The sequence below is a fragment of the Phytomonospora sp. NPDC050363 genome (assembly GCF_040655735.1).
Taxonomy (GTDB): domain Bacteria; phylum Actinomycetota; class Actinomycetes; order Mycobacteriales; family Micromonosporaceae; genus Phytomonospora.
The window spans coordinates 167,195-221,250 of sequence record NZ_JBFAKK010000013.1 but is presented as its reverse complement, the minus strand read 5'-3'; the positions used below and the strand labels follow the sequence as shown (position 1 = coordinate 221,250).

At 72.0% G+C, this 54,056-nt stretch carries 59 protein-coding genes and 1 tRNA gene (2 of these 60 running past the window's edge); 29 read left to right on the top strand and 31 right to left on the bottom strand.

The window, feature by feature from the left end:
- A protein-coding gene (locus AB0I28_RS30630; protein WP_357499165.1) for an SDR family oxidoreductase crosses the window boundary here: on the bottom strand, positions 1-314 show its start. Its footprint begins 532 nt before the window's first position; the window shows 314 of its 846 coding nt (coding positions 1-314); its start codon is at positions 312-314; the stop codon falls past the left edge of the window.
- 147 nt (positions 315-461) lie between these two features.
- On the opposite strand from AB0I28_RS30630, the gene AB0I28_RS30625 reads away from it, so the two are divergent.
- On the top strand, positions 462-1,202 hold the full coding sequence (locus tag AB0I28_RS30625) for an ABC transporter permease (protein WP_357499164.1): 741 nt from the start codon (positions 462-464) through the stop codon (positions 1,200-1,202).
- Between the two features lie 45 nt (positions 1,203-1,247).
- Here the strand turns inward: AB0I28_RS30625 and AB0I28_RS30620 are convergent, their stop codons facing one another.
- Complete coding sequence (locus AB0I28_RS30620) at positions 1,248-1,790, bottom strand: helix-turn-helix domain-containing protein (protein ID WP_357499163.1); 543 nt, start codon at positions 1,788-1,790, stop codon at positions 1,248-1,250.
- 63 nt (positions 1,791-1,853) lie between these two features.
- Here AB0I28_RS30620 and AB0I28_RS30615 point away from each other — a divergent pair, with 63 nt between their 5' ends.
- Genes AB0I28_RS30615 through AB0I28_RS30605 form a run of 3 tightly spaced genes read left to right on the top strand, consistent with a single transcriptional unit; the run spans position 1,854 to position 4,956 of the window.
- Entirely contained in the window at positions 1,854-3,200 is a 1,347-nt protein-coding gene (locus AB0I28_RS30615) for an erythromycin esterase family protein (protein WP_357499162.1), read from the top strand.
- Positions 3,201-3,229: 29 nt separating this feature from the next.
- Positions 3,230-4,279, top strand: coding sequence for an ATP-binding protein (locus tag AB0I28_RS30610; RefSeq protein WP_357499161.1), 1,050 nt, complete (start codon positions 3,230-3,232; stop codon positions 4,277-4,279).
- Complete coding sequence (locus tag AB0I28_RS30605; protein ID WP_357499160.1) at positions 4,276-4,956, top strand: response regulator; 681 nt, start codon at positions 4,276-4,278, stop codon at positions 4,954-4,956. The genes AB0I28_RS30610 and AB0I28_RS30605 overlap by 4 nt, the downstream gene beginning before the upstream one ends.
- 4 nt (positions 4,957-4,960) lie before the next feature.
- Here AB0I28_RS30605 and AB0I28_RS30600 read toward each other — a convergent pair whose 3' ends face one another.
- Positions 4,961-5,305, bottom strand: a complete 345-nt coding sequence (locus AB0I28_RS30600; protein ID WP_357499159.1) for a YrdB family protein — start codon at positions 5,303-5,305, stop codon at positions 4,961-4,963.
- Between the two features lie 116 nt (positions 5,306-5,421).
- Here AB0I28_RS30600 and AB0I28_RS30595 point away from each other — a divergent pair, with 116 nt between their 5' ends.
- From AB0I28_RS30595 to AB0I28_RS30585, 3 genes are all read left to right on the top strand, one after another.
- Positions 5,422-6,048 (top strand): TetR/AcrR family transcriptional regulator, encoded by a 627-nt coding sequence (locus tag AB0I28_RS30595; protein ID WP_357499158.1) that lies wholly within the window; start codon positions 5,422-5,424, stop codon positions 6,046-6,048.
- Entirely contained in the window at positions 6,045-6,635 is a 591-nt protein-coding gene (locus AB0I28_RS30590; protein ID WP_357499157.1) for a GNAT family N-acetyltransferase, read from the top strand. Before AB0I28_RS30595 ends, AB0I28_RS30590 begins: the two co-directional genes overlap by 4 nt.
- A 326-nt stretch (positions 6,636-6,961) precedes the next feature.
- Positions 6,962-7,648, top strand: a complete 687-nt coding sequence (locus AB0I28_RS30585; RefSeq protein WP_357499156.1) for an LPXTG cell wall anchor domain-containing protein — start codon at positions 6,962-6,964, stop codon at positions 7,646-7,648.
- 70 nt (positions 7,649-7,718) lie between these two features.
- On the opposite strand, the gene AB0I28_RS30580 is transcribed toward AB0I28_RS30585, so the two are convergent.
- From AB0I28_RS30580 to AB0I28_RS30570, 3 genes are read right to left on the bottom strand one after another with little or no spacing between them, the layout of a single operon-like run.
- On the bottom strand, positions 7,719-9,818 hold the full coding sequence (locus AB0I28_RS30580; RefSeq protein WP_357499155.1) for a ThuA domain-containing protein: 2,100 nt from the start codon (positions 9,816-9,818) through the stop codon (positions 7,719-7,721).
- Positions 9,815-12,640: a PQQ-dependent sugar dehydrogenase gene (locus AB0I28_RS30575; protein WP_357499154.1), complete on the bottom strand. Its 2,826-nt coding sequence runs from the start codon at positions 12,638-12,640 to the stop codon at positions 9,815-9,817. Before AB0I28_RS30575 ends, AB0I28_RS30580 begins: the two co-directional genes overlap by 4 nt.
- A 50-nt stretch (positions 12,641-12,690) precedes the next feature.
- Positions 12,691-13,881 carry an ROK family transcriptional regulator gene (locus tag AB0I28_RS30570; RefSeq protein WP_357499153.1) on the bottom strand — a complete coding sequence of 397 codons (1,191 nt, stop codon included), beginning with the start codon at positions 13,879-13,881 and terminating at the stop codon, positions 12,691-12,693.
- A gap of 249 nt (positions 13,882-14,130) precedes the next feature.
- Between AB0I28_RS30570 and AB0I28_RS30565 the strand changes: the two genes are divergently transcribed.
- Complete coding sequence (locus AB0I28_RS30565; RefSeq protein WP_357499151.1) at positions 14,131-14,640, top strand: hypothetical protein; 510 nt, start codon at positions 14,131-14,133, stop codon at positions 14,638-14,640.
- On the opposite strand, the gene AB0I28_RS30560 is transcribed toward AB0I28_RS30565, so the two are convergent.
- Together AB0I28_RS30560 and AB0I28_RS30555 are read right to left on the bottom strand one after the other, a co-directional pair.
- Positions 14,625-15,659, bottom strand: coding sequence for an ArsO family NAD(P)H-dependent flavin-containing monooxygenase (locus AB0I28_RS30560; RefSeq protein WP_357499149.1), 1,035 nt, complete (start codon positions 15,657-15,659; stop codon positions 14,625-14,627). The genes AB0I28_RS30565 and AB0I28_RS30560 overlap by 16 nt on opposite strands.
- A 1-nt stretch (position 15,660) precedes the next feature.
- Positions 15,661-16,023 carry a metalloregulator ArsR/SmtB family transcription factor gene (locus tag AB0I28_RS30555; RefSeq protein WP_357499147.1) on the bottom strand — a complete coding sequence of 121 codons (363 nt, stop codon included), beginning with the start codon at positions 16,021-16,023 and terminating at the stop codon, positions 15,661-15,663.
- Between the two features lie 89 nt (positions 16,024-16,112).
- On the opposite strand from AB0I28_RS30555, the gene AB0I28_RS30550 reads away from it, so the two are divergent.
- The 5 genes from AB0I28_RS30550 (at position 16,113) to AB0I28_RS30530 (ending at position 20,616) form a co-directional block, all read left to right on the top strand.
- On the top strand, positions 16,113-16,337 hold the full coding sequence (locus AB0I28_RS30550; protein ID WP_357499145.1) for a hypothetical protein: 225 nt from the start codon (positions 16,113-16,115) through the stop codon (positions 16,335-16,337).
- Positions 16,338-16,396: 59 nt separating this feature from the next.
- Positions 16,397-17,548 (top strand): M28 family peptidase, encoded by a 1,152-nt coding sequence (locus AB0I28_RS30545; RefSeq protein ID WP_357499143.1) that lies wholly within the window; start codon positions 16,397-16,399, stop codon positions 17,546-17,548.
- Positions 17,549-17,586: 38 nt separating this feature from the next.
- A complete protein-coding gene (locus AB0I28_RS30540) occupies positions 17,587-17,913 on the top strand; it encodes a metalloregulator ArsR/SmtB family transcription factor (protein ID WP_357499141.1) in 327 nt (108 codons plus the stop codon).
- Positions 17,914-18,007: 94 nt separating this feature from the next.
- Positions 18,008-19,360, top strand: coding sequence for an FAD-dependent oxidoreductase (locus AB0I28_RS30535; protein ID WP_357499139.1), 1,353 nt, complete (start codon positions 18,008-18,010; stop codon positions 19,358-19,360).
- Positions 19,357-20,616, top strand: coding sequence for an MFS transporter (locus AB0I28_RS30530; RefSeq protein ID WP_357499137.1), 1,260 nt, complete (start codon positions 19,357-19,359; stop codon positions 20,614-20,616). The genes AB0I28_RS30535 and AB0I28_RS30530 overlap by 4 nt, the downstream gene beginning before the upstream one ends.
- Positions 20,617-20,641: 25 nt before the next feature.
- Here AB0I28_RS30530 and AB0I28_RS30525 read toward each other — a convergent pair whose 3' ends face one another.
- Entirely contained in the window at positions 20,642-20,833 is a 192-nt protein-coding gene (locus AB0I28_RS30525) for a hypothetical protein (RefSeq protein ID WP_357499135.1), read from the bottom strand.
- A 59-nt stretch (positions 20,834-20,892) separates the two neighbouring features.
- On the bottom strand, positions 20,893-21,117 hold the full coding sequence (locus tag AB0I28_RS30520; RefSeq protein ID WP_357499133.1) for a hypothetical protein: 225 nt from the start codon (positions 21,115-21,117) through the stop codon (positions 20,893-20,895).
- Between the two features lie 46 nt (positions 21,118-21,163).
- Between AB0I28_RS30520 and AB0I28_RS30515 the strand changes: the two genes are divergently transcribed.
- Positions 21,164-21,751, top strand: coding sequence for an MFS transporter (locus AB0I28_RS30515; RefSeq protein WP_357499131.1), 588 nt, complete (start codon positions 21,164-21,166; stop codon positions 21,749-21,751).
- 189 nt (positions 21,752-21,940) lie between these two features.
- On the opposite strand, the gene AB0I28_RS30510 is transcribed toward AB0I28_RS30515, so the two are convergent.
- The 5 genes from AB0I28_RS30510 to AB0I28_RS30490 form a co-directional block, all read right to left on the bottom strand.
- The gene (locus AB0I28_RS30510) at positions 21,941-22,084 is read right to left on the bottom strand and encodes a hypothetical protein (RefSeq protein WP_357499129.1); all 144 of its coding nucleotides are present in this window, start codon (positions 22,082-22,084) and stop codon (positions 21,941-21,943) included.
- Positions 22,081-22,545 (bottom strand): hypothetical protein, encoded by a 465-nt coding sequence (locus AB0I28_RS30505; RefSeq protein WP_357499128.1) that lies wholly within the window; start codon positions 22,543-22,545, stop codon positions 22,081-22,083. Before AB0I28_RS30505 ends, AB0I28_RS30510 begins: the two co-directional genes overlap by 4 nt.
- 27 nt (positions 22,546-22,572) lie before the next feature.
- Positions 22,573-22,646, bottom strand: a tRNA-Ile gene (locus tag AB0I28_RS30500).
- 359 nt (positions 22,647-23,005) lie between these two features.
- Complete coding sequence (locus AB0I28_RS30495) at positions 23,006-23,488, bottom strand: hypothetical protein (RefSeq protein ID WP_357499126.1); 483 nt, start codon at positions 23,486-23,488, stop codon at positions 23,006-23,008.
- Between the two features lie 212 nt (positions 23,489-23,700).
- On the bottom strand, positions 23,701-24,318 hold the full coding sequence (locus AB0I28_RS30490; protein WP_357499124.1) for a TetR/AcrR family transcriptional regulator: 618 nt from the start codon (positions 24,316-24,318) through the stop codon (positions 23,701-23,703).
- Positions 24,319-24,435: 117 nt separating this feature from the next.
- Between AB0I28_RS30490 and AB0I28_RS30485 the strand changes: the two genes are divergently transcribed.
- Entirely contained in the window at positions 24,436-25,923 is a 1,488-nt protein-coding gene (locus AB0I28_RS30485) for an MFS transporter (RefSeq protein ID WP_357499122.1), read from the top strand.
- A gap of 21 nt (positions 25,924-25,944) precedes the next feature.
- On the opposite strand, the gene AB0I28_RS30480 is transcribed toward AB0I28_RS30485, so the two are convergent.
- Positions 25,945-27,471, bottom strand: coding sequence for a hypothetical protein (locus AB0I28_RS30480; RefSeq protein WP_357499120.1), 1,527 nt, complete (start codon positions 27,469-27,471; stop codon positions 25,945-25,947).
- 122 nt (positions 27,472-27,593) lie between these two features.
- Between AB0I28_RS30480 and AB0I28_RS30475 the strand changes: the two genes are divergently transcribed.
- From AB0I28_RS30475 to AB0I28_RS30465, 3 genes are all read left to right on the top strand, one after another.
- Positions 27,594-27,800 (top strand): hypothetical protein, encoded by a 207-nt coding sequence (locus AB0I28_RS30475; protein WP_357499118.1) that lies wholly within the window; start codon positions 27,594-27,596, stop codon positions 27,798-27,800.
- A gap of 326 nt (positions 27,801-28,126) precedes the next feature.
- On the top strand, positions 28,127-28,408 hold the full coding sequence (locus AB0I28_RS30470; RefSeq protein WP_357499116.1) for a hypothetical protein: 282 nt from the start codon (positions 28,127-28,129) through the stop codon (positions 28,406-28,408).
- Between the two features lie 291 nt (positions 28,409-28,699).
- A complete protein-coding gene (locus tag AB0I28_RS30465) occupies positions 28,700-29,287 on the top strand; it encodes a TMEM165/GDT1 family protein (protein ID WP_357499115.1) in 588 nt (195 codons plus the stop codon).
- Positions 29,288-29,345: 58 nt separating this feature from the next.
- Here AB0I28_RS30465 and AB0I28_RS30460 read toward each other — a convergent pair whose 3' ends face one another.
- Entirely contained in the window at positions 29,346-30,341 is a 996-nt protein-coding gene (locus tag AB0I28_RS30460) for an SDR family NAD(P)-dependent oxidoreductase (protein WP_357499113.1), read from the bottom strand.
- Positions 30,342-30,416: 75 nt separating this feature from the next.
- On the opposite strand from AB0I28_RS30460, the gene AB0I28_RS30455 reads away from it, so the two are divergent.
- The 3 genes from AB0I28_RS30455 to AB0I28_RS30445 all read left to right on the top strand — a co-directional run bounded on the left by AB0I28_RS30455 (position 30,417) and on the right by AB0I28_RS30445 (position 32,920).
- A complete protein-coding gene (locus tag AB0I28_RS30455) occupies positions 30,417-31,028 on the top strand; it encodes a TetR family transcriptional regulator (RefSeq protein ID WP_357499111.1) in 612 nt (203 codons plus the stop codon).
- A gap of 63 nt (positions 31,029-31,091) precedes the next feature.
- Positions 31,092-31,628 (top strand): helix-turn-helix domain-containing protein, encoded by a 537-nt coding sequence (locus AB0I28_RS30450; RefSeq protein WP_357499109.1) that lies wholly within the window; start codon positions 31,092-31,094, stop codon positions 31,626-31,628.
- Positions 31,625-32,920: an MFS transporter gene (locus AB0I28_RS30445; RefSeq protein WP_357499107.1), complete on the top strand. Its 1,296-nt coding sequence runs from the start codon at positions 31,625-31,627 to the stop codon at positions 32,918-32,920. The genes AB0I28_RS30450 and AB0I28_RS30445 overlap by 4 nt, the downstream gene beginning before the upstream one ends.
- A gap of 27 nt (positions 32,921-32,947) precedes the next feature.
- On the opposite strand, the gene AB0I28_RS30440 is transcribed toward AB0I28_RS30445, so the two are convergent.
- Together AB0I28_RS30440 and AB0I28_RS30435 are read right to left on the bottom strand one after the other, a co-directional pair.
- Positions 32,948-33,169: a hypothetical protein gene (locus AB0I28_RS30440; RefSeq protein WP_357499106.1), complete on the bottom strand. Its 222-nt coding sequence runs from the start codon at positions 33,167-33,169 to the stop codon at positions 32,948-32,950.
- 478 nt (positions 33,170-33,647) lie between these two features.
- Positions 33,648-33,881, bottom strand: a complete 234-nt coding sequence (locus AB0I28_RS30435; protein WP_357499104.1) for a hypothetical protein — start codon at positions 33,879-33,881, stop codon at positions 33,648-33,650.
- Here AB0I28_RS30435 and AB0I28_RS30430 point away from each other — a divergent pair.
- Positions 33,880-34,902: a magnesium and cobalt transport protein CorA gene (locus tag AB0I28_RS30430; RefSeq protein WP_357499103.1), complete on the top strand. Its 1,023-nt coding sequence runs from the start codon at positions 33,880-33,882 to the stop codon at positions 34,900-34,902. The two genes, AB0I28_RS30435 and AB0I28_RS30430, sit on opposite strands and share 2 nt — an antisense overlap.
- 127 nt (positions 34,903-35,029) lie before the next feature.
- Complete coding sequence (locus AB0I28_RS30425) at positions 35,030-35,416, top strand: STAS domain-containing protein (RefSeq protein WP_357499101.1); 387 nt, start codon at positions 35,030-35,032, stop codon at positions 35,414-35,416.
- Between the two features lie 42 nt (positions 35,417-35,458).
- Here AB0I28_RS30425 and AB0I28_RS30420 read toward each other — a convergent pair whose 3' ends face one another.
- The gene (locus AB0I28_RS30420; RefSeq protein ID WP_357499099.1) at positions 35,459-35,935 is read right to left on the bottom strand and encodes a hemerythrin domain-containing protein; all 477 of its coding nucleotides are present in this window, start codon (positions 35,933-35,935) and stop codon (positions 35,459-35,461) included.
- A 128-nt stretch (positions 35,936-36,063) separates the two neighbouring features.
- On the opposite strand from AB0I28_RS30420, the gene AB0I28_RS30415 reads away from it, so the two are divergent.
- The 3 genes from AB0I28_RS30415 to AB0I28_RS30405 are packed head-to-tail and all read left to right on the top strand — an operon-like array spanning position 36,064 to position 38,627.
- Positions 36,064-37,203 carry a zinc-dependent alcohol dehydrogenase gene (locus tag AB0I28_RS30415; protein ID WP_357499097.1) on the top strand — a complete coding sequence of 380 codons (1,140 nt, stop codon included), beginning with the start codon at positions 36,064-36,066 and terminating at the stop codon, positions 37,201-37,203.
- Positions 37,204-37,257: 54 nt separating this feature from the next.
- The gene (locus AB0I28_RS30410; protein WP_357499095.1) at positions 37,258-38,205 is read left to right on the top strand and encodes an SDR family NAD(P)-dependent oxidoreductase; all 948 of its coding nucleotides are present in this window, start codon (positions 37,258-37,260) and stop codon (positions 38,203-38,205) included.
- Positions 38,184-38,627, top strand: a complete 444-nt coding sequence (locus tag AB0I28_RS30405) for an SRPBCC family protein (protein ID WP_357499093.1) — start codon at positions 38,184-38,186, stop codon at positions 38,625-38,627. The genes AB0I28_RS30410 and AB0I28_RS30405 overlap by 22 nt, the downstream gene beginning before the upstream one ends.
- Here AB0I28_RS30405 and AB0I28_RS30400 read toward each other — a convergent pair.
- On the bottom strand, positions 38,621-40,213 hold the full coding sequence (locus tag AB0I28_RS30400; protein ID WP_357499091.1) for an NAD(P)/FAD-dependent oxidoreductase: 1,593 nt from the start codon (positions 40,211-40,213) through the stop codon (positions 38,621-38,623). The genes AB0I28_RS30405 and AB0I28_RS30400 overlap by 7 nt on opposite strands.
- Before the next feature lie 171 nt (positions 40,214-40,384).
- On the opposite strand from AB0I28_RS30400, the gene AB0I28_RS30395 reads away from it, so the two are divergent.
- On the top strand, positions 40,385-42,778 hold the full coding sequence (locus AB0I28_RS30395) for an Orn/Lys/Arg decarboxylase N-terminal domain-containing protein (protein ID WP_357499090.1): 2,394 nt from the start codon (positions 40,385-40,387) through the stop codon (positions 42,776-42,778).
- Here the strand turns inward: AB0I28_RS30395 and AB0I28_RS30390 are convergent.
- Both AB0I28_RS30390 and AB0I28_RS30385 read right to left on the bottom strand, forming a co-directional pair.
- On the bottom strand, positions 42,720-43,790 hold the full coding sequence (locus AB0I28_RS30390; RefSeq protein WP_357499088.1) for a cellulose binding domain-containing protein: 1,071 nt from the start codon (positions 43,788-43,790) through the stop codon (positions 42,720-42,722). The two genes, AB0I28_RS30395 and AB0I28_RS30390, sit on opposite strands and share 59 nt — an antisense overlap.
- Positions 43,791-43,929: 139 nt before the next feature.
- Entirely contained in the window at positions 43,930-44,568 is a 639-nt protein-coding gene (locus AB0I28_RS30385) for a hypothetical protein (RefSeq protein WP_357499086.1), read from the bottom strand.
- Between the two features lie 90 nt (positions 44,569-44,658).
- Between AB0I28_RS30385 and AB0I28_RS30380 the strand changes: the two genes are divergently transcribed.
- Positions 44,659-46,485, top strand: coding sequence for an ABC transporter ATP-binding protein (locus AB0I28_RS30380; RefSeq protein WP_357499084.1), 1,827 nt, complete (start codon positions 44,659-44,661; stop codon positions 46,483-46,485).
- Entirely contained in the window at positions 46,482-48,197 is a 1,716-nt protein-coding gene (locus AB0I28_RS30375) for an ABC transporter ATP-binding protein (protein ID WP_357499083.1), read from the top strand. Before AB0I28_RS30380 ends, AB0I28_RS30375 begins: the two co-directional genes overlap by 4 nt.
- Before the next feature lie 16 nt (positions 48,198-48,213).
- Here the strand turns inward: AB0I28_RS30375 and AB0I28_RS30370 are convergent, their stop codons facing one another.
- The 8 genes from AB0I28_RS30370 to AB0I28_RS30335 form a co-directional block, all read right to left on the bottom strand.
- Complete coding sequence (locus AB0I28_RS30370) at positions 48,214-48,906, bottom strand: helix-turn-helix domain-containing protein (RefSeq protein WP_357499081.1); 693 nt, start codon at positions 48,904-48,906, stop codon at positions 48,214-48,216.
- Between the two features lie 22 nt (positions 48,907-48,928).
- Positions 48,929-49,495, bottom strand: coding sequence for a hypothetical protein (locus AB0I28_RS30365; protein WP_357499079.1), 567 nt, complete (start codon positions 49,493-49,495; stop codon positions 48,929-48,931).
- A gap of 162 nt (positions 49,496-49,657) precedes the next feature.
- Positions 49,658-50,134, bottom strand: coding sequence for an SAM-dependent methyltransferase (locus AB0I28_RS30360; RefSeq protein WP_357499077.1), 477 nt, complete (start codon positions 50,132-50,134; stop codon positions 49,658-49,660).
- Positions 50,131-50,493, bottom strand: a complete 363-nt coding sequence (locus AB0I28_RS30355) for a DoxX family protein (protein ID WP_357499075.1) — start codon at positions 50,491-50,493, stop codon at positions 50,131-50,133. The genes AB0I28_RS30360 and AB0I28_RS30355 overlap by 4 nt, the downstream gene beginning before the upstream one ends.
- 32 nt (positions 50,494-50,525) lie before the next feature.
- The gene (locus AB0I28_RS30350) at positions 50,526-51,350 is read right to left on the bottom strand and encodes a hypothetical protein (protein ID WP_357499073.1); all 825 of its coding nucleotides are present in this window, start codon (positions 51,348-51,350) and stop codon (positions 50,526-50,528) included.
- An 11-nt stretch (positions 51,351-51,361) separates the two neighbouring features.
- Positions 51,362-52,168 carry an ABC transporter permease gene (locus AB0I28_RS30345; protein WP_357499071.1) on the bottom strand — a complete coding sequence of 269 codons (807 nt, stop codon included), beginning with the start codon at positions 52,166-52,168 and terminating at the stop codon, positions 51,362-51,364.
- On the bottom strand, positions 52,161-53,102 hold the full coding sequence (locus AB0I28_RS30340; RefSeq protein ID WP_357499070.1) for an ABC transporter ATP-binding protein: 942 nt from the start codon (positions 53,100-53,102) through the stop codon (positions 52,161-52,163). The genes AB0I28_RS30345 and AB0I28_RS30340 overlap by 8 nt, the downstream gene beginning before the upstream one ends.
- Positions 53,103-53,238: 136 nt before the next feature.
- Positions 53,239-54,056, bottom strand: partial view of a hypothetical protein gene (locus AB0I28_RS30335; protein ID WP_357499068.1) — the 3' portion only. Its footprint extends 310 nt past the window's final position; 818 of the gene's 1,128 nt are visible here — the last part of the coding sequence; the start codon falls outside the window, past its right edge; it ends in the stop codon at positions 53,239-53,241.

Below are 54,056 nucleotides of genomic sequence, written 5' to 3'. Positions count from 1 at the left end.
ACCGCCTCGGCACACGCGTCGGCCTTCGCGAGGTCGCCGGGGATCAGCTCGCAGCGGCGGCCCTCCGCACGGACGAGTCCGGCGGTGTGCTCGGCGTCCTCGTGCTCGTCGAGGTAGGCGATCGACACGTCGGCGCCCTCTTTGGCGAAGGCGACCGCGACGGCCCGGCCGATGCCCGAGTCGCCGCCGGTGATCAGCGCGCGCCGGTCCTTGAGCAGGTCGCGGCCCTCGTAGCCCTCCATGGCGTCCTCGGGCTTCGGGGTCATCTTCCCGGTGACTCCCGGCGGGTCCTGTTGCTGCGCAGGCTGGTTCATGTTCGCGCCCCCTCAGAGTGCGGTCGGGTCCGGTCAGCCGGTCATACCCGCCCATCACCTGCCGAAACCCCTCTCCGGAGGGCGCGGGGAAGGTACGGCCGGGCCGCTACGGTGTACTCCCCCACCGAGCCGAGCCCGAGGAGTTCCATGGACGCCGCGATCGTCATCGGCCCGGGGTTCTGGGTCGTGCTCGCCGTTCTGCTGGCCGGCGCGGCGGCCGCGGCCCGCGCGGCCCGCCTGCGCGTGTCGCGCGACCTGGTCATCGCGGGCCTGCGGGCCGTCGTGCAGCTCGCGGCGGTGTCCCTGGTCATCACGTGGGTCCTCAAGGCGTGGGGGCCGACCCTCGCGTTCGTCGTCCTCATGGTGGCGGTCGCGGCGTTCACGACGGCCCGCCGTATCGGCCGCGACCGCAGCACCGCATGGGCGGGCCTGGCGATCGTCGCCGGCGTCGCGCCTGTGCTGGGGCTGGTTCTCGCCGCCGGAACCGTGCCCGCCGAGCCCGTCGCCGTCGTACCCGTCGCCGGGATCCTCATCGGCGGAGCCATGTCGGCCGCCTCCCTGGCCGGCCGTCGCGCGATGGACGAGCTGCGCACCCGCCACGGCGAGTACGAGGCCCTGCTGGCGCTCGGTTTCGCCGAGTCCGACGCGATCCGCGAGGTCTGCCGCCCGACCGTCTCGCACGCCCTCTTCCCCGCGCTCGACCAGACCCGCACGGTCGGCCTGGTGACGCTGCCGGGCGCCTTCATCGGTGTCCTGCTGGGCGGCGGCGACCCCATCGCGGCGGGCGCGACGCAACTGCTCGTGCTGATCGGGCTCCTCGCCGCCGAGACCGTCGCGGTGATCGTGGTGACCGAGTTGATCGCACGCGGTCTCGTCCGGCGGGCCTGAGAGTGATCCGCCCCCGGGACACCGGAGCACCGGTGTCGTGACCGCTCACTCCCCCTCCTCGACCTCCCCCATCGGGAACAGGATCGTGCTCAGCAGCAGCTGCCGGCGCCCGGGGCGCGGCTTCTTCTCGGCGAGGCCGCGCAGGAGGGGAGTCAGCGCCGCCACCGCCTCGGCCTGCTCCTGGGCGTCGAGCCAGATCGGGAACTGCCGGTAGGACACCATGTCGGCGGTCGGGTCGGCGCCTTCGCGGTCGAGGTAGCCGTTGAACTCGGCGAGCAGGGCGGCCATGGCGGCGGCGAAGCCGTGCCGGTGGTCGTCGAGGGTCATCGAGGCGGCGGCCTCGGCGTCGATGCGCGCCCGCTCGCGGCTGAGCCGGTAGTGCCGCTCGACGGCTCCGTGCACGCGTCGCTCGTCGGCGACTTCGAGGATCCCGGCGTCGGCGAGCAGGCCGACGTGCCGGTAGACGGTGGTCTTGGGGACGTCGGGCAGCCGCCGGCAGAGGTCGGTGGTGGTGCGGATCCGTCCGCCGAACATGGCGTTGACGATGCGCAGCCGGACGGGGTGCAGGAGCAGGTCGAGTAGTTCCACGGGCCGATGATCCCACATGTGGTACCGTTTTCAAACTTGGAAATGGACATTCGGAGGCCCGCGATGAGCACCCACCCCGCGCGGTTGAGCGGCGCAGCGGTCCGGCCGCTGACCACGCTCGACCCGTCCGCCCCGCTCGACGACCTCGCCTGGCTCGACGACCTGATCGGCGACGCGCGTGTCGTCGCCGTCGGCGAGAGCTCCCACTACAACCGCGAGCAGTACCTCCTGCGCCACCGCCTCCTGCGGTACCTCGTGACACGGCACGGCTTCAGCGCCTACGCGACCGAGTCGGGCTTCACCGAGGGCCGGCTCGTCGACCGCTGGGTGCGCGGCGACGGACCGGACGGGCCCGCCCGCGTCCAGGCCGAGGGCATGACCTCGCTGATGGGCCTGTGGACCGAGATGGGCGCGCACCTGGAGTGGATGCGCGAGCACAACGCGAGCGCCGAACACCCCGTCGGCTTCCACGGTGTCGACCTGTCCGGTTCGAACATCTCGCTGCTCCCGGCCCTCGACGCCGTGCTGGCGCACCTGGCCGCCGCCGAACCCGGCCGCGCTCTCGACCCGCGCCTGCGGGAGGCGGCCGCCGCGTGCTCGGCGTCGTCGGCCTTCAGCGCGATGGCGGCCCTCGGCTCCTACACGGCTCTGCCCGTCGAGGCCAGGGACGCACTGACCGCCGGCCTCGCGGACCTGGGCGCGCGCCTGGCCGCCGGCCGCTTCGAGTACATCGCCGCCACGAGCCGCGAAGAACACGAGCGGGCCGTGAGATCGCTCGCGCTCGCCGCCGCCCTCGACGCGATGATCCGCGAGATGACCTCCGGCGGCGGTTCCCACGGGAGCATCCGCGACGCCGCGATCGCCGACAACGTCGAGTGGGTCCTGCGCCGCGAGGACCGCGTCGTGCTGACCGCGCACAACGGCCACGTCCAGCGGACCCCCGTCGCCGTGCCGGGCGCCCCGGAGTCGACGACGGCCGGCATGCACCTGACCGAACGGCTCGGCGGGGACTACGTCGTCATCGGCACGACCACCGGCACGGGACAGAGCCTGCACACCGGGCCCGGCTTCTACACCGGCACCCTCTTCGAGGACCTGGAGCCGCCGCGCGCCGGCAGTCTCGACGCGCTCATGGACGCCACCCACGACGGCCCCTTCGCCGTGCGCCTCGGCGACCTGCCGGCCACCGACACCGCGACCGTCCGCGCGGCGAGCGAGCAGCGGATCAGCTCGTTCTACGCGCCCGCGCGGCCACTGGACGCCTTCGACGCGATCGTGCACCTGCCGCGCGTCACCGCCGCCGAACCCGACCCCGCGGCCCTGGCCCACGCGCCCGAGGAGGTGCGGGAGCCCTTCGCGAAGTGGACGGCGAGCGCCGGCCGCCGGCATGCGGGCACGGCAGGCGGGTGACGTCCCGCCCGGCCGGATAGCGTGCCGTCATGGGCATGATGGGCGGGCTCGGCGGCGCGCGGATCGTCGGCGGCGCGGCACTGGCGGCGGTCGGGCTGACCCTCGCCACGACCGCGCTCGTGGCCGTGCGCGGCACGATCGCGCTGGCCAGCGTCACGCTGGTCTACCTCGCGTGCGTCGTGGCCGTGGCGGCCGTCGGCGGGGTGTGGCCGGCGATCTTCGCCGCGCTCGCCTCCGACGTCCTGCTCAACTACTTCTTCGTGCTGCCTTTCCACGCCTTCACCGTCGACAGCCCCGACAACGCCATCACGCTGCTGGTCTACGTGACCGTGGCGGTGACGGTCGCCGTGGCCGTCGACCTCGCCGCCCGGCAGCGCGCCGCGGCCGCGCGGCACGGCGTCGAGTCGCGTGAGCTCGCCGAGATCGACCGGCTGCGTTCGGCGCTGCTCGCCGCCGTCGGTCATGACCTGCGCACGCCGCTGGCGGGGTCGAAGGCGGCGGTGTCGAGCCTGCGCGACCCGGACCTGGCCATCACCGGCGAGCAGGCCGACGAGCTACTGGGCACCATCGAGGAGTCCACCGACCGGATGAGCGCACTGGTCGAGAACCTGCTGGCGATGAGCCGTCTCCAGGCGGGCGCACTGTCGGTGTCGGCGAGACCGGTGGCGCTCGACGAGATGGTCGCCGCCGCCCTGCTCCACGAGTCCGACGTGGACGTCGACGTGCCCGAGGACCTTCCGCTGGCGTGGGCGGATCCGGGACTGATCGAGCGCGTGATCGTCAACCTCGTCGACAACGCCTGCCGCGCCGGGCCGCCCGTGCGGGTCACGGCCGAGGCGGTCGGCGGGCGGCTGCTGCTGCGGATCTCCGACAGCGGTCCCGGTGTCCCCGACGCGGACAAGGAGCGCGTCTTCGCGCCGTTCCAGCGGCTCGGCGACCGCACCGCCGACGGCGGGCTCGGGCTCGGGCTGGCCATCGCGCGCGGCTTCACCGAGGCGATGGGCGGCACCCTCGAACCCGGCGACACCCCAGGCGGCGGCCTGACCATGACGGTGACGCTTCCCCCGGCTGCGTCGTGACGCGCGTCCTCGTCGTCGACGACGACCGGCATCTGCTGCGCGCGCTGGGGATCGCGCTGACCGCTCGCGGCTACGAGACCGCCTGCGTCGACACCGCCGCCGCCGCGCTCGACAGCGCCGCCGGGCTCCCCCACGACCTCGTCATCGTCGACCTCGGGCTCCCCGACGCCGACGGCGTCACCGTCGTCGAGGGCATCCGCGGCAGGTCGAGTGTGCCGATCATCGTCCTGTCCGCCCGCCACGACGAGGACGCCAAGATCAACGCCCTGGACGCCGGCGCCGACGACTACGTCACCAAGCCCTTCGGGATGGGCGAGCTCTTCGCCCGCGTCCGCGCCGCACTTCGCCGCGCCGGACCCGCCGGCGACCACCCCGTCATCACGACCGCGGCCTTCGTGCTGGACCTGAGCGCCAAGACCGTCGAGGTCGGCGGCCGGCGCGTCCGGCTCACCCCGACCGAGTGGCACCTGCTGGAGATCCTGGCGCGCAACGCCGGGAAGCTCGTCGGCCAGCGCCGGCTCCTCGCCGAGATCTGGGGGCCGAAGTACGAGACGGAGACGAACTACCTGCGCGTCCACATGGCCAACCTGCGCCGCAAGCTGGAGCCGGATCCGACGCACCCGCGCCACCTGCGCACCGAACCCGGCCTCGGCTACCGCTTCGTCGCCGGGGACTGACGGGTCACTTCGGCTCCGACCACGCCAGGTCGGCGGCGCCGGCGAGGACGGCGAGCGCGCCGAAGGCCACCGCGAGGCCGGGGCGGCCGACGCCGACCAGCGCCAGCGCGCCCGAGCCGAACCAGAGCACGAGCAGGGCCGCCCGCCACCCGCCCGTCAGGTGGTGGGCGGCCTTCGGCGCGCCGAAGGTGGACCACACGCCGATGAGCACCACGAGCGAGCCGAGGGCCGCGGCCGCCTTGGTGAGCAGGTTGGGCGGGACGGTGAAGGACCACCAGAGCGCGGCGGCGTAGGTGCACAGTTCGAGGACGAAGAAGAGGGTGGCGGAGGCGGTCTTCAGCAGCGGCACGGCGAGCCTTTCGTGGGGTGATCAACAAGAAAGCTAGACGGCCCGTCCGGGCGCGTGTTCCCGGCCCGCCCGGTCGTCCCCGCGAGCGCCGATTAGAATGAACATCTGTTCATTACATGACCGAGGAGGAGCCCGTGGTCCGCACGCCCGAACAGAACGCCGCCCTGCGCGCGGCCACCCGCGACGCCATCCTCACCGCCGCCGTCCGCGTCTTCGCCCGGCGCGGGTTCGCCGCCTCGACCATGCGCGACATCGCCGACGAGACCGGCCTGAGCACCGGGTCCATCTACCGGCACTACGCCTCCAAGGAGGCCCTCTACGCCGAACTGCTCGACCAGGCCGTCGCCGGCCTCACCGCGCTCGCCGCCGACCTCGCGGGGCCGGGCCGGCCGGTGGAGCTGGTCGGCGCGTTCACCGCCCGCTTCCTGTCGGGCGTGCTCGCCGACGACGGCGCCGCCGAGTTCGTCGTCGTCCTCAACCACGGCGCCACCACCGACACGCCGCCCGGCACCGTCGAGCGGCTGCTCACCGCCCAGCGGTCGATGTGGCGCTCCTTCGAGAACCTCGTGCGGCGCGGCCAGGAGGCCGGCGAGTTCGGCGGCGGCGACCCGGCCCAGCTCACCGCGTGCTTCTTCGCCACGCTCGGCGGCCTGACGTCGATGCGGCTGGCCCTGCGCGCCGAACTCGCCGTTCCCGACATCGACATCGTGCTGAGAGTGCTCACGGAAGGACCGACCGGATGATCGAGGTAAAGCGCGCCGACGAGCTGGGCGAGGACAACCGCCGGCGCATCGCCGAAGTGCTCGTCGGGGGTTTCGCCGAGGACTTCGCGTTCTTCTCGTCCGACCCCCGGCGGCTCGCCGACGCCTTCGCGCACATGCTCATCCTCGACCGGTTCCACGTCACCCTCGCCGACGGTGAACCCGCGGCGGTCGCCACCCTCACCACGGGAGCGCAGGAGTGCTTCGCGCCCCGCCGGTCCGAACTGCGCCGGCACCTCGGCCCCGTCCACGGCCTGATCAGCCATCTCGTCATCCGCAGCCAGTTCATGGGCGCCCCCGACGAAGCCCGGCCGGGGCTCGCCGAGATCGGCTTCGTCGCCACCGCGCCCGGGCAGCGGGGCCGCGGCATGGCCACCGCCCTCATGCGGCACCTGCTGGCCCTCCCCGGTTTCGACGAGTTCGTGCTGCGCGACATCAAGGACACCAACGCCGCCGCCCTCGGGCTCTACGCCAAGCTCGGCTTCACCGAGTACCGTCGGCGCCCGGTGAGGTTCGCGCGCCGCGCGGGCTTCACCGACTACGTCTCCATGAGCCGCGCGGGGAACTGAACCGCGTCGGGCGTGAAGGGGCCCCCTCGACGCGCCCGCCGACCCCACACCGACCATCGAAGGGCCCGCCGGCGGCTTCGCCGGCGAGGTCCTCGGCCCTTAACGATCGGCGACAACGCCTCCGGGGACGTGACCGTCACGATCACCGGCGCCGACGCCGACACCTATAACGCCGCCGCGACCCAGCCGTTCACGAGCGGAACCGCCGTGACCCCGGGACCCGGCGCTGCGCTCCACCGGCGACGAGGCGACCATCGACGCGAAAGGCCCGTGCTCGCCGACGAGCGTTCAGTAGTCGCCTGACCACATAAAGTAGTCTCTCCAATATGGACCCGGAATCACCCTGCCTGCCGCTCACCGGCACCGGCGACAACCTCCTGATCGCGACCGTCGGAGCGGCGCTTCTGATCGGCGGCATCGCCCTCGTCGTCCTGTCCCGCCGCTCGCGATCGAACAGCGGGCGCAGCGGTCATGCCGGACTGGCGGCCAGGTGCGGCATGGCCGTACTGCTCGCGGTCCCGGCGTTGGTGGGCCTGGCCGGCGGCCCCGCCTTCGGCTCCGACGGATGCCCCCCGGAGACGGCACCGCCACGCGCGACCGCCCCGGCGGGCACGAAACCGACCACCGAACCCACCACTCCCCCGCCGACGACGTCCCCCGAACCGCCCGAGGCGCGGTGCCCGGCCGGCAACGACATCGCGACGCTGCCCGCCGGGCAGTCGATCGCGTGGAAGCCGGTCGTCGTCCCCGACCCCACCGAGCAGCCTGGGCAGCCCGGTGACGCCGTGCAGGTCTGGGAGGACGGCATCAGCGGCTACACCTGGCACGTCGTCGGCGACGGCCCGCCGTCCGGCGACTGCCCCGGCCGGCCGAACGACGGCGGCACGTGCGTGCAATATCCCCAGCCGGTCAGCTACGTGATCTGGGCGTGGGACGAGTCGGCCGGCGAGTGGGTCGAGACCGGCGGAACGGGCACCACGAACGGCTGCGGCGGGGGCGGCGGCAACAACTGAGGACGTGGGACGGGCGCGGGACGAAAGACCGTCCCGCGCCCTCTTCCCGTCCGCGGACGGGACCTCGCGGTTAAGGCAGGGTCCAGCGCTGACCGGCCGCGGCCGAGCACGCCGAGATCTGCAGTTGCGTTCCGTCGGCGGTGGACCCGCCCGCGGCGCTGAGGCAGCGCCCGGACTGCGGGTTGCGGATCGTCCCGTCGGCCTGCGCGGCCCAGCTCTGCGCGCCGGTGCCGTTGCAGGTCCACAGCTGCACCTTCGTACCCTCGGCCGTTGCACCGCCGGCGACGTCGAGGCACTTGCCGAGAGCCGCCACGGCCTGGCCGGTGAGGGTCCAGCGCTGCGCGCTCGAAGCGTTGCAGGTCCACAGCTGGATCTTCGTTCCGTCGGCGGTGCCCGCGTTGTCGACGTCGACGCACTTGCCGCCGTCGCCGACGATCGGCCCGGCCCCGCCGCCCGGCGCGGCCCGCACGAGCGTCAGGTCGTCGACGTCGAACCCGCCGCCGGTGAAGACGAGGTACAGGTTCTGGGAACCCGACGGGACACCGGACAGGTTCGCCGTGACGTCCTGATAGGACTCCCAGCCGCCGGTGTTGGGCACGGTCAGGGTGCCGAGTAGCGTCCCGGTCGGCGAACCGACCCGGACCTGCACCCCGCCGCCGGACGTGGGACCGGGCGAGCCGACCCGCAGCCTCAGCCGGTTCACGCCGGTCAGGCCGACGCCGTTGTACGCCGCCCAGTCGCCCGGATCGACGTAACCGAGCACCGTGCCGTTGTGCGCCGGAGCGTGCGGGTAGGTCTGCACACCACTGGCCGCCGACCAGTTCTCGGCCTGGACGGTGACGTCGCCGCCACCACCGCCGAGCTCCTTGAGCCGGATGTTGCGGAACTGCGCGTCGTCGCCCGTCCCGTGGTTCTGGATGCCGACGTGCCCCTGCTGGAGCGAACGCACCGGATCGGTGTTGGTGAAATCGTTGATCCGCACGCCGTTGAGGAACACCTGCAGGCGCTCGCCTTCGACCAGGAGCTCGAAGGTGTTCCACTCGCCGGGCGGGTTGAGGGCGGCGTCGCGGGCGGTGATGTCGGCGGCCTTGAAGCCGTAGACGGAGCCGGTGGTCCGGTCGGGGCTGTCGGTGGCGTCGATCTGGATCTCGTAGCCGTTGTTCACCGCCGAGTTGGGGTCGCCGGAGGCCGGGAAGCCCACGAAGACACCGGAGTTGTCGTCGCCGGGCAGCCGCCAGTCCAGTTTCAGCGAGTACGAGCGCAGCTCTTTCGCGCTGTACCAGAGCATCCCCATCCCGCCGGTCGCGGTGAGCGTGCCGTCGGTGTTGGTGAATCCGCCCGGCCCGGCCTGCGACCAGCCGGCCGTGGAGCCGTTGTAGAGCGCGGTGTAGCCGTTCTCCGGGCGGCAGTCCGCCTTCGCCCGGCCGGAGGCGTAGCGCAGGCCGCCGAGCAGGAGCTGCCGGAACGCCGGTTCGGCGTAGGACGCCTGGGTGTGCCCGCCGCCGGTGTAGAACGAGCGGCCGCCCTGGTAGCCCTTGCACCACACGTGCGGGTGGTCGGCGCCCATGGAGCCGCCCGAGTAGGACGACTCGTCCAATGTGGCCAGTACGTGCGCGGTGGCGCGCGCGTTGGTCTGGTAGTTGTACCACTCGTCGGTGCGCACCAGGGTCGGCCCGAGGTGCGCGGTCGCCGGGTGGGCCCGGTCCTCGACCTTCGTGGTCGCCTGCTGGATCGCCGGGTGGGAGGCGAACCAGGCGCCGACCAGTTCGCCGTAGAAGGGCCAGGAGAACTCGGTGTCGGCGGCCGCGTGGACGCCGACGTAGCCGCCGCCGGCGCGGATGTACCCCTCGAACGCGGTCTGCTGGGTGGCGTCGAGGACGTCGCCGGTGGTGTTGAGGAAGACGACGGCCTCGAAGCGGGCGAGGTTCGCGGTCGTGAACTGGGCCGCGTCCTCGCCGGCGGTGACGGTGAAGTTGTTCGCGGCGCCCAGGTCGCGAATGGCCTGGATGCCGGCCGGGATCGCGTCGTGCCGGAAGCCGGCCGTCTTACTGAACACGAGGACGTCGTAGGCGGGGTCGACGGCGGGGTCGACGGCGGGAGCGATGGGCGCGGCGGTGAGCACGGCGGCCGCCGTCGCCGCCGCGATCACCGCGCTGAGCAGGATTCTCACGGCATGCTCCACTTCTGGTTGGCGTTGCCGGTGCAGTCCCAGATGGCGAGTTGGGTGCCGTTGGCGGAGCTGCCGCCCGGCACGTCGAGGCAGCGGCCGGATTGCGGGTTGCGGAGCGTCCCGTCGGCCTGCGCCACCCAATTCTGCGCGCCGCTGCCGTTGCAGGTCCACAACTGCACCTTGGTGCCGTTGGCGGTCGCTCCGCCGGCGACGTCCATGCACTTGCCGAGGGCCTTGAGCGTCTGGCCGGTCACCGTCCACTGCTGCGCGCCGGTGCCGTTGCAGTCGTAGAGCTGGACGGCCGTCCCGTCGCCGGTCGCGGCGCCGGCGACGTCGGCGCACTTGCCGGCCAGGCCCTTGATCGGGCCCGTCCCGGAGCCGCCGCCGAAGGTGAACGCGTCCACGTCGTACAGCGCGCCCGCCCCGCCGGTGAACACCAGGTACAGGGTGGTGGTGCCCGCCGGCACGTTCGCCAGCGTGCCGGATACGTTGGTGAACACGTCCCAGCCGCCGGTCACCGGGACGGTCGCCGAACCGATCAGGGTTCCGGTCGTCGAACCGGCCCGCAGTTGCAGCGTGCCGCCGACGCCGGCCGAGGACACCCGCGCGGTGAACGGGGTGCCGTTGGTCAGCGAGTACGGCGTGAACGAGATCCAGTCGCCGTTGTTGATGTCGCCGACGGTCTGGCCGCCCTCGGCGGTCGGTTTGCTCATCTTGCCGACCCCGGAGGAGGCACTGTAGTGCTCGGCCTGCCGGTGCCGGGTCTGGGTGACGTTCTGCGTGTGGGTGGTCAGCGCGGGCTGGCCGCCTGCGCCGTTGTCGGTGTACTCGGCGTCCCAGACGCCGAAGATGTTGGCCGCGTCGTCGTGCTCGCCGTCGACCGGCACCGTGATCGAGCCGGTGCAGCCGTTCTTCGAGGAGATCGGGTGGCCGTGCTGGTCGTGGCCGAGGACGTAGGTCATCTTGACCCGCGCGCAGTCGATCGTGGCGTCCTCGGGATCGGTCACCGTGATGGAGTACGGGACGGTGTCGCCGAAGGAGAACAGGGCTCCGTTGGCGGGCAGGTTCACCTTGACCGTCGGCGCGGTGTTGCCGACCGTGACGCGCACGCTGGCGCTGCCGGTGTTCCCGGCCGGGTCGCGAACGGTCAGGGTCGCGTTGTACTGGCCGTTGGCGGTGTAGGTCTTCGACGGGTTCGCCGCGGTGGAGGTGGTGCCGTCGCCGAAGGTCCAGGCGTAGGTGAGCGCGCCGCCCTCGGGGTCGGATGAGCCGGCCGAGGAGAAGGTCACCGCCAGCGGCGCCGGGCCCGAGGTCCGGTCGGCGCTCGCCTTGGCGACCGGGGAACGGTCGGCGCCGGCGATGTACTCGATGCGGTAGAGCGCCGAGTTCTGGTCGCCGCTGAAGTAGCCGGTGCCGTAGTCGAGCACGTAGAGCGCGCCGTCGGGGCCGAAGGCGCTGTCGATGATCTGCGTTCCCGACCACGGGAAGCTCGCGATGTCACCTGCCGAGCCGTCCGCGCCGACGTGGATCGGCCTGATCCACTTGCGGCCGAACTCGGTGGCGAAGAAGTGGCCCTCGAAGTCCGCGGGGAACTTCACCGGTGAGGTGGAGGCGGCGTTGAAGCGGTAGACCGGGCCGGCCATCGGCGACTCCGATCCGCCGCCGAACTCCGGTGGCGAGCCCGCGTCCCCGCCGTAGCGGATCCAGGACGGCCGGGCGGCGGGCAGGGTGGCCACGCCGGTGTTGCGGAAGGAGTTGTTGGCCGGACCGCCCGCGCAGTTGAACTTCGGGCCGGTGCTGTTGCTCGCGAAGTTCCACTCGTTGTAGACCTCCGCCGAGGTGTTGGTGCCGGTGCAGTAGGGCCAGCCGTAGTTGCCCGGCGAGGTCACCCGGTCGAACTCGACCTGCCCGGACGGTCCCCGGTTGGCGTCGCTCGACCCGGCGTCGGGCCCGTAGTCGCCGATGTAGACCGCGCCGGTCGCCTTGTCGACGCTCATCCGGAAGGGGTTGCGAAAACCCATCGCGTAGATCTCGGGCCGCGTCCTCGCGGTGCCCGGTGCGAAGAGGTTGCCCGCCGGGATGGAGTACGTGCCGTCGGCGTTGACCTTGATGCGCAGCAGCTTGCCGCGCAGGTCGTTGCTGTTGGCGGAGGAACGCTGCGCGTCGTATGCCGGGTTGCGGTCGGTCCGCTCGTCGATCGGCGCGTAGCCGGCCGAGTCGAAGGGGTTGGTGTCGTCGCCGGTGGTCAGGTACAGGTTGCCGGCGGCGTCGAAGTCGATGTCCCCGCCGACGTGGCAGCACATGCCGCGGCTGGTCGGGACGGTCAGCACGATCTTCTCGCTGCCGGTGTTGAGGGTCCAGTCGGCGTTGAGGGTGAAGCGGCTCAGCCGGTTGTGGCCCTCCCACGCCGACCAGTCGGTGCCGGTGGCGGGCGCGTCGCCGGCCGGTGTGGACAGCGGCGGGGCGTAGAAGAGGTAGACGGCCCTGTTGGTGGCGAAGCCCGGGTCGACGCCGACGCCCTGGAGGCCCTCCTCGTCGTGGGTGTAGACGGGGAGCGTGCCGATCGTGGTGGTCGTGCCGGCTGCGTCGGTGCGGCGGAGCTTGCCGTCGCGGGAGGTGTGCAGGACGGATCGGTCGGGCAGCACCGCCATCGAGATCGGTTCGCCCATCTCGGCGACGCCTCGGGCGAGCTCGACCTGCTGGAAGTCGGCGGGATCGATGACCACGTGCGCCTGTGCCGGCGTGCCGGTGCCGGTGAGCGCCGTCGCGGCGATCGCGACGAAAACGGCCGTCGCTAAGCGCGAACGGGATGATGGAGACATGAAGGGGACCTCATCTCTGGGTTGCGAGCGGTCGGCGGAACGGGTGTCCGTCAGGACCACTGTTCGAACGTGATCTCACTGGCCAGCACGGCCGCGCCCGCGACCCCGGCCCGCGGGCCGAGTTCGGACAGGACGACCGGCAGGTTGCCGGTGGCGAGGGGCAGGGATCGGCGGTAGACGACGCTGCGGATCTCGGCGAGCAGGCTGTGCCCGAGCTGGGCCATGCCGCCGCCGATCACGATCATCGAGGGGTTGGCGAAGCTGACGAGTCCGGCCAGGACGGTGCCGACCAGGCGTCCGCCCTCGCGGATCAGCTGGACGCAGGCGGTGTCGCCGTGGGCGGCGCCGTCGGCGACGTCGCGCGCGGTGACCGTGCCCTGCGCGGCGAGGCGCTCGGCGAGCGCGGGCGAGTTGCCCGAGCGGGCCGCGGCGGTCGCCGCCGTCGCCAGCGCCGCCCCGCCGAACAGGGCCTCCAGGCAGCCGACGTTGCCGCAGCGGCAGGTCGGGCCGTGCGCGACGACCTGGATGTGGCCGATGTCGCCGGCGCAGCCGTCGATGCCGCGGTAGACGTCGCCGCCGATGATGATGCCGCAGCCGATGCCGGTGCCGAGCTTGACGAAGAACATGTCGTCGACCGAGTCGGCGACGCCGGCGTGCCGTTCGCCGAGGGCCATGATGTTGACGTCGTTGTCGACCACCGCGGGGCAGCCGTGCTCGCGGGCGAGCAGTTCGCGGACGGGGTAGCCGTCCCAGCCGGGCATGATCGGCGGGGAGACCGGGACGCCGTCGCGGAAGCTGACCGGACCCGGGACGCCGAGCCCGACCCCGTCGAGGTGCTCGTAGACGCCGTCGGCCTTGGCCTTGGCGAGCAGTTCGCCGATGCGGGCGAGCACGGTCTTGGGGCCTTGGCGCAGGTCGGCGGCCTCGGTGTGGGCGGCGACGGCTTCGAGGCGGCCGTTGGTGATCTCGATGTCGAGGGAGGTAGCGCCGAGGTCGATCGCGGCGAACCGTAAGCGGGGGTTGAGCTCCACCAGGGTCGAGCGGCGGCCGCCGCGGGACTTGGCCGGGCCGGCCTCGGTGATCTGCTCGGCCGCGAGCAGCCGGTTCAGTTCGCCGAGCAGGCGCGGGCGGGGGACTTCGAGGCGGTCGGCGAGCTGCGCGCGCGACAGCGGGCCGAAGTCGCGGAGCTGCCGTAACACGCGGACGTGGAGGGGGTCCCAGAGATGACGGTTGGAGCTCATGCGGGTCTCCGGCCTTAGTGGACGGTTACGTCGTTGTGACGGAGATGTTACGAGCTTTCGGAGATCGACTCCATACCTTCTCGAAGGTTGGCGGGAACTTTCGTCGGTTCCAGCAGAAGTGGCCGCCGCGCAGGCGATTCAGCCGTCGCCCGTCGACGGTTCCCGTTGGGTGACCAGCGCCGACACCCCGCACGGCGACTATGATCTCGGCAGGTCCCGTCGGTGGGTAGCTTCAGCCTGGAGTCCGCCATGCCCCGCCGACCGAACCCCGACCGCATCATCCGCAAGTGCTTCCCCGCCCAGCTCCGCCTCCGAAAGCAGCGCCCCGACCGCACCTACCGGGGAGCGCACAGGCTGCCGGAATGGGAACTGTGGCCTTGGACCTGCCACCACTACACCCTCGGCCACTGCATCGCCGTCGCCCACCAAGAACGGTGGGCGCCCGGCGGGCGGGACCCGCGCGAGTTCATGGTCCTGCTGCCCCGGGCCACCGTCCTGCGCATCGGGTACTCGTGGTCGCGGGACGGGTTCGTGCTGTGCCGGCTGCCCGAAGATCCCGCCACGGTGATCGGGGACGGCGAGGTCGAACGTCCACCGGAACAGCGGCTGAGCATGTTCACTCTTGGCGACGACGCGTCGGGGCGGTTACGGGAGGCGCGTCCACTGGGTGGGGCGTCGGGCCGGGCTTCCCACATCAGCTCGTACCGCAGTGGTCTCTCGACGAGTGGGCTGTCACGGAGACGTCAGGCGACGAGCTGAGCGATCGCCGCTTTCGCGCTCCTCGCCGCCCCGATGATCGTCGCCGACGCGGGCCCCGTCCAGTTCCCGAACCCGAGCAGGTGAAGCCGTGGCTCCTCAACCGCACGGGTCCCGTCGACGGCGATCCGACCATCCTCCCCGGTCAGCCCGAGCGGCGCCAAGTGGTCGAGGTGCGCTCGAAACCCGGTGGCCCAGATGATCGCGTCGACATCGAGGGTTTCGCCGTTGTCCCAGGCGATACCGGTCTCGGTGACGCGGTCGAACATCGGCCGCGCGACGAGCACTCCGCGTTCTCGTGCCTCCTTGACCGACGGGACCATGACGATGTCGCCGAGGTCGCCGACACCTGGGGCGCCCGGGTTGGCGGCGGCGTGGGTGGCGACGTGGAAGAGGTCGCGGCCGTCGATGTGGTCGGGCAGGAAGCGCGGTGGGCGCAGGGTGGTCCAGGTGGTGGTGGCGACGGTGGAGATCTCGGCGAGGATTTGGGCGGCGGAGTTGCCGCCGCCGACGATGACGACGTGCTGCCCGGTGAAGTCGTCGGGGTTGCGGTAGTCGGCGGTGTGGAGTCGGCGGCCGCGGAAGAGATCGCGGCCGGGAACATCGGGGGTGTGCGGGGAGCGCCAGGTGCCGGTGGCGGAGATCACCGTGCGGGCGCGGTGGTCGCCGGTGTCGGTGCGAACGAGCGAGTGTTCGCCGTCGCGGTGAACACTGTGGACGGTGACGGGGCGCCGGATCGGCAGCTCGTAGCGCTTCTCGTAGGCGGCGAGGTAGTCGACGACGTGGTCGCGGGTCGGGAAGGGGTGGCCTTCCTGCTGGGGCATCCACCAGCCGGGGAGTGTGCTGAACTCCGCCGGCGAGAACAGGTGGAGTGAGTCCCAGTAGTGCCGCCAGGCTCCGCCGGGGGCCGTCCCGGCGTCGAGGATGACGTAGTCGGCCTTGGCGCGGCGCAGGTAGTACCCCGCGGCGAGGCCGGCTTGACCTCCGCCGATGACGACGACGTCGTGGTGCTCGGTCGTCACGCTAGGCGGCCCAGTCGCCGCCGAGGACGCTCGCGAGGCGGTCGACGGCGTCTCTGACGGGCCGGTAGTAGACCCAGGTGCCGCGGCGTTCCCCGGTGATGAGTCCGGCTTCACGCAGAAGCTTCAGGTGGTGGGAGATCGTGGGCGGGGTGACCTCGAAGTCGCCGCCGGTCAGGTCGCAGACGCAGATCTCGCCGCCGGATGCCGAGGTGATCCGCGACAGCAGGCGCAGACGGGTGGGGTCGCCGAGGGCCTTGAACTGCTGGGCGAGGCCGACCGCCTGGGTGGCGTCGAGGGCTTCCTCGGTGATCGGCGCGCAGCAGCCCTGGGCGGGGCTCTCCAAGATCTGAAGCTGCTTCGACATGCTTCTATCTTGACAGTCTTCGAATCAGGATGCAAACTCGCTCCTGACCGCTTGATTCGAGAGTTATCAAAACAGAAGCGAGGCTCGACATGAGCACCGAGACGACCACGACCGCCGGCGGCTTCGCCGGAAGCCCGCTTGAGGCGCTGAGCGCGCCCACCGCCTCGGGCGGGTGCTGCGGAAGCAGCGCCCCGGCGGCGACCACCGAGCAGGCGGGCGGCTGCTGCGGAACGACGGCGGCACCGGCGAGCGCGTCGGGCTGCTGCGGAACCGCCGTCCAGGAGGCGCCTGCGGCCAAGGGCTGCTGCGGGTGAGGTCGGCGACTTCGAAGTCGGCGCCGCTTTCGGGCGGCGCCGGCCCGGCCCTGGAGCGAATGCGCGCGATCGTCGACCGGCTCGCCGCCGACGACTTCACCGGTCGCCGCGTCGGCACCCCGGGCGGGCGCGCGGCGGCGTCGTGGCTGGCCGAGCTGTTCGGTGAGCTGGGCGCCGAGGTTCGCTTCGACGAGTTCGCCCTGGCCGGCGCGGTTCGCGAGGTCTACGCCACGCCGCGCCTGCGCTTCGACGACGGTGAGAACGTCACCGATCTGGTCTTCCGCCGCGACTTCTGCGAGCACCTCGCCACCGCCGAACTCGGCGATGCGCGCGATGCGCGGCTTGCGCACCCCGACGGTGCTGTCGCGGGTGCCTGGGTTCTGGTCGACGGCTGGTCGCCGGAGGCCGCCGCCGATGCGGCCGGCCGAGGCGCGGCCGGGTTGCTGATCCCGCGCGGGACGGATGCCGCCGGGTGGATGCCGAAGATGATCGCCGGGCCGCCCGTCGTCGACATCCCGGTCCTGGCCGTGCGCACCGGCCTGCACGCGCGGATGGGCCGCAGCGTCGGCACCGGGCGTGTGACGGCCACGGTCCCGGTGCGCGCGGTGGACGTGACCGCCCAGAACGTCGTCGCCGAGTTCAGGCCCCCTGGGGCAGGCGTGAACGTGCTGTTGACGGCGCACTTCGACGGCGTGGGCGACGATCCCGCCTACCGGCTCCCCGCAGCCTGCGACAACGCCTCCGGCGTGGCGGCGACCATCGAGGCCGCCAGGCTCCTCCATACCGAACTGCCGCCGGGCGTCGGCCTGTCGGTGGCGCTGCTCGACGCCGAGGAGGCCGGAGCGCACGGCTCGGCTCACCACGCACCACAGGTCGCCCCGGGTACTTACGTGGTGAACCTCGACGGCGCAGCGCAGCTCAGCAGTGCGGCCGTCGAAGCCGGTGGCGCGGCCGAAGCTCTGCTGGCCGCGCTCGACCGCGCCGGCCGAGGACTCGGCGTGCCACTGCGGGCCGAGGCGATGCCGTCGGACAACCGCCGCTACGCCGCCGCGGACCTGCCCAGCATCGGCATCGGCATGGGAATGCCCGGCTACCAGACCCCGGCCGAGACATCCGACCGCGTCGAAGACGCCACGCTCATCGCCGCGGCCTCCCTCGTCCACGCCACCGTCGCCGACCTCGTCTCGACAACGGCGCCCGACCCGGACTAGTATCATCGTTAATCGCCGATGAACGATGGAGATGGCCCGTGAAACCGCTCGACCGCACGACGGCAGCCGAGTACGCCGCCTGCTTCAAGGCCCTTGCGGACCCCTCCCGCGTACAGCTCGTCGAGCTGCTCGCCCGCCACGGTGAACCCATGGGCGTCGGGGAGATCGTCGAGGTGATGGGTCTGGCGCAGTCGACGGTCTCGCAACACCTGAAGATCCTCCTGGACGTGCGCTTCGTGCTCGCCGAACGCCACGGCAACGCCCGCCGCTATCGCATCAACGCCAGGTGCATCGAGTACTTCCCCAGCGCCGCCGACGTGGTCATGGGAAAGCCCGCGCCGACCTCGGCCATGGGCTGCGAGTGAGCGGCAACACCAAACCATTGATTTGACGTTCATCTAAACAAGTGGCAGTCTCGGACCTACTGATTCGACAAGCTTCAAAACAAGGAGCTCCATCATGAGCGTCACCCTCCCCGTCGCCGTCATCGGTGCGGGACCCGTCGGCCTGGCCGCCGCGGCCGAACTCGCCGCGCGAGGCCGGGACTTCGTCATCCTCGAAGCCGGCGACACCGTCGCCTCCTCCGTCGCCGAATGGGGTCACGTCCGGCTGTTCTCGCCGTGGCGCTTCAACACCTCCCCGGCCGCCCGCGTCCTCCTGGAGGGCACCGCCTGGACCGCACCCGACCCCGACGCGCTGCCCACCGGCGCCGAACTCATCGCCGACTACCTCGCACCGCTCGCCGCCCACCCCACGATCGCGGCGAACCTGCGACTCAACACCGGCGTGGTCGCCATCGCCCGCGACGGCATCGACAAGGTCCGCACCGACGGTCGCGAGAACACGCCCTTCCTGTTGCGGCTGTCGGACGGATCGGAACTCCTCGCCTCGGCGGTCGTCGACGCCTCCGGAACCTGGCGCAGCCCCAATCCCTTGGGCGGCAACGGCCTTCCCGCCGTCGGCGAGGCCGCGGCGGCCGACCGGACCCACGCCGGGATGCCCGACGTGCTCGGCCGCCTGCGCGACTCGTTCGCAGGGCGGTCGGTCGCCGTGGTCGGCGCCGGGCACTCGGCGACCGGTACCCTGCTGGCCCTGGCCGATCTTCCCGACACCGAGATCCACTGGCTGCTGCGCGCCCCCAACCCCGAGCGCGCCTACGGTGGCGGTGAAGCCGACGCCCTTCCCGCGCGCGGCGCGATCGGCACCCGCATCAAGGCCCTCGTCGAGGCCGGCACGGTGACCGTCCACTCTGGATTCCTCGTCCGCGAGCTCACCGCGGACGGTGCCGTGTCCGCCGACGGCCGCAAGGTCGCCGCCGACGTGATCGTCAACGCCACCGGCGCCCGCCCCGACTACTCGATCACCTCCGAGCTGCGTCTCGACCTCGACCCGATCCTCGGCTCCACCAGGGCTCTGGCGCCCCTGATCGACCCGAACCAGCACTCCTGCGGCACCGTTCCGCCGCACGGGGCCGACGAACTCGGTCACCCCGAACCGGGCTTCTACGCCATCGGCGCCAAGTCCTACGGCCGCGCGCCGACCTTCCTGCTGGCCACCGGCTACGAGCAGGCCCGATCGGTCGTCGCCGCCCTCGCCGGCGACTGGGAAGCCGCCCGCGACGTGCGACTGGAACTGCCCGAGACCGGCGTCTGCTCCTCCTCGGCCGCGCTCGACACCGACGAGGGCGACTCCTGCTGCGGAACACCGGCCGCCGAACTCCCCGTCATCAAGCGCGGCTTGGCCACCGGCGTCGCCGGCGGCCTGCTCACCCTCCCGGTTGTCGAGGAGAAGACCGGCGGCTGCTGCGGATGACCATCCCCGCCCAGACCGCCCCGGCCGACTCTCCATCCGGCCGGGGCGGTCCCCGCGTGCTCGTGGCGGTCTTCGCCGTCACCCAGACCATCGGCTACGGCGTCCTCTACTACACCTTCTCGGTCCTGCTCGACCCGATCGCCGACGACCTGCACGCCGACCGCGTCCACATCACCATCGCCCTGACGATCTCGGTCCTGGCCGCAGCGGCGGCGGCGATCCCCGTCGGCAGACGGCTCGACAGGCGTGGCGGGCGAGGCCTGATGACCGTCGGCTCGATCCTCGGCGCCGCAGCGGTTCTGGGCTGGTCGCAGGTCACCGCCGTCTGGCAGCTCTACGCGATCTTCGCCCTCATCGGACTCGCCGGAGCCATGTCCCTCTACGAGGCCGCCTTCAGCGTCCTGGTCGCCGTCGCCCGGCCCGAACGCCGGGCGTCGGCGATGCTGGCCGTCACCATCGTCGGCGGCTTCGCCAGCAGCATCTTCTTCCCGCTCACCGGATGGCTCAACGAAACCCACGGCTGGCGCACGACCCTCGTCATCCTCGCGATCCTGCTGGGAGCCGTCGCCATCCCCAGCCACCTGCTCGCGATCCCCGCCGGCCGCAGGGCCGCCAAGACGTCCCGCCGTGACGACGGCGACGTGCGCCGGGCCTTGGCCGACAACGGGTTCTGGCTGCTGGCGGCGTCCTTCGTCCTGCACTCGGCGGCCGTAGCGGCCATCGGCGTCCTGCTGGTCACCTACCTCAGCGAAGCAGGGCACACCGCGACCCTGGCCGCCTCCCTCGCCGGACTGCTCGGCGTGCTGTCGGTCACCGGCAGGCTCGCCACCACCGCACTCGCCAGGCGCTTCGGGATGCCCATGATCACCGCCGTCGTGTTCGCCGTCCAGGCGATCGGCGTCGCCGCGCTGCCGTTCCTGTCCGGAAGCGTCGCCGGGGCAGCGGCATGCGTGACGGCCTTCGGGCTCGGCTTCGGTGTCGCCACCATCGCCCGCCCCGCGATCCTCGCCGACCGCTACGGCACCGGACGCTTCGCCACCATCGCCGGCATGGTCGCCTTCCCCATGACGATCGCCAAAGCCCTGTCGCCCCTCGGCGCGGTGCTGCTCCACCCCGACCTCTTCATGTGGACCGCCGGCGCCCTGTGCCTGGCCGCCGCCGTACTACTTGCCGCGATCCGCTCACCGCGCCGGCCGCCGGCCTCTCAGCGGCCGTTGTCGCCGCGGTCCGTCCGCGAACAGCACGCCGGCCGGTAGATCTTGAGTTCGTCCATGTGCGCGATCACTTTGGCCGCGCCGTGTCCTGATCGGCCAGGTGGCCGTCCACGGTGCTGTTCAGGTCCGCCATGAACGCTTCGACCTGTTCCAGGAACCGGGGCGGGTAGTGCGACATCGCGGCGTCGAGGCGGTGGGCGAGCGGGCCGAAGAACTCGTCCGCCCGTTCCTGGATGTGTGCTCCGCTGCGCAGAGTCACGATGCGCCGGTCGGAGTGCTCGCGGGCGCGGGTGATGTGCCCTGCCGCTTCGAGGCGGTTCAGGAGCGCGGTGGTGGCGCCGGTGGCAGGGAGATCCGCTCGCTCAGCCGTGCCGGTGACAGGGCGGTGCCGCGCTCCTCGGCGGCGGCGATCTCCAGGACCGCGGTCGCATCGGTGGAGTGCAGACCCAGCCAGGCGGCGAAGCGCCGACTGAGCTCGGCGTAGTGGCCGCCGTAGGTCCTCAGCGACTCCATCAGCCGCTCACGCTGTTCCGTTGACACCATTACGCACTGCTTCCTCCACGCCTGCGCCCTTCTCTTCCACTGCACGGTGCGCACGGTCACTCCGGCCTTCACCGCGGCCTCCCTGCTGTGCGCAAGCGCGCCGAACATCGAGTCCCTGATCGCCTTCCGCCTGCTGCAGGGCACCGCCGGAGCGATGCCGCTGCCGCAAGGCCTGGGCCTGCTGCGGGAGAACTTCGCCGGTCCCGAGCTCACCAGGGTCCTCGCGATCTTCGGCCCCGTCCTCGGCCTGGGCGGCATCATCGGCCCGGTCCTGGGCGGCTTCCTCATCGAGGGCGACTTCTTCGACCTGGGCTGGCGCTCGGTGTTCCTGATCAACCTGCCCATCGGCGTCGCGGCGATGATCGTCGCCGCGAAGTTCGTGCCCAAGAAGGCGGGCGACCGCGCGCTACGGGTCGCGGTGTTCGGCTCGGTGTTCTTCGCACAGGCGAAGACCGGTGCCTTCATCGACGGCTTCCATCGCGCGCTGATCGTCCAGGCATGTCTCCTGGTGGTCTTCCTCGCGATCACCTTCCTGCTGCCCAAGAAGGGCCGTCCCGAAGAAGAACAGCACGGCGGGATCACCCCCGAGGCGACCGCCGACGGCTCCGGCGCCAAGCAGCACCTCACCGTGTGAGCACCGGCCGGGGAGCGTGCGCGAGCAGCGGTCCCGGCGAAGCTTCTCGGCCCACCGGCCGGTCTCGCCGGCGGTTCGGCCGTATGCGTCGGGGTCGGGGACCACGATGCGCAGCCGCAGCTGTTCGGGCTCGCTTGGTAAGCGGTAGCGCACGAACCACGGAGCCGAACGGCGCGTCCTGCTTTGGTGCTACGCGCTCCCTGGGTGGGGGCTGACGGGCTCGGCCCCGCGCAGGAGGACGAACTCGGCCCATTCGGTCGCCGACAGCATCGACATCAGGGCCAGCCGGGTCGGCGGGTGGATGAGCTCGTCGAAGCCCGCCGGAGTGGTCATGCGCCCGGCCGGCGGAAGGCAGCGCGGTTGGCGGCCCTGCTCGTCACCGCCATGGAGACCACGAGCACGGCGCCGACGATCGTGTTGCGCACCGGGAGTTCCACGGCGTTGGCGACCCAGTAGGTGGCGCCGGTCAGCAGGACGGCGCCGAACGCCGACGCGGCGAGCACCACCCAAAAGCGGGTGGTCATGCGCGAGCGGTGGACGACGGCCTTGCCCCGGTGCCCGGCGAGCGTGAAGCAGGCCAGTGCCGCCACCATGCCCAGCAGCAGCGGGAGGAATTCGACGGACTCGGGCAAGGGCAGGTCGAGCGAGGCGATGCTCGCCCACGCCAGGACGGCACCGGCGGCGTCGAAGCCGCGGTGGCGTCCGCCGGTGGCGCCGTCGACGGCCGGCCGAAGCCATGACGGGCGCCGTGAGCGTGAAACGTGCTCACCGCGCGGCGCGAGGCCATCCTGCACACATGCAGCTCAGGGCAAGGTGATGAGTAGGGTGGGCGGGACTCGAACCCGCGACCCAAGGATTATGAGTCCTCTGCTCTAACCAGCTGAGCTACCACCCCTGGCGAAATGGCAGTGTCTCATAAGAGCGCCACGGGTGCGTCAACATGGGTCACGGAGGGCTCTGAGCTGCATATACACCCAAGGAACCTAGCCGAAACCCGGCTCGGGCCGAGTGGGCGTGAACACAGCGCTTTGGGCGTGTCGAGGCGATCGCCTCGACACGCCGTACGCACCTCGTGCACATCCTCTGTCCATGGCGGGCGGTTGGTTCTGGGAGTGGTTTCTGGCTCCATCGGGTCTGAGTCGGCCCCACTGCAAGGTTCGGGTGGAACTGAAAACGCGATACGGGACCGGAGTTCCAGCCAGAACGTTCAACGTTCGCCGGACATACCCGGCAGATCCGGCCAATGGCTTCGGCTCAGATCCGCTTGCGGCGCGCGATCTCGTCGGAGAGCCGCTGCACATGCGCGGGGTCGGCGTCGCGGGCAAGGGCGACGTAGTGGTCCATGACGGCCGGCCGGTAGCGCACGGGCAACGTCTGTCCCGGCGCGAGCCGGGTGAGTTCGGTGATCGTGAGGCCTTCGTCTGCGATACCGCGAAACGAGACGCCGTCGGCGGTCTCCACGTCCAACATCAAGACCACGCGTGGATTGCTGTTGACCTCCCGCCAGTCGACGAGAACGCCGAGCGCAAGCACCCCCGCACGCAGTTCCGCATTGCGTTTGCGTGCCTCACTGCTCAGGAGCGGGTTCGGGGCGACGCCCGGGAAGGCGGGCCCGACGCCGAGCGATTCTGGACTCAGATCGGGCCTGAGCCGCGCCATCAAGTCGTCGAGGTCCTTCTTCGAACCGAACATCCGCTGCGCCATCACATCGATGAGCTTCTTCGTCAAACCGAACATCTCGACCCCTCCCTCTTACCCGGCGGCAATTCGCGGGTCTCGACGACGACGTACTCGCCCCGCTCGGCCATCGAGAAGACCGGCGCATCTTCGGCCGCCGACTTTGCCGAAGTGTCGGGCGCTACCGGTCCCAGGTTCTTCGCGATCCCGCCCCGCGCCGCGCGGTGGACGCGTTCCCCTGTGGGCCCGTTGCGTGCGCCCCGGCCCGGGCGTCACGCACGGCAGGTCAGGGCCGCCGGGAGCTCGGCGAAGGTCTCCTCGACCAGCCTGGTCAGCGCCGCTCGTCCTCCACGGCCGCGTTGGGACGTCCAGCGCAGTGACGCCGTTCTCCAGGCCGCCACGAAGATCTCCACGGTCAGTCGCAGGCGCACCTCGTCGAGGTCCCCCGCGCGCCCGCCCACTGTCTCGACCATGGCCTTCGTCGTGTCCTGGCAGTAGCCGAGGCTGTGGGCCTGTAGCGCCGGGACGGCCTCCGACAGTTCGCGGGTCGCCAGGAAGCGGCGTTCCCAGTCGGGCTCCATCTCGCCGAGGGTCGTGTTCAGGGCCAGGCGCAGGGCTTCGAGCAGTGGACCGTCCAGTGTGGCGGTGCCCACGTAGGCCAGGTAGGCCGACCACAGGTCGCTGTCGGCCGCCAGCGCCACGTCCTCCTTGGAGCGGAAGTTGCGAAAGAACGTCCGCTTGGACACCTCGACGATGTCGCACAGCTCGTCGAGCGTGGTGGCGTCGTAGCCGCGTTCGGTGAACAGGCGCAGCGCGGTCTCCGACAGGGTCCGGTGGGTGCGCAGCTTCTTTCGCTGGCGCAGCGGCAGTTCGCGCAGGTCGTCGCTCACCCGCCGAGATTACCACCCGGGAGCTGTTGCGCCTTGACGTCGAATGCCACTGAGTGGCACTATCCCCTCGGTGGCCGATCATGGCCCGCCGACCGATCCCCGAAGGAGCCCGAAACCTTGAACGCAACGACCCGCCTTCGCCCCGCGATCTCGCTGGCGGTGGTGCTCCTGGCCTTCGCCGCCGTACCGATGTCCATCTCCGGGGCGGCCGTCGCCCTGCCCGGCATCGGCGCGGACCTGGGCGCCTCGGGCGCGCCCCTTCAATGGGTCATGAACGCCTACAACCTGACTTTCGCCTCGTTCACGCTGGTCGCGGGATCCACGGCCGACCTGATCGGCCGCCGCCGGGTCTTCGTGATCGGCGCGACGGTGTTCGCCGCCGGTTCGCTTCTCTCGGCGGCGGCGCCGGGCATCGTTCTGCTCGACGTCGCCCGTGCCCTGTCGGGGATCGGCGCGGCGGGCGTCTTCGCCAGCGGCGGTGCGATCCTGGCCACGACCTTCGACGGCGCCGCCCGCACCCGCGCCTTCGCGGCCCTCGGCAGCGCCGCCGGGCTCGGACTCGCCATGGGGCCGACGCTGTCGGGCTGGCTGGTCGGGGCGCTGGGCTGGCGCGCCGCCTTCGGACTGAACGCGGCGCTGCTGACCCTCGCGCTCGCGTTCGCCGGTTTCCTCGCCGAGTCGCGCGCCCGGCGGCGCCCCCGGCTCGACGTGCCGGGCGCGGTCCTGTTCGTCGCCGGGCTCGGCGCGCTGGTCCTCGGCACGGTCCAGGGGCCTGAGTGGGGCTGGTCGAGCCCCGGCGTGCTCGCGTTGCTGGCGGCGGGTATCGCCTCGCTTGTCCTCTTCGCCGTCGTGCAGAGACGCTCGGCCGCGCCGCTGCTCGACCTGTCGCTGGTGCGCAACCGCCGTTTCCTGGCGTTGTGCATGGTCCCTGTGGTGACGACCTTCGGCTTCGTGACGCTGCTGACCTACCTGCCGACCTACCTGGTCGGCGCGAGCGGCTTCTCCGCGCAGCGCGCCGGCACGATCCTGCTGCTCATGACCGCGCCGGTCCTGCTGGCCCCGCCCCTGGCCGGCGCGCTGGTCAACCGGGGTGTCCCGGGCCGGGTGCTGATCACCCTGTCGCTGGCCATGTTCGCGGCCGGAAACGCCTGGCTCACCGTGATCGGCCCGGCCACGTCCGTCGCCGTCATCGCGGCGCCGCTGCTGCTCATCGGCCTGGGCGCCGGGGTGTCGTTCGGCGTCGGCGACGGGATGGCGATGAGCCTCGTCGAGCCCGAACAGGCCGGGATGGCCACCGGATTCCTCAACACCATGCGCATCGGCAGTGAGGCCATCGTGATCGCGGTCTTCGGCGCCGTCCTGGTCAGCCTCATCGGCGCCCGCCTCGGTTCCACCGAACTCGCGGCGAAGGTCGCCGCCGGCGACCTGTCCGACGGCGCCTCCGCCACACTCGCCGCCGGGTTCACCGACGCCCTGCACATCGCGCTGTACGCGACGGCCGCCGTGTGCGCCGTGGGAACCGTGGCCATCGCCGCCGCTCTCGCCGAGCCGCGCCGCCCGGTCCCGGCTTCCGGGGAACAGCCGGTCGCCGCGAAGGTCGGGTGAGGGAGCCGTCGAGGCTTGCGGCTACGACGCCGGCCGCCCGAAGCGCCGACGCTCGGCCTGCGTCCCGGCGCGCGGATCGGCGGCCGTGACGAGGAGCAGGTTCGCGTACTCGGCGGCCATCCAGCGGCCGGCGTCGTCGGGGGTGGGGAGGATGGCGCCGACGGGGCGGGGGTGCGAGGTGTTGAGCACCGACACCGCTTCGGCGGCGGTCTCCCGGTAGTAGTCGAACAGGCGGATGCGGGCGGCTTCGAGGAGGCTGGCGGGCTCCTCCAGCTCCACCAGTTCCCGGAGGTGTTCGCGGACGAGTTCCGGGAGGGAGAAGCGGCCGTCCGGGCGTGTGCGGACGAGGTGCGCTCGCGTGAGCGTGGCCAGGTGGGTGCGGGTGTCGGCCGGCGGGAGTTCGGTGAGGGCGGCGACGGCGTCTTCGCCGATGTCGGTGCCGGGATGCAGCGCGAGCAGTCCCAGTACTCGGCGTGACACGACGGGGAGGCGGGCCACCGAGACGGCGAGGGCGGTGCGAAGGCCGCCGGCGAGCGCGACGGCGACGGGCTGCGCGCAGTCGGCGAGGCGCCAGTCGGGGCGGGCTCGCAGATACGCGGCGATGGAGGCGAGGGCGCCGGGGTGGCGGCCGACGCGGGCGGCGATCCAGTTCGCGGCGGCGGGATCGGCGTCGACGCGGTCGGCGCCGGCGGCGCCTCGCAGGAGCGTGATGGCGTCGTGGGAGTCGAGGGCGCCGAGCGGGACGTGTTCGGCGTCGCGCAGCCCGGACAGCCTGTGGCGGCTGGTGATGACCGTCCGGGAGTCGCGGCCGGCGGGAATGAGCGCCTCGACCGCGTCCTCGTCGGCGGCGTCGTCGAGGAACACCAGCGCGGGAACCTCCTCGGTGAGCGCCCGGTAGGTGTCGACACGGGCGGCGAAGTCGTGGGGGATCTGGTGGGCGGGCACCCCGAGGTGGCGCAGGAAACCCGCGAGGACGGCGCCGGCGGCGGCGGGCGGTCTCGCCGGGTCGGAGCCGCACAGATCCGCCGACAGCTGGATCCGGACGCCGGGATCGGCGGCGGCGGCGTGGTGCGCGGCGTGAAGGGCGAGCGCGGTCTTGCCGGCGCCCGCCATGCCGCAGACGACCACAGGCCCGCGCCGCCGCAGCAGCCGCTCCAGTGCCTTCGACTCCCGGCGGCGCCCGACCGGCGCGGTCGCGGGCTCCGGAAGGCCGCTCCTGGTGTCGGCGAGCATCGAGGCCGCCGCGTCGCCGCGGATGGCGCGCAGCGCGTGCCGCCACCGTTCGGGGTAGTCGGGCTCGGGGTGGAGGGCGGTGACGACGGCGACGAGCAGGTCTTCGTCGAGGCGGCGGCGCCCGTACGTGAAGTAGCCCGCGACGGTGCTCTTGTTGGTGCGTTCGGCCTCGGGCCGGCCGGCGCGTCTCCAGGCGCGGTTGACCGTGCGGGCGATGGACGCGTACGACTGGTCGCACGCGTGGGCCTTGAGCTGCCGCAGGCGGGTCACGAGGTCGTCGAGGCCGAGCGCCTCGGTCGGGTCGGGGAGGTTCACGAGCGCCTCCGGGGGTACGGGAGGCGCTCGTCCGACTTCGTGCGAGATCGACGCTGGTCGATGGCTATCGCGGCAGTGTGTCGGTGACGGCGAACCGTTCCCGAAGACACGAAGGAGTTCTCATGTCGAAGATCTCGCGACTGACCGACCGGATGCTGTCGGTGTTCGTCCCGAAGTCCACCGCCGCGGCCGGAGCCGGGATCCAGGCCTGCTACACCGAGGTCGACTGCCGCGTCCAGGAGTGCGGCTCCCGCCTGAAAATGTGCTTCACCACCTACTGCAACGGCGTCTACCACTCCGGTTCCTGCAACGGCTGCGGCTCCTGCTAGCAGCGCCCCGCGCGGCCGGGGATCTCGGGCCACGGCCCGGGTCTCCCCGCCGCGCGCTCCCCTCACCGGCGACGTGGGCCCGCGTCGGCCCGTCTTCACGCCACAGCGCACTGACTTCCCCTCGTTCCGTCGGCCGAGACCGCCGCCGACCGTCCCGCCCGGAACGGATCAGCGCATCACAGACCCTAGCGACGGCACCGGTTCAAGCGCGGCCCTCCGTCGCATAAGCCGTGAATCGGAAAGCGGCAACGGACCGGTGCGTGGCCGAGAGGCCCTTGGCGACCGCGGTGGGCGGGTCCGTCAACACATCGCCGTACTCTGCGGCGGTGAGCGATGAAGCGATCGTCGGCGTTCTCGTCGACTGCATGATCGAGAGTGTCAGGTTCTTCGACCGGGCAGACGGCGTCATGGATCCCGACCTCGCCCTCACCGCACTGGAGGGCATCGCCGCGCAGCTCAACGAGTCCCTGACCGACGGCCGGCGCCGCGAGCTCGCGGATCTGATCCGGGCGCGAGCGGCGACGCGGGATGACCCGCTGGAACGCGACTGGGTCGAGGGCGTGCCCCGGCACCTCGGACTCGACCGCGACTACCACTCACCAGACTGACCGCTCGCGGAGCGCTACCTGTGGGCTCGGTTCCGGGCCGGCGCCGCCGGGTGGCCTCGATCACGGCCGGCGTCGTCGTCCCGCCGGAGGGGCTAGGGTGTTGTTCGCGAAGGGGAGTAGTCCGCCAAGCGCATGATCGACATACTGATCGACCCTCGGGCCGGTCCGGTCATGCGGCCCCGTCTTGCGGGGTGGACGAGACCTTCGACTCAGGCTGTACACGCAGCCGGGTCGAGGTCGCCCTGTGCGCATCGCCGACCCGGCGTTCGATCGGGAAGGCTCCCCACTCTCATGACCGGGTTCTTCATCGCGCTCGCGGTGAGCTTCGGTGTCATCTTCGTCGCCGAGCTCGGCGACAAGTCCCAGCTGATGGCCCTCACCTTCGCCACCAGGTTCAAGCCGTGGCCGGTGCTCATCGGCATCACCATCGCCACCGGTGTCGTCCACGCCGTGTCGGTCGCCGTCGGCTACGGCCTGGGCGCGGCCCTGCCGACCGGGTGGATCGCCCTGGTCGCCGCGATCGCGTTCTTCGCCTTCGGCGCCTGGACCCTGCGCGGCGACTCCCTCACCGACGAGGAGAAGAAGAAGGCCGAGACCACCGACAAGAAGGCGATCATCGCCGTCGGCGTCGCCTTCTTCCTCGCCGAACTGGGCGACAAGACCATGCTCGCGACCATCACCCTGGCCACCTCCTACGGCTGGTTCGGCACCTGGCTCGGCTCGACGGTCGGCATGGTCGCCGCCGACGCCCTGGCCATCCTCGTCGGCCGCGCCCTCGGTAAGCGCCTCCCGGAGAAGACCATCAAGTACGGTGCCGCCGCGCTGTTCGCGGTCTTCGGTGTCTGGCTGCTGGTCGACGCCGTCGGCCAGCTCACCTGACCGCGACCTCCGCTTCCGGCCGGGGCGGGCGCTTCGTGCCCGCCCCGGTCCACGTCCTTCAAGCCGCGTGAGCGGCCCTCGCCTGCGCGAGGACGGCGTCGATCATCTCCTGGACCGCCGCCCGCGACCCGAAGTCCGCGCCGCCGAGCGCGCCTTTGAGGCTCGCCGCGAGATCGGCGAATGGGTCGCCGACGTCGAGTCCGGACAGTTCCCGGGCGAGTTCGGCGACGGTCCACGGCCGATCGTGGCGCTCCACGTGAGGTCCGAGGGACCAGGGCCGGTTCAGTGCGATCGTCCCTCCCCGCACCGACAGGACCTGCCCGGTCAGCGGGCAGTCGGCGGAGGCGAGGTAGGCGGTGAGGGGCGCGGTGACCTCCGGGCCGGTGGGATCGAAGCCCTCGGTGACCGGGGCGGGCATGCCGGGGACGTGTTCGGTGAGGCGTGTGCGCACCATCGACGGCGAGACGCAGTTGACGCGCACGCCCATGCGCCCGAGTTCCAGCGCGTGCACCGTCGTCATCGCCGCGATGCCGGCCTTCGAGGCGGCGTAGTTGGTCTGGGTCGGCAGGGGGTTGAGCAGGCCGGAGCCGGATGCGGTGTTGACGATGGCCCGGTCGACGGTGGGCGCGGCGCTGTCCCGCCAGTACCTCGCCGCCCAGTGGCTGACGGCGTAGGTGCCTTTGAGGCCGACGTCGACGACTCGATCGAAGGTGTCCTCGTCGAGGTCGACAAGGCCGAGACCGGCCTCCGTGGCGGCGTTGTTGACGACGACGTGCAGGTCGCCGAACGCCTCGACGGCCGCGGCGACCATGCGGCGGGCGTCACCGAAGTCGACGACGCTCCCGGTGTCGGCGACGGCCTCGCCCCCTGCCTCGGTGATCGATCGGGCGACGGCCTCGGCGATCGAGGCGTCGATGCCCGAGCCGTCGGGCGCCGTGCCGAGGTCGTTGACGACGACCTTCGCGCCCTCGCCGGCGAAATAGCGCGCCAGCGCGGCTCCGATGCCCCGCCCGGCACCGGTGATGAGCGCGACGCGTCCGTCGAGACTTCCCATGACGACCTCCACAATGATGCAGTCAATGCACTAATACATCGACTGTAGCAGTGCGTTCAATGTAGGATCTGGGCCATGGCGGGGTTGCGGGAGATGAAGAAGAGGCGCACGAGGGATCAGCTGGTGGCCGCGGCACTCACCCTCATACGCGCCCAGGGTTTCGACAAGACCACGGCGGCCCAGATCGCGGAGGCCGCCGAACTGTCGCCGCGCACGTTCTTCCTCCACTTCGCGACCAAGGAGGACGTGCTCCTCGCCAACGCCGCCGAGCGCACCGCCGTGGGCGTCGACGCCATCGCGGCCCGCCCGCCGGGCGCGACGGTCGACGAAACCCTCCTCGACGCCGTCCGCCGCATGATCGACCACAACGACTCCACCGACGTCGCCGACGGCCTCGCCGCCCTGCGCGCCGAACTCATCGCGACCGTCCCGGCCGTGCGGGCACGCGTCGCCGAACACGCCCTCACCGCCCAAGACGAGCTCGCCGACGCCCTGCGCGCCGGCTATGGGGACGACCTCGACCCCATCGAAGCCGCCGCGCGCGTCGGGGCCGTCGTCGGCGCCGTCAACGCCGCCATGCTCGCCGCCCTTCGGCTCGGCCGCTCACCGGCCGATCAGCGCGACGCGATGCTGCGCGCCGCCGAGTTCGCCATCGGCTCCGAGGGGGCCACTTCCCAGGCGCGGTAGCCGAAGCGGCCGCTTCGGAAATTCCGCTTGCGCAATGGTCAAGAATCGTTGACCATTGCCCGCATGTCTACCGACGATCTCCCCGAGACCATTCACGTCACCACCGAAGAGCAACTGCGCGCCGTCTCCAACCTCACCCGTCACCGGATCATGGCCGTACTCCGCTTCGAGCCGGCGACGATCACCCAGATCGCCGAGCGGGTCGGCCTCGCGAAGGGAAGTTCCAGCTACCACGTGCGGCTGCTGGAGCGAGCGGGCCTGGTGAAGGTGGTGCGGACCCGGAAGGTGCGGGGCGTCGTCGAGCGGTACTACGCCATGGCCGCGCGGGCGATCGCACTGCCGGATCCGGGCGAAGGCGGGCCGGATGTGCTGATGCGCCACGCGGTCGCCGACCTGGAGGCGTCGCCGGTGGAGTCGAGGAACGTGCGAATGGCGCACCTGCGGCTCACCGACGAGCAGTTCGCCGAACTGGCGGCGCGACTGCAGGCCCTGGCCGACGAGTACCGCAACCTGTCCGACCCCTCACTGCCCGACGCCTCGCTCGTCTTCGCGCTGTTCCACCCGGCACCGGGCGAGCAGGCCGAGGGGGACGCCAAGTGACCTCGAACCCTCGCAAGCTGCCGACCGGCTTCGGGCGGCTGTGGACCGCGCAGACGATCTCCTCCCTCGGCGACGGCGTCTCGCACGCCGCACTGCCGCTGCTCGCGCTGACGTTGACGCGGGATCCCCTGGCGCTCGCCCTCGTCACTGCCGCCGGAACGCTGCCGTGGCTGCTGTTCGGGGTGCTCGGCGGTGCGCTGGTGGACCGCTGGGACCGCCGGCGCACGATGTGGGTCGCGGACACGACACGAGCGGCGTTGCTCGTCATCCCCGCCGCGGCCGCCCTTCTCGACGTGCTGAGCATTCCGCTGCTCGCGGCCGTCGCCTTCCTCCTCGGCCTCGGCGGGCTCTTCTTCGACACGGCCGCAACGGCCTACCTGCCGGATCTGCTCCGCCGCGACCCCGCACTGCTCCAGCGCGCCAACTCCCGCCTGCGCGGAGCGCAGACCGCCATGTCCGGCTTCGCGGGGCCGCCCGCGGGCAGCGCGCTGCTCGCGCTGGGCCGGGCGGTTCCGCTGCTGGCCGACGCGGTGTCGTTCATGCTGTCCGCACTGCTCGTGCGCACGCTGCCGGCCATGCCCAGGCCCGTGCCGGAAGTCCGCGAGTCGCTGCTGATGCAGGCGCGGGCCGGAGCCTCGTACGTCTTCCGGGACCGGTTGCTGCTCGGTCTCGCACTGCGCCCGGCGGTCGGAAACGTCGCCTTCCTCGCCGTGGAGACGGTGCTCGCCCTCTTCGCGCACGACCGCCTCGGCATCGACACCTACGGTTTCGGCCTGCTCCTCACGGCGGAGGCCACCGGCGGCCTCATCGGCGCGGCCGTCGCCTCCCGCATCGGCCGACGACTCGGCACCGGCACCGCGCTCACCTGCACGGCCGCCGTCGAAGGACTCGCCATCCTTGGCCTGGCCGCCGCCCCCAACCCGTACCTGGCCGGGCTGGCGCTCGCCGTCTGCGGCGCTGGAATGGGCGCCACCATGGTGCTCGGGCCCTCCCTCCGGCAGGCGATCGTTCCCGCCCACCTCATGGGCCGGGTCGCCTCGACCTCCCGCATGCTGGCCATGTGCGCCGCCCCGCTCGGCGCCTTCCTCGGCGGCTGGCTGGCCACCGCCTACGACATCCGCACCCCGCTGTATGTCGCCGCCGGCCTCCTCCTGACGATGACGGCCGTGACGGCGTCCATGACCAGCAACCGCCGGGTCGAGGCGGCGTTGCGTGCCGCCGCACCGGCCGGCGGTGCGGATCGTTCGCCGGCCGAGGATTCCGCTCGGGAGAGTGCGCCGGACTTGGTGTGAGGCTTGGGGAACGCGATGCCCCAGCGGTCACTGCTGCGGAGGCGGTGGCGGCACGTGCGGAGTCCGGCCAGGTTCTCCGTTCTGCGCGGGCGGCGGGTACTGCGGGTGCTGCGGATATGGCGGCCGCCCTGGCACGGGACCGTTCTGCTTCTTGTTCTTCACCAGCACCACGGTGGTGATGACCGCCGTCGCGAGCACCACCAACACGACGACCATGCAGATGATCTCGCGCATGCCCAGCATGCCCATCCAACGCACCTCTCGCTCAACGGTGCCCGCCCGCAGGAAGTGGCGGACGGGCGGGCACCGCACGGCAGCTTCGCGTGCGTGTGTCCGACCGGGAGGCTAACCAGACGGGGCGGCTCAGACCTTGACTGAACCTTGCGCGCCCTCGGGACACACCGATGCGGGTTTCGCCGCGACGATGACGATCGCGGGACGGGGATAACTCACCCCCGTCCCGCCACCGCCGGCTCGGCGTCGAGGGGGTCGTCCTCGCCGAACGCGAGGGCCTGGCCGTGGTGTCGATGGTCAACGCGCCAAGGCGCTCGGCGTGTCACCGACGGCGCTCTACCGCTACGTCTCGGCCAAGGACGAGCTGCTGGAGCTCATGCTCGACGCCGGCTTCGGCGCCCCTCCCGGCCCGAGGAGTTCCGCTTCCAGCTCGAACGCGTCCTCGACGGCATCGGCGCGCTCATCGACCGACGCTCGCCGGACTGAGGGAGCCTCAGCCGGGACCGCCACCGGACGTGCCGGGGTCCACGGCGATCATCACGACGACGGCGATGATCCACGCGAGGCAGACCAGGACGCCGACCAGGACGGCGTGCCGGCGCAGGAACGATCGCAGACGACTCAGCGCGCAACCCTTTCCGTATCGTGGTCTCGGTTCCGGCGGCCCTCGGTTCACGACGGCCCACCGGTCGGCCCAGATTACCGTCGCGCGCTTTGAGGTGGACATGAGTCGAGACGAGCAGAGCACCGACGGACCCGACAGCGGCATCGTCGACTGCGCCCTCTACATCGACGGGGTCCGCCAAGGTGGCCGGGTTCCGCTCGACATCGCCCTGGAGACCGCGCAGGAGGCCGAGGACGGCTTCGTCTGGATCGGGCTCCACGAGCCGACCGCCGGGCAGTTCGACGCGGTGGCCGCCGAGTTCGGCCTGCACCCCCTGGCCGTCGAGGACGCCGTGCACGCCCACCAGCGCGCGAAGCTCGAAATCTACGGCGACATCGCCTTCGCCGTGCTCAAGACGGTCCGCTACGTCGACCCCGAGGAGGTCATCGAGGTCGGCGAGGTGATGGTCTTCCTCGGCGCGAAGTTCGCCGTCACCGTCCGCCACGGCCAGGCCGCCTCGCTCACCGGGGTCCGCCGGAGGCTGGAGACCGCTCCCGACGTGCTGCGCACCGGCCCGAGCGCGGTCTTCTACGCCGTCGCCGACCACATCGTCGACGGGTACATCCTGGCCGCCGAGGGCCTGGGCAACGAGATCGACGCCGCGGAGTTCCTCGTCTTCGACACCGACCGCTCCCGCGAGGACAACGTCACCGAGCGGCTCTACAAGCTCAAGCGCGAGGTGCTGGAGTTCCGGCGGGCCGTCAGCCCGCTCGCCGAGCCCCTCGGCCGCGTCGCCCGGGGCGAGATCGCCGCGATCGATCCGCGCACGAAGGACTACTTCCGCGACGTCGAGGACCACGTCATCCGCGCCGCCGAGCGCGTCGACGGCTTCGCCGAGCTGCTCACCGGCACGCTCAGCGCCAACACCGCGCAGATCCAGAGCCGCGAGAACGCCGACATGCGCAAGATCACCGCCTGGGTGGCGATCCTGTCGGCGAACACCCTGATCGTGGGGATCTACGGGCAGAACTTCGACTTCATGCCCGAGCTGCACTGGCGCTACGGGTACCCGATCATGCTGACGGTGATGCTCGGCATCTCGGTGTTCATGTACCGGGGGTTCAAGCGCAACCACTGGCTCTAGAGCCGGACAGACAGGTCTGAACACTGCATTCAACGCAAACGAGGCTTATGGTTCACTGGCGTTAACAACGCCTAAATTACTTTCCCCGGATCCGCCGTTCGGCGTCCCGGAGGCCTACGGTCGATCCATGACCGACAGAGAGAACGATCTCGGCGGCCTGGAGATCGACACGACCGATCACGACGACTGCCGCGTGCTCACCCTGCGCGGCGAACTGGACGTGGCGTGCCTGGGCATGCAGGCCGAGGACTTCTGCGCCAAGGTCGCCGACGCGCCCCGGCGGCTGGCGATCTGCGACATGCGCGAGGTCGCGTTCTGCGACTCCACCGGCATCGGCATCCTGATCCGCGCCGCGAAGCAGCTCTGGGAGCACGGCGGCGTCGTGCGCCTGCTGGCGCCGCAGCCCCACCTGAAGCACGTCCTCACCCTCAACGGCCTCACCACGGCGCTGCCGATGTTCGGTGACCTCGACGACGCCCGCCGCACCCCCGTCGGCGCACCCCCGCGCCGCTGAGCGGTTGCCGCCGCACAGGGGCGGCGGCCGTCCGCGCTCGCGTTACTTGTGGGCCGAGATCAGCGCCAGCGGGTCCGACGGGGCCTTCTTCTTGGCCGCGGCCATCTGCTCGCCGAGTTCGAGGAGCCGGTTGCGTCCCAGGGCCTTGCGGACCTCGGGGAACCACTCCTTCTCCTCTTCCTCGACGTGGTGCCGGGTGTTCTCGATGAGGACGGTGGCCTTGGCGTTGAAGGTCTCCTCGGTGGCGCTGAGGTTCGACAGCTCCGACAGCAGCCACGCCATGACGTGGTGCTCCTCGACCGACTCCAGGACGTGGTCGTCGGTCTCGGGGACCTCCTCGCGCGCGGCCGGGTAGAAGATCGTCTCCTCGATGAACGCGTGCGTGGTCAGCTCCTTGCGGATCTTGTCCACGAGCGCCTTGCGCTGCCGCGCGGTACCGGAGTCCTTGATCTTCTCGAACTCCTTGAACATCTTCTCCACGGTCTTGTGGTCTTCCTTGAGCAGCACGATCGCATCCATTGCGCATCTCCCATCGACGGTCAACGCGAGATACCCACCGTCACCGTCCCCAAACGGAAGGTTGACCTTCCTTGCGCGCGGGTACCCCCACGCTGACCAGGGACTCAACGAGCGAGGCGAGGTGTGCGATGCGTGCTGTCGTGTGGCGGGGACCGAAGACGGTTCGTGTCGAGGACGTGCCCGACCCCAAGATCGAGGAGCCGACCGACGCCATCGTCAAGGTGACGGGAGCCGCCGTGTGCGGCAGCGACCTCCACCTCTACGACCACGGCATGACCATGGCCATGAAGCCCGGCGACGTCCTCGGCCACGAGGCGATGGGCGAGGTCGTCGAGGTGGGCGCCGAGGTGAAGCACGTCCGGCCCGGCGACACCGTCGTCGTCCCCTTCAACATCTCCTGCGGCCACTGCGCCCTGTGCCGCCTCGGGCTCTACAGCCAGTGCGAGACGACCCAGCAGACCAAGGCGAAGAAGGGCGCCGCGCTGTTCGGGTACACCCACATGTACGGCGGGGTCCCCGGCGGGCAGGCGGAGTTCCTGCGGGTGCCGCAGGCCCAGTTCGGGCCCATCAAGGTCGAGGAGAGCGACCCGCCGGCCGCGCTGCTGCTGTCCGACGTGCTCCCCACCGCGTGGGAGGCCGTCGACCGCGCCGACGTCCCCGAGGGCGGGACCGTCGTCGTCTTCGGGCTCGGGCCGGTCGGCCAGATGTGCGTCACCGCCGCCTACCAGCGCGGCGCCGGCCGCGTCATCGCCGTCGACAAGATCCCCGACCGCATCGCGATGGCCACCGCCAACGGCGCCGAGTGCGTCGACTACAGCGCTTTCAAGGACGTCACCGAGACCGTGCGGGAGATGACCGGCGGACGCGGCGCCGACAGCGTCATCGACGCGGTCGGCATGGACGCCGACGGCTCGGCCGCCGAGCACTTCCTCCAGCTCATCAAGGTCCAGCCCGACCGCTTCCTCGCCCTCCACCAGTCGCTGGCCACCGTCCGGCGCGGCGGGACCGTCTCGGTCATCGGCGTCTACCTCGCCTGGATGCCGTTCTTCCCCATCGGCGACCTCTTCGACAAGCAGATCACCCTGCGCTGGGGCCAGGCCAACGTCCGCCGCTGGGACGCCGAACTCCTCGCGCTCCTCCGCGACGGCGACCCGCTGCGCGCCGGCGCGCTCATCACCCACGAGGCCGCGCTGGAGGACGCGCCCGAGATGTACCGGCGCTTCAAGAGCCGCGGCGACGGCGTCATCAAGGCCGTTCTGCGGCCCTGACCTCGACGCCGAATCCAACGTGTACCGGCCGACAGCGGAGGGTAATCACCTCGTATGCCGCTGAGATCGAGCCTGCTCGAGTCCGCCGTCGTGGTCACCGGGGCCACCAGCGGGATAGGCGCCGCCACCGCCCTGCTGCTCGCCGAGCGGGGCGCCCGGCTCGTGCTCGCCGCCCGCGACGAACGGGCCCTCGACACCATGGCCGACGCGTGCCGACGGCGGGGCGGGGACGCTGTGGGGGTCCTCGCCGACACCGCCGACACCGCGGCGGTCACCGCGATCGCCGAGGCCGCCGAGGACGCCTACGGGCGGCTCGACGCGTGGGTGCAGTCGGCCGGGGTCGCCTACTACGGGCACCTCGCCGACATGCCGGCCGAGCACGCCCGGCGCCTGCTCGACGTCAACGTGCTCGGCTACCTCTACGCCGCCCAGACGGCCGTGCGGCACATGAGACGCGACGGCGGGGTCATCGTCATGATCGGCTCGGGGCTCTCCGAGATGTGCATGCCCTACCTGGGCCTCTACAACGCCTCCAAGCACGCCGTGGCCGCGCTGGGCTCCACGCTCCGCCAGGAACTCGGCCTGGACGGCCCGCACGCGATCTCGGTGTGCACGCTGATGCCGGCGGCCGTCGACACTCCCCTCTTCGACCGCGCCGCCAACCACAGCGGCAAGCCGGCGAGGCCGCCCGGACCGCCGGTCGGCGCGTGGCGCGCCGCCCGCCGCGTCGTCAGGCTCGTCACGCACCCCAGGCGCCGGGCGCACGTCGGCGTCGCGGGCGCCGCCGCCGGGCTGGCGTCGCGGGCCGCGCCGCTGCTGACCGAGCGGGCCCTGGCCCTCTGGGGCCGTTTCGCGGTCCTCGACGCCTCCGAATCCACGCCGGTGACCGACGGGAACCTCTTCGAGCCCGACGGGCACGAGGTCCGCGTCACCGGTGAACACCGTCAGGAAGATCCGTCGCGACACACCGGGAGCGCACCATGGCCCACACCCGTCACGTGATCAAGGCTCCCGTCGAGGACGTCTTCGCCGTCTTGAGCGACGGCTGGACCTACTCCGACTGGGTGGTGGGCACCGCGCACATCCGCGAGGTCGACGAGGCGTGGCCCGAGGCCGGCAGCAGGATGAGGGTCACCACGGGTCCGTGGCCGCTGCTCAAGCACGCCGAGACCGTCTCGCTGGAGTGCACGCCGCCGACCAGGCTGGTCATGCGCCCGAAGGCCTGGCCCTTCGGTGAACTGACCGTCTCTTTTCGGCTGGTCCCCGAGGACGACGGCAGCACGATGGTGCACCTGCACGAGGAGATCAGCGCCGGCCCGCTGCACTGGATCCGCACCAAGGTCGACGACCTCCTGCTCCACCGGCGCAACAAGGAGGCGCTGCGCCGCCTCGCCGACATCGTCGTCAACCGCGGCCCTCAGTAGACGAGCCGCTGGGCCGCGCGTATCAGCCCCCGGTACACCGCTCCCCCGACCGGCACCGCCCGGCGCAGCGCCGCCCGCGCGGCGTTCGCGCCCGGCCCGCCGTGCACGCCGGGCCCGGGGTGGGCCGCGGCGCCCGCCAGGTACAGGCGGTCGACGGGCGAGTCGGCGCGGCCGAGGCCCGGGGTGGGACGAAAGACGAGCTGCTGCGACGGCGCCGAGGTCCCCGCGCCCAGAGCGCCGTCGACCATGCCCGGGTTCGCGCGGGCCAGGTCCGCCGGTCCCTCGACGTGGCGCGCGAGCACCAGCCCCGGCATGCCCGGCGCGACGGCCGCGACGGCGGCCTCGATGCGCTCGGCGTACTCGACGATGCCCGGGTCGTCCCGGTCGGCGTCGCGGAGTGTGGCGGGCAGGTGCGTGTACGCCCAAAGCGTCTCGGTGCCCGCCGGCGAGCGCGTGGGGTCGGCGCGGCCCATCTGTCCGGTGAGGATGAAGGGGACGGCGGGTTCGGTGTGCGCGGCCAGGGAGGCGGCCCAGTGGCTCAGGTCGGCGGTGTCGCCGCCGAGGTGGACGGTTCCGGCGGCGGCGAGGCCGGGGTCGGTCCAGGGGACGGGCCCCGACAGCGCCCAGTCGACTTTGAGGGTGGGGTGGTCGAGGCGTACGCGGTCGAGGTCGCCGGCGAGGCGGGCGGGGAGGCGGTCGAGGCCGACGAGGTCGCGGTAGAGGGTGGTGGCGGGGACGTCGGCGAGGACGGCGTGCCGGGCTTTCCAGGGGCGGCCGGCGGCGTCGACGACTCCGCGGGCGACGCCGCCGGCGACGATGACCTTGGTGACCGGAGCGTCGCAGACGACGCGTCCGCCTTTGGCTTCGAGGCGGGCGATGAGGGCGTCGGTGATGGACTGCGCGCCGCCTTCGGGGACCGGGAAGCCGAGTTGCTGCCCGACCATGGCCAGGAGCCAGCCGTAGGCGGCCGATCCGGTGCCTTCCGGGGAGACGTCGCTGTGCAGGGCGCAGCCGGTGAGCAGGACCTTGGCGCCTTCGCCGGCGAAGTTCTCCTCGCCGAACTCGCGCACCGACATGGCCATGCGGCGGGCGAGGCGAAGCAGGCCGGCCGTTCCGATGCGCCGGGTGAGGGTCTTGACGGGACGCACGGGCGGGAAGGGCGTGAACAGCGCGTCGACGACCGGGCCGCCGATGCGCCGCCACTCGTCGAACAGGTGGCGCCAGGCCGCGCCGTCGCCTTCGGCGAAGGCGTCCACCGAGGCCGCGGTCGTCTCGACGTCGCGGCTGAGCACCGCCGAGCGGCCGTCGGGCAGCGCGTGGGCGAGGACGGCCGGGGCGTGGCGCCAGCGCAGGCCGTGCTCCTCCAGGGCGAGGCGCGCGAAGACGGGCGAGACGGCCGTGAAGGGGTAGAACGCGCTGCACAGGTCCGAGCGGAAGCCCGCAGCGGTGATCTCGGCGCTGCGCACGCCGCCGCCGGGATGCGCGGTGGCCTCCAGGACGGTGACCGACCACCCCGCGTCGGCCAGCATGTTCGCCGCCACCAACCCGTTGTGTCCGGCGCCGACGACAACCGCGTCGCTAGTCATGTCCTCCCTGTACCCCCCGGCTACCAGGGCAAACGTGCCGGCCATCGATGCCGCCGAACGCCCCGGGCGAGAAGGGCCGGGAGCGCAACCGCCAGGCCGCCTCCGATGCACGTCCCCTTTGGGCGATTAGTTCGCTATACCCAGTCTGGGCAATTCCCCCTGGAGGTGGGCATGGAACATTCGACCGTCCTCATAGCCGTCGACGATCTCGGCGGCTCCGACAGCATGCTCTCGACGCAGGTCGAGGCACTCGGCGTGGCGCTCGCCGAACACGGGCACCAGATCCTGTGGGCGCGCACGCCGGCCGACGCGATGTCGGTGGTGAACTCCCGCGCGGATCTGGCCGCGGCGCTCGTCGGCTGGACGCTCGGCGACCCCGTCGCGGGCGACCGGCCCGCCGAGCGGGTCCTGCGCGCGCTCGGCGACCGCTTCAACCGGCTGCCGGTGTACCTGGTGACCGGCGACGCCACCGTCGACGACCTGCCGCTGTGGATCTCCGAGGTCATCGACGGCTACGTGTGGCTGCTGGAGGACACCGCCGACTTCATCGCCGGGCGCATCGCGCACGCCGCCGGGCGCTACCTCACCGCGGTGCTGCCGCCCTTCTTCCGGAAGCTGCGGGAGTTCGACGACGGGCGCGAGTACTCGTGGCACACGCCCGCGCACGCAGGAGGCGTCGCGTTCCTGAAGTCGCCGGTGGGGCGCGCGTTCTTCGACTACTACGGCGAGCGCCTGTTCCGCACCGACCTGTCGATCTCGGTCGGGGAGCTGGGGTCGCTGTTCGAGCACACCGGCCCGATCGGGGAGGCGGAGCGGGCCGCGGCGCGCATCTTCGGCGCCGACATGACCTACTTCGTCCTGCACGGCGACTCGACCTCCGACCGCCTGGCGATCCACGGGAGCGTCGCCAACGACGAGCTGGTCCTGGTCGACCGCAACTGTCACAAGGCGATCTACCACGGGCTGACCATCAGCGGCGGGCGTCCGGTCTATCTCGTGCCGACGCGCAACGGGTACGGGTTGATGGGCCCGATTCCGCCGGGGTCGATGGAGCGCGACGCGGTGGCCGCGCAGATCGCGAGCAGTCCGTTCACCGCCGATGCCGCCGCACCGGAGCCGGTGTACGCGGTGGTCACCAACTCGACCTACGACGGCCTCTGTTACAACGCCGTGCGGGTCGCCGAGCTGCTCGGGGCGAGCGTGCCGCGCGTGCACCTGGACGAGGCGTGGTTCGCCTACGCCCGCTTCAACCCGCTCTACGTCGAGCGCTACGCCATGTCGGTCGGCGAGGGGACGGTCGCCGAGGAGCTGCGGCCGACGATGATCTCGACGCAGTCGACGCACAAGCTGCTGGCCGCGCTGTCGCAGAGCGCGATGCTGCACGTCAAGAACGCCGAGCGCGGGGCGGTCGACCACCGGCGCTTCAACGAGACGTTCATGATGCACGCGACCACCTCTCCCCTGTACCCGATGATCGCGTCGCTCGACGTGGCCGCGGGGATGATGGACGGCTCCGGCGGGCGGTGGCTGACCGACGAGGCGATCACCGAGGCGATCCGTTTCCGCCAGGCCGTCGCGCGGGTCGGCGCGCAGATCGAGGCCGCCGCGGACCGGCCGGACTGGTTCTTCGGGACCTGGCAGCCCGACGTGGTCGAGGATCCGGCCGACGGGCGCAGCCACTCCTTCGTGGACGCGCCCTTGGAGTTGCTGCGCACCGAGCCTTCGTGCTGGACGCTGAAGCCGGGCGCGGCCTGGCACGGGTTCGAGGGCCTGACCGACGGCTACTGCCTCCTCGACCCCATCAAGGTCACCATCACGTGCCCGGGTGTCGACGCCACCGGCACCGTGGGGGACCTCGGTGTTCCCGCGCGGGTGCTCACCGCCTACCTCGACCAGCGCGGGATCGTGGTCGAGAAGACCGACGCCTACACCTGCCTGGTGCTGTTCTCCATGGGCATCACCAAGGGCAAGTGGGGCACGCTCCTGGACGGGCTCACCGACTTCAAGCGCCTGTTCGACGAGGGTGAGCCGCTGTCGCGGGTCCTGCCCGGCCTGACCACCGAGCATCCCGCGCGGTACGGGGACATGACGCTGCCGGGGCTGTGCGAGCAGATGCACCGGCGTCTGTCGGATCTCGGGCTCACCGACCTGCTCGACGAGGCCTTCACCGGGCTGCCCGACGCGTCGCTCACGCCCTCGCAGACCTACCAGCGGCTGCTGCGCGACGGCACCGAGCCCGTGCGCCTTGCCGAGCTGGCCGGCCGGACGGTCGCCACGCAGGTCGTGACGACCCCGCCGGGGATTCCCGTGCTCATGCCCGGGGAGAGCGCCGGGGCAGCCGACGGGCCGGTGCTGCGGTACCTGCGGGCGCTGGAGGATTTCGAGCGGGCCTTCCCCGGTTTCGGCAGTGAGACGCACGGCGTGACCCACGGCGAGGACGGGCAGTTCTGGATCACCTGCCTGCGCTTAAATACCGGCGGGGCACCGAGGGTGCCCCGCCGGGTGTTCAGCTTCCGGTGCAGACCAGGGTCGGCGGCGTGTTCGCGCCCGTCCAGTTCGCGATGAGGCCGAAGGCCGTCGAGGTTCCCGGCGCCAGCGTGCCGTTGTAGGCGACGTTGCCGGCCGTGACGGTCGTGCCCGACTGCGTCAGCCGCGTGTTCCACGACTGGGTGACCTGCTGCCCGTCGGCGAACACCAGCCCGACCGTCCAGCCCGAGATCGCGCGGGCCGAGGAATTCCGCACGCTCACCTCCGCCTGGAACCCGCCGCCCCACTGCGACACGACGCGGTAGGCGGCGGTGCAGCCGGCGGCCGGTGTGGGCGAGGGCGTCGAGGTGGGCGACGGTGAGCCGGTCGGGGTCGGCGTCACTCCCCCGAGGGCCGCCGCGACCGCCGGGTGGAAGCGGTCGGCCATCTTCCGGAAGCCGGAGTCGGTCGGGTGCACGCCGTCATAGGTGTCGGCGGCGACGTCGAAGCCGCTCCATTGGTCGACGACGGTGATGGGCGAGGCCGCCGTGGTCAGTCCCGCAGCCCAGGCGGGGATCCGCTCGTTGAGGGCGACGGCGTCGGCGGGACAGGTGTCGCAGCCGTGCATGGGGATGATCTGGGCGACGACGATCCGCATCGCGGGGTTGTGGGCGCGCATCTGGCCGACGAGGGTCGTGAACGCGCCGACCACGTCGTCGGTGGGGATCCAGCCTCCCCACATGTCGTTGGTGCCCAGGTGCATCACGACGACGTCGGGCCGGGCGGCGGCCAGCCACGACGGCAGCTGCCCGTTGGAGGCGAGCGTGGTGGCGGCCAGTCCGCTGTGGCCTTCGTGGTCGCCGTCGTAGCCGAAGCCGTAGTTGCAGCCGCCGCCGTCGGCGACGCCGCCGACGAAGTCGACGTCGGTGTGCCCGCCGGTGCGCAGGCGGTCCCACAGCAGTGCGCGCCAGCAGCCGGGGCCCGCGGTGATGGAGTCGCCGAGGGGCATGACGCGCACAGGGGCGGCGGCTTCGGCGGGGCGGACGAGGACGAGCGTGAGGGCCGCGAGCGCGACCGCGAGCAGGGTGAGCAGTAAGGATCTGCGGAACATGGGTGCCTCCTCGTGAGGAGGACCGACAGGGCGCGGTCTGCCGTCCGGCGGCAGCGCTCCCGACGCGACGCCGTATCGGCCCGGGGGCCGAACGTGACGAGGCCGATGCTATCGAAGTCCGGCGCGCGGTGGCGGGGTGTCAGGCGCGGGGCGCGGAATACCAGCGCCAGGTCTCCAGGCGAGGGTGGCCGGGAAGTTCACCGCGGCCGGTGGCCCACAGGAGCGTCGCCCAGGGGTCGGTGTCGGCGGGCGCTTCGGGGAACAGGCGGTACAGCGCCCGGGCGCACAACTGCGGGGGCGGCGTCCACGCGAAACCGAGCCCGCGCCCGATGTCGTGGGTGTGGACCAGGGTCTCGACGACCCCCATCGCGGCGAATCCCTCGGGGTCGGAGAGCCCGAAGACGTGGTGTGCGCGGGTCTCGGGCGCCACCGCCGAGGCCACGGCCCACAGGAAGGTCCCGCACGCCTCGATCACCTCCACCAGACCGGCCGCACCGGCCGCCGGATCACCCGACACGCTCAGCGCCGGTGCGTCCGGCGACGTGCGGGCCCACGCGAAGGGCACGTGGGTGTCGAGCGGCGGGCGGCGCGGGCCGAGCTGGCCCGCGTAGGCGAAGAGGTCGTCGGCGAGGTGCTCGGCGGTCTCCCGGCAGCTCCAGGTCAGATCCCCGGCGGGCACCGTCCAGTCGGTATCGACCGCGCCTCGAAGCGCGTCGGAGCACAGGTCCACCGCGTGGCGGACGTCCTGCGGGGTCACGGGGCCGGGTCGTCGGAGCATTCGGAAGAGACTAGCCGGGGTTGCGCGGTGGTCGGCCGGGCAGGACCGAGGTACCTTTTTTATACGCGTATAAATAAGGATCGGAGAGCGATGAGCACCATCGACCTTGCCGAGGTGAGGAAGCGGCCCGCGCCGGCGCCGCCCGCGCCGGTACCCGAGGAGACCGGCGGCCTGTTGAGACCGCACACCGGCGGCTTCGTCACCGTGGCCGGACTCCAGGTCATCGGGGCCGTGGCGGGCCTGGCACCGCTGCTGGCGGTCGTCGAACTCGGCCGCACCCTGCTGTCACCCGACCCGATCGACCGCGGCCACGTCGGGACGGTCGTCATCGCCGGAGCCGCCGGACTCCTCGTACGGCTGCTGTTCACGGCCGGATCGGCAGGCGTCGGGCACATCCTCGACGGCCGGGTGCAGCTGTCGCTGCGACGGCGGCTCGCCGCGCGGCTCGGCGGCGTGCCGATCGGGTGGTTCTTCCGCCGCCGAACCGGGGAGCTGGCCAGGGTCGTCGGTGAGGACGTCGCCGCCGTGCACCCGCTCATCGCCCACACCCCCGGCGAGATGGTCTCCGCCTTCGTCGTCCCCGCCGTGTCGCTGGTCTACCTGTTCGCCGTCGACTGGCGGCTGACGCTGATCACGCTGATCCCGGTGGTGCTCGCGATCGCGCTGGTCCCCTTGATGATGCTGCCGAAACGGCTGCGCGAGCAGGAGGAGTTCGACGCGGCCATGGGCCGGATCTCCAGCTCGGTCGTGGAGTTCGTGCAGGGCATCGCGGTGGTCAAGGCCTTCGGCGGCTCCGGCCGCGCGCACCGCCGCTTCATCACCGCCGCCGACGACTTCGTGCGCGTCTTCTTCGCCTGGGCTCGCAACATGTCCCTGATCGCCGCCGGGATGCAGCTGGCCCTCTCACCGCCCTTCGTGCTGCTCGTCGTCCTGATCGGCGGCACCGCGCTGATCACCTCGGGCTCACTGCCCCCCGCCGACCTGCTTCCCTTCCTGCTGCTCGGCCTCGGACTCACCGCGCCCGTCGCCGCCCTGGGCCACGGCTTCGACGACGTCCAGTCGGCCCGCCGCGCGCTCGGCCGCATCCGCGAGGTGCTCGGTGAGCCCCCGCTGCCCGAACCCGTGCGTCCCTCGACGCCCGAAGGCAACAGGGTCGAACTGCGCGGAGTCCACTTCGGCTACGAGGACGGGCACGAGGTCCTGCGCGGTGTCGACCTGGTCTGCGAACCCGGCACGCTCACCGCGATCGTCGGCCCCTCGGGCGGCGGGAAGTCCACCCTCGTCCAGCTCCTCCCCCGCTTCTTCGACCCCGACGAGGGCACCGTCCTGCTCGGCGGCGTCGACCTGCGCGACATCGCCGCCACCGAGCTCTACCGGCACGTCTCCTTCGTCTTCCAGGACGTCCGCCTGCTGCGCGCCTCGGTCGCCGACAACATCGCCCTGGCCGTCCCGGACGCCGGCCGCGAGGACGTGATCGCCGCCGCCAGGCTCGCCGACGTCCACGAGCGGATCCTCGAACTGCCGCACGGCTACGAGACCGTGATCGGCGAGGACACCGGCCTCTCGGGCGGCGAGGCACAGCGGATCTCGCTCGCCCGCGCCCTGCTCGCCGCCACGCCCGTCCTGGTCCTCGACGAGGCCACCGCCTTCGCCGACCCGCGGACCGAGCGCGCGGTGCGCCGGACCCTGGCGGCGCTGAAAGGCGAGCGCACCATCCTGGTCATCGCCCACCGCCTGGAGACGATCGCCGACGCCGACGCCGTCGCGGTCCTGGAGAACGGCTCGATCGTCGAGCGGGGCTCTCCGGCCGCGCTGCTGGAGCGCGACGGGCCTTTCGCGGCGTTCTGGCGTTCGCACCGCTCGGCGATCGCCGACGAGGCCGGAGACCGTGCGCCGCTGGGAGGAGAGACCCGATGATCCGGATGTTGCTGCGCGTGCTGGGGAACGAGTACGCCCGGCCGATGCGCCGAACCGTCGCCCTGATGACGGCGACCGCGATCGTCGAGGGCCTGTCCTACGCGTTGCTGGTTCCCTTGCTGCGCGCCCTGTTCGGGGACGACCCCGCTAAGGCCGGGCCCTGGCTGGCCGCGTTCGGGGCGGCGGTGGCCCTGTACGCGGTGCTGCGCTACCGCAGCGACCTGGCCGGCTTTCGGGTCGGCACCTCGCTGCTGCGCGGCATGTACCACCGGCTCGGCGATCACCTGGCCCGGCTGCCGATCGGCTGGTTCAGCGACAACAGGGTCGGCGAGCTGTCCGTGACGGCCGGCCGGGGACTGCTGCAGGCGATGGGCGTGGCCGCGCATCTGCTGGCCCCCTTCATCTCCGCGTGCGTGACCCCGCTGACGATCGTGGCGGTGATGCTCGCCTTCAACTGGCAGATGGGACTCGCGGCGCTGCTCGCGGTGCCGCTCGTCGCGGGGATCCAGGTCTGGACGGGACGTTCGACGGCCGCCGCCGACGCGGAGTCCGCCGAGCGCGACCGCGAGGCCACCGGCCGGGTCATCGAGTACCTGCAGGCCCAGCCGGTACTGCGGGCGGGCGGCCGGACCGCCGAGCGCTTCAGCATGCTCGACGACTCGCTGCGGGAGGTGCGGCGTTCCTCGCGGCGCGCCACGCTGTCGTCGCTGCCTGGTGTGCTGGGCCTGACACTGACGGTCCAGGCGGTGTTCACCGGACTGCTGGCCCTGGGCGCCTACCTCGCCCTGGGCGGGAGCATCGGCGCCGCCGAGGTGCTGGTGATCCTGGTGCTCGCGGCCCGCTGCGCCGATCCGCTGCTGTCGCTGTCGGACATCGGCGGCAAGATGCGCGGCGCGCGTTCGGAGCTGGCCCGGCTCGACACGGTGCTGAGCACCCCGCCGCTGCCGGAGGCCGGCGAGCCGTTGCGGCCCGCGGGCCATGGCCTGGAGTTCGACGCGGTCACCTTCGCGCACAACGGCCGCACCGTGATCGACGGCCTGTCACTGACGGTGCCGCAGGGGCGCCGGCTCGCCGTGGTCGGCCCGTCGGGGGCGGGCAAGAGCACCATGCTGCAACTGCTCGCGCGGTTCTACGACGTCGACGGCGGCGCGGTGCGCGTCGGGGGCACCGACGTGCGCGAGATCGGCACCGAGGACCTGATGCGGCACATCGCCATCGTCTTCCAGGACGTCTACCTCTTCGACGGCACCATCGAGGAGAACGTGCGCCTCGGCCGCCCCGACGCCGACGAGGCGGCCGTGCGCGCCGCGGCGACGGCCGCGGGGCTCGACGAGGTGATCGAGCGGCTGCCCGGCGGCTGGGCGGCCGACGTCGGCGAGGGCGGTGCCCGGCTGTCGGGCGGCGAACGCCAGCGGGTCTCGATCGCGCGGGCGCTGCTGAAGGACGCGCCGATCGTGCTGCTCGACGAGGTGACCTCGGCGCTGGATCCCGTCGCCGAGGCCGCGGTCCACCGTGGAGTCGAGCGCCTGATGGCGGGCCGGACCGTGGTGATGGTGGCCCACCGGCTGCGGACTGTCCGGCGCGCCGACCGGATCGTGTTCCTCGACGGCGGCCGCGTCGTCGAGGAGGGCGACCACGACGAACTGCTGAGCCGGGGCGGTCGCTACGCCGACTTCTGGAGCGGTTCGCTGACGCCCGCCGGCGGCGCTTAGGGAACCCGGGACGCCGCTACCTGACGGTGGCGGCGTCCCGCGCCGGATCGGGCGGCAGGAGGCCGTTCACCAGTGCCCGCAGGCCTTCGCGGTGAGTGTCGCGGTTGGTCAGTTCCGACCACCGGCCCGCGACGGCGGCGACCGTCGGCAGTTCCCCGGCGTCGAGCCGGCCGAGCGCCTCGGTGCGGTCGAGCGGTGTGCCGTCGCGGGCCTTGCGGCGTTCGCGGTTGGCGAGCATGACGAGGCTGCCGACGATGTAGTACCAGATCGTGCGGTAGACGTCGACGGCCTGCTCGGGCGTGCGGCCGTGGGCGACGGCGGCGGCCATCATGAGCTCGACCATCGGCATGGCCGAGGGGACGACGAGCGGGTCGGCGGCCAGCACCTCGACGATCCACAGGCGCTCGGCGAGGACCTCGTAGAGGGTGAAGGCGACCGCGAGAAGGCGCTCGCGCGGGTCGTCGGGAAGCTCCTGGTTCGGAATCCGCCGCGCGTGGGACTCCAGCAGCAGCAACAGGAGTTCGTCCTTGTCGCGGACGTGGTGGTAGAGCGCCATCGGCGTGCTGCCCAGCTCCCTCGCCAGCCGCCGCATGGACAGGGCCTCGGCGCCATCGGCTTGGAGAACGCGCTCGGCGGCCGCCACGACGGCCTCCTGCGACAGGCGCGGCGGGCGGCCGACCTTCCCCCTCGGCGCTGTTTCTCCGGACATCGCCCCATCCTCTCCCATGGGGTCAGCCCAGTCCGGGCGGCGCGGTGCGGCCGGGCGCGAACTGGAGGACGGTCTCCTCCTCATCGAACATGTCGATGCCGCAGAGTTCGACGAGAGTTACCTCGACGGGCTCGTCGGCCGGGCGGGGCTCGCGCCGGGCGGGTCGCGCGAGGTTCTCGTGCCGGCGTGGCGAGGGGTAGGCGTAGGGCCAGGCGGTGTTGCGCCAGCGGGAGTAGGCACCGGTGTCGCGGGGTGCCGAGCCGGGCGGCCGGGCGACGCAGTGCAGGCCCCGGTGGTGGTCCTCGACGGTGAGCCGCCAGCGGTACCCGGCCGGGCAGGTCCACCACACGATCCAGCGGGCGCCGGCGGCCGGGCCGGGCACCGACCACGACTCGTCCTGGGCGAGCAGCGGCCGACGCCGGCCCGTGCCGTCCGGCGCGCCGGGGATCGCCGAGTAGGCGAGCACCTCGACGTCCTGGAGGTCGCCGCCGCGGCCGGTGATCTCGACGCGGTCGCCGTCGATCTCGGCGACGACCATGCCCGCCGAGGCGCGGGCGAGGCGTTCGCGCTCGGCGAGCAGGCTCACCACGGCACCCCGGCTCCTGCGGGCGCAGGCGGCGAAAGCCGCGGCTAGCAGACAAAAGAGGACAAGCTGCGCTGGGCTCACGAGGGGCGCAACGAACGTCGGGACATTCAGTGACGGGAATGTCGTGATGTCGACGGTCGCGGGCGGGTGCGGCGGGGCCCGTCCTCAGGCGTGGTAGCCGTCCATCAGCTCCCCCGCCCAGGCGGGTTGCCGGATCTCTCCGCGTGCTCCGAACTCGGCGATGTGCGGCTTGACGTCGAGCACCGGCGTCCCGGACAGCGCGTCGAGTCCGGCGACCCGAAGACGCGGCCCGTCGACCTCCAGGAGCCGGCAGCGGGAGACGCCGAGCCGGTTGGGCCGGTAAGGGCCTCGGTGGGCGAAGACGCCGACGGGCTCCCAGCGCGGGTCTCCCCTCGGCGGGCGGGGTTCGGCGCTGATCCGCTCGGGGTCGACGCGGTCGAAGAGGAACACCACTTCGAGGTGGGAGAACTCGGCCAGACCGGTGACGGCCCCCTCACCGAAGCGCGCGGAGTCGAGTTCGATCACCGACTCGACGGCCTCCCAGCCGTCCTCGAACCACTCGTCGCGGCCGCCGACGACCCGGCCGACCGGCTGGAGGACCACCGGATCCATCGAGGTCATGACCCGTACCTTCCCCACGCGACGAAAACGGCCAGGGCGAACAGTACCGCGTTGAAGACGATCGAGCCGGGCTCGCGGCGACGCAGGTGGACGACGGCCGCCGCCACCATCAGGACGGCCAGTCCGGTGGCGGCGGCCGGGACCAGGACGGTCGCGACGCCGGTGACGGCGGGCAGGATGAGGCCGAGGGCGCCGAGGATCTCGACGGCGCCGATGAAGCGGACGACACCGGCGGAGAAGTCGTCGGCCCAGGGCAGTTTCGGCGACAGCTTCTCCTTGGGGGTCAAGACGGTGACGGTTCCGGCGAGGAAGAACAGGACGGCGAGGACCGCCTGGACGATCCACAGGGCGAGGTGCACGGTTTCTCCTTGAGCGACAGGTATGCGGGTGGTCAGTAGCGGCCGAGCGTGCCGCGCTTCTTGGCGAGTCCCTCGAAGCGCGCGAACACGGCGATCCCGGCGGCGAGGATCAGCAGCGGTTGGAGGAGCAGCCATCCGAGGCCCCAGCCGGCGTTCAGGGCCGCCGCCGGGTCACCGCCGAGCAGGATGCCGCGCAGGGCCTCGACGCCCGGCGCGATCGGCACGAGGAGGCGGGCGCCGAACGCGGCCCAGTCGGGCATCGCGGTCAGCGGCACCAGGGTGCCGCCGGCGATGGCGTAGACGGCGACGGAGGCGTGCGGGATGACCTCGATGCGCTTGAAGCACAGCGTGAGTCCACAAAGGACCAGTGCGAGCCCGGCGGTGCCGAGGGCGATGGCCGCCACCGGCAGCAGTGCCGCGACGCTGTAACGGATCTCGCCGCCGGCGAGCGTTATGGAGACATGCCCGGCGAGGAGCACCGCCAGCGCCGTCGGCAGGGCACCGGCCGCGGCGGCGACCTGGCGTCCGAGGACGACGACCGCCGAGGGCAGCCGCGTCAGGTACACCTGCTCCAGGACCCCCGACTGGATGTCGCCCTGGTAGCCCCAGAAGGCGCGGTTGACCTGCTCGTGAATGAAGGTGAGCGCGACCATGCCGGCCAGCGTCGGCAGGAGCAGTTCGGCCCGCAGCTGCCCTCGGCCCATGAACAGCACGATCAGCAGGTAGAACAGCGGGAAGGTGAGCATCTCGACGAGCGTCTCGCGCCAGCCCGACACCAGGCCGCGCAGTCCGCGGCCGATCTCGTTGGCGAAGGCGCCCGCGTAGCGGGGGCGGGCAATCGTGTGTGCGATGGTCATGGCCGATCCCGTCAGTACTGGCCGAGGCGCCCGTCGCGGACGGCCCGTCGATGGTTGTGGGCGAACAGGAGACCGCCGCCGACCGCGAGGACGGCGGTGTGCGCGGCGAGCCACGGGAGCGCGCCCGTGCTCCAGAGTTCGGCGAGGGAGAGCCCGCCGAACAGCGCCTGTCCGACCGCCTCGATCCCCAAGGTGGTGGGCAGCAGGCGCGCGACGGCCGCCAGCCAGTCCGGGTACAGGGCGAGGGGCAGGAAGGCGCCGTTGAGCAGCAGGATCAGCGCGGTCAGCAGGGACTGCAGCGCGCCGACCATGGGAGTGCGCAGCGCCACGGCGGCCAGAACGAAGGTGAAGGCGAGGCTGTCGAGGACGAGCAGCACCGCCGGGACGATCACCGACGAGCGCCACTCGACGGTGATGCCCGCGATCGTCGCGGGAACGGCGGCGGCCGCGATCGCGATGACAAGGCCGAACATCGCGGCGGTGAGCAGGCGTCCGGACATCAGCAGCCACGCCGGCGCCGGGGACATCTGCGACTGCGCGAAGGTGCCGCCGCGCTTCTCCTCGACGAGGTCGGCGACCATGACCATCGCCGAGTACTGGAGGAACCAGTAGGCGCAGATGCCGACGAGCGTCGGCGGTAGCAGGTCGGCGCGCAGAGCGCCCTGGCCCATCACGAACTGCAGGCCCAGGTACATGCCCATGCCCACGACGAGCCCGACGACGTGGCCGAGCGGGTGCGCCAGCTGGGTGAGCAGTCCTTTGCGGACCTCGGCGGCCAGGACGCCCAGCGGCCGGACGGAGACGGCGAGCTCAGCCATGCCGGGCCTCCTCGACGAGGCTCAGGAAGACGTCTTCGAGACCCGGCTGCACCTGCGCGAGGGACCGCAGGACGACGCGGTGCTCGCGCAGGCGGTCGAGGAGGCGGTAGATCTCCAGTGGGTCGGCGACCTGCCCGGAGATGGTGGTGGTCTCCTCGCCGTGCGCGACGGTGAAGCCCTCGGGCAGCTCGGGGAGAGCGGGGTCGCCTTCGATGTGCACGTCGTAGACGTCGCGTCGGCGGAAGCCCGCCAGCAGTTCGCCGGTGGGCAGGTCGGTGACGACCTTTCCCTTGCGGATCACCGCGACGCGGTCGCACAGCTCTTCGACGACGTCGAGCTGGTGGGTGGTGAGCAGGATCGTCTTGCCCTGGTCGGCCGACAGGGTCGCGATCCACTTCTTGACCGTGCGGGTGGCCTCGACGTCGAGGCCGAGGGTCGGCTCGTCGAGCAGGACGATGGAGGGGTCGGCGATGAGCGCGGCGGCGATGGCGACCTTCTGCTGCATGCCTCGCGAGAAGCCGCCGACCTTCTCGTCGCGTCGTTCCCACAGGTCGAGCTCGGTGAGCAGGTCCGAGGCGCGGGATGCCGCGGCGGCCTTCGGCATCCCTTTGAGGCGGCCGAAGTAGATCAGGTTCTGCCAGGCCGACAGGTTCCAGTAGACGTTGCGGGAGCCTTCCAGGACCGCGCCGAACTGGGCCATGGCGGCCGAGCGGCGGGTGGCGACGTCGCATCCGTTGAGCGCGACGCGGCCGGCGGTCGGCGAGAGGAGACCGGCGGCGATCTTGATGGTGGTGGTCTTCCCGGCGCCGTTGGGGCCGAGGAAGCCGAAGACGCAGCCGGGTTCGACGCTCAGGGAGACGTCGTCGACGGCGGGCGGGGCGGTCGGTCCGTAGCGCTTGGACAGACCGGTGATCTCGATGGCTGGGGTGTTCACGACACCGTCCTTGATGACCGAAGCGAGTTACTGGAGTCCATCACTAGTGATGGACTCTAGTTTTACATGATCGCTCCGTGGACGGCAAACACCCTGGTGGGCGCCGGCCCGGTCTGCACCGGCGCCCCTGGGCGGATCACGGGTTGTGGAAGCGGACCTCCGGGAAGGCGCCCGACGGACCGTCGAGCAGCGGTCGCCGCGCACCGCGCAGGTGGACGTCGAAGAAGGCCGTGATGTAGGCCCGCGTCAGCGCCACGGAGTAGTCCCCGCTCAGGTCGCCCTCGGTCGGCAGCCCGGCCTGCTCGCCGAGCGTCGCGATGTCGTTGAAGCTCGCGTGGCTCGCGCCGTCGACCGTCAGCCAGCGCTTCCAGCCGGTCAGGCGGCCGAAGGTGCGGTCCCAGCCGTCGTCTTGGACGCCGGGGGCGTGGTCGGGTTTGCCGAGCATGAGGAAGGGCCGGTCGAGGGTCTGCGCCGACTCCCAGACGAAGCGCCCGTCGGTGTTGACGCCGGCCTTGATGCGCTCATCGCCGATCATCGCGGGTACGGCGGAGGCACCGCCGATGGAGTGGCCGGACATGCCGATGCGCTCCGGGTCGATCAGGCGGGCGCCCTTCCACGCCGGGTGGCGGCCGGTGAGCCGGTCGATCACGAAGGAGGCGTCCCGGGCGCGGCCCTCGGCGAGCTTGACGTACTCCCCCGTACCGCAGGCCAGGCACGGCGTGGTGCGGCCGTCGGGGAACGTTGTGCCGAGCGTCTCGTAGTTGTGCCCCATGGCCGCCACGACGTATCCGCGACCGGCGAGCTCCTCGGCCAGCGAGGTCTGCTCGGCGCGGGGCGCGCCGAAGCCGGGCGACAGCAGGATCAGCGGCCGGGTGTGCCTGCCGCCGACGGGTTCGGCGTCCACGGTCGCGTTGGTCACGACGGTGCTCATCGTCTCGGGGGGCAGGGGTACGT

Coding starts and splice junctions, on each gene's coding strand:
- AB0I28_RS30585 (WP_357499156.1), top strand. CDS start 6,962: ATGGACCCGGAATCACCCTGCCTGCCGCTCACCGGCACCGGCGACAAC.
- AB0I28_RS30625 (WP_357499164.1), top strand. CDS start 462: ATGGACGCCGCGATCGTCATCGGCCCGGGGTTCTGGGTCGTGCTCGCC.
- AB0I28_RS30430 (WP_357499103.1), top strand. CDS start 33,880: ATGAGTCGAGACGAGCAGAGCACCGACGGACCCGACAGCGGCATCGTC.
- AB0I28_RS30590 (WP_357499157.1), top strand. CDS start 6,045: ATGATCGAGGTAAAGCGCGCCGACGAGCTGGGCGAGGACAACCGCCGG.
- AB0I28_RS30395 (WP_357499090.1), top strand. CDS start 40,385: ATGGAACATTCGACCGTCCTCATAGCCGTCGACGATCTCGGCGGCTCC.
- AB0I28_RS30450 (WP_357499109.1), top strand. CDS start 31,092: ATGTCTACCGACGATCTCCCCGAGACCATTCACGTCACCACCGAAGAG.
- AB0I28_RS30345 (WP_357499071.1), bottom strand. CDS start 52,168: ATGGCTGAGCTCGCCGTCTCCGTCCGGCCGCTGGGCGTCCTGGCCGCC.
- AB0I28_RS30615 (WP_357499162.1), top strand. CDS start 1,854: ATGAGCACCCACCCCGCGCGGTTGAGCGGCGCAGCGGTCCGGCCGCTG.
- AB0I28_RS30495 (WP_357499126.1), bottom strand. CDS start 23,488: ATGTTCGGTTTGACGAAGAAGCTCATCGATGTGATGGCGCAGCGGATG.
- AB0I28_RS30350 (WP_357499073.1), bottom strand. CDS start 51,350: ATGACCATCGCACACACGATTGCCCGCCCCCGCTACGCGGGCGCCTTC.
- AB0I28_RS30520 (WP_357499133.1), bottom strand. CDS start 21,117: ATGGTGTCAACGGAACAGCGTGAGCGGCTGATGGAGTCGCTGAGGACC.
- AB0I28_RS30460 (WP_357499113.1), bottom strand. CDS start 30,341: ATGGGAAGTCTCGACGGACGCGTCGCGCTCATCACCGGTGCCGGGCGG.
- AB0I28_RS30360 (WP_357499077.1), bottom strand. CDS start 50,134: ATGACCTCGATGGATCCGGTGGTCCTCCAGCCGGTCGGCCGGGTCGTC.
- AB0I28_RS30555 (WP_357499147.1), bottom strand. CDS start 16,023: ATGTCGAAGCAGCTTCAGATCTTGGAGAGCCCCGCCCAGGGCTGCTGC.
- AB0I28_RS30570 (WP_357499153.1), bottom strand. CDS start 13,881: ATGAGCTCCAACCGTCATCTCTGGGACCCCCTCCACGTCCGCGTGTTA.
- AB0I28_RS30400 (WP_357499091.1), bottom strand. CDS start 40,213: ATGACTAGCGACGCGGTTGTCGTCGGCGCCGGACACAACGGGTTGGTG.
- AB0I28_RS30435 (WP_357499104.1), bottom strand. CDS start 33,881: ATGTCCACCTCAAAGCGCGCGACGGTAATCTGGGCCGACCGGTGGGCC.
- AB0I28_RS30550 (WP_357499145.1), top strand. CDS start 16,113: ATGAGCACCGAGACGACCACGACCGCCGGCGGCTTCGCCGGAAGCCCG.
- AB0I28_RS30380 (WP_357499084.1), top strand. CDS start 44,659: ATGAGCACCATCGACCTTGCCGAGGTGAGGAAGCGGCCCGCGCCGGCG.
- AB0I28_RS30370 (WP_357499081.1), bottom strand. CDS start 48,906: ATGTCCGGAGAAACAGCGCCGAGGGGGAAGGTCGGCCGCCCGCCGCGC.
- AB0I28_RS30440 (WP_357499106.1), bottom strand. CDS start 33,169: ATGGGCATGCTGGGCATGCGCGAGATCATCTGCATGGTCGTCGTGTTG.
- AB0I28_RS30390 (WP_357499088.1), bottom strand. CDS start 43,790: ATGTTCCGCAGATCCTTACTGCTCACCCTGCTCGCGGTCGCGCTCGCG.
- AB0I28_RS30385 (WP_357499086.1), bottom strand. CDS start 44,568: ATGCTCCGACGACCCGGCCCCGTGACCCCGCAGGACGTCCGCCACGCG.
- AB0I28_RS30575 (WP_357499154.1), bottom strand. CDS start 12,640: ATGTCTCCATCATCCCGTTCGCGCTTAGCGACGGCCGTTTTCGTCGCG.
- AB0I28_RS30595 (WP_357499158.1), top strand. CDS start 5,422: ATGACCGAGGAGGAGCCCGTGGTCCGCACGCCCGAACAGAACGCCGCC.
- AB0I28_RS30610 (WP_357499161.1), top strand. CDS start 3,230: ATGGGCATGATGGGCGGGCTCGGCGGCGCGCGGATCGTCGGCGGCGCG.
- AB0I28_RS30420 (WP_357499099.1), bottom strand. CDS start 35,935: ATGGATGCGATCGTGCTGCTCAAGGAAGACCACAAGACCGTGGAGAAG.
- AB0I28_RS30510 (WP_357499129.1), bottom strand. CDS start 22,084: ATGACCACTCCGGCGGGCTTCGACGAGCTCATCCACCCGCCGACCCGG.
- AB0I28_RS30405 (WP_357499093.1), top strand. CDS start 38,184: ATGGCCCACACCCGTCACGTGATCAAGGCTCCCGTCGAGGACGTCTTC.
- AB0I28_RS30455 (WP_357499111.1), top strand. CDS start 30,417: ATGGCGGGGTTGCGGGAGATGAAGAAGAGGCGCACGAGGGATCAGCTG.
- AB0I28_RS30410 (WP_357499095.1), top strand. CDS start 37,258: ATGCCGCTGAGATCGAGCCTGCTCGAGTCCGCCGTCGTGGTCACCGGG.
- AB0I28_RS30425 (WP_357499101.1), top strand. CDS start 35,030: ATGACCGACAGAGAGAACGATCTCGGCGGCCTGGAGATCGACACGACC.
- AB0I28_RS30475 (WP_357499118.1), top strand. CDS start 27,594: ATGTCGAAGATCTCGCGACTGACCGACCGGATGCTGTCGGTGTTCGTC.
- AB0I28_RS30535 (WP_357499139.1), top strand. CDS start 18,008: ATGAGCGTCACCCTCCCCGTCGCCGTCATCGGTGCGGGACCCGTCGGC.
- AB0I28_RS30375 (WP_357499083.1), top strand. CDS start 46,482: ATGATCCGGATGTTGCTGCGCGTGCTGGGGAACGAGTACGCCCGGCCG.
- AB0I28_RS30545 (WP_357499143.1), top strand. CDS start 16,397: ATGCGCGCGATCGTCGACCGGCTCGCCGCCGACGACTTCACCGGTCGC.
- AB0I28_RS30565 (WP_357499151.1), top strand. CDS start 14,131: ATGCCCCGCCGACCGAACCCCGACCGCATCATCCGCAAGTGCTTCCCC.
- AB0I28_RS30415 (WP_357499097.1), top strand. CDS start 36,064: ATGCGTGCTGTCGTGTGGCGGGGACCGAAGACGGTTCGTGTCGAGGAC.
- AB0I28_RS30530 (WP_357499137.1), top strand. CDS start 19,357: ATGACCATCCCCGCCCAGACCGCCCCGGCCGACTCTCCATCCGGCCGG.
- AB0I28_RS30465 (WP_357499115.1), top strand. CDS start 28,700: ATGACCGGGTTCTTCATCGCGCTCGCGGTGAGCTTCGGTGTCATCTTC.